Raw genomic sequence first — 53,351 nt, 5'->3', positions numbered from 1 at the left:
GAGCGGAAGAGAAAATCCGCGGCATGACGGCGTACTTGGCGTACGTCGACGAAGCGACTCTCGTCCCGGAAGCGTTCTTCCGGCAGCTCCTCGCCAGGTTGAGCGTCCCCGGTGCACGCCTGTTGGCGACCACGAACCCGGACGGGCCGAAACACTGGCTGAAAACCGGGTTCCTTGACCGGGCCGGTGAACTGTCGCTCGCCCGGTTCCAGTTCCGCCTGGCCGACAACCCGTCCCTCCCGTCCGATTACGTTGCCGCACTCAAAGCCGAATACACCGGCTTGTGGCGCAAACGCTTCATCGACGGTGCGTGGGTCGTCGCCTCCGGCGCGATCTTCGACGCGTGGAACCCCGACGTGCACGTCACGACGGAACTGCCGGCTATCACCGAATGGGTCAGCATCGGCGTCGACTACGGCACGAAGAACGACTTCGCCGCGGTCGCGCTCGGCCTCGGCGCTGACCAGCGCCTCCACATCGCCTCCGAGTGGCGGTGGGCGTCGAAAGACGAACAGCGGCAGCTCACGGACGCTGAGTACTCGCGTCGGCTCCGGTCGTGGATGGCCGCCGGGAAGTTCGGCGACCCGTGGGTGATCGTGGACCCGTCCGCGGCGTCGTTCATCACGCAGTTGAACGAAGACCTCCTCACGCCCGTCCGTGCTGACAACGCGGTCGCTGACGGCATCCGAACGTTCGCTTCCCTGATCGCGACCGACCGGCTGCGTGTGCACGTCTCCTGTGACGCGCTCATTGACGAGCTCGCGTCGTACTCGTGGGATCCGAAGCAAATGCAGTTGGGGATCGAGACACCGTTGAAGGTTGACGATCACGGTGTTGACGCCGCGCGGTACGCCGTGTTCACGACCCGGGGCGTGTGGAACGGCAGGCTTCGCGAACCGGCCGAGCCTGAACCGCCAGGGAAGCCCGAACTCGTGAACGTCTGAGGTCACACAAGCCCGCGCCTCTGTTCACTACCGAAGCCGTCGATTCCCGTGTCGAACGCGGGCCACGTCGACCCGACTTCGGGCTCACCGTGGCGCCGCTCGAGAACGGTCTGGCGCAACGCCATCGCGTCTACGGGGTACGACACGGCCGGTATCGGCCCGTCCGGGCCGCGGCCGCACACGGTCACGTGGAACCGCCTCGGCGCTACCGGGTCGGCGAAGTATCGGCCTGCGGCCGCCAGCGGGAAGACACGCGGGGCACCGGGCGGCACCATGCCGACTGGTAGCCGGTGCACGATCTCGTACGCGCCTGGCCGCACCCGGACGATCGGCGGGTCGAAGTAGACCGCGACGCGCATGGCCACGGTCGGCCCCGAGTTCGTGACAACGACCGCAAGCCGGTCGGCGATCGCGCGAACGTCAGCGTGCACGTACGGCTGCCGCCGGTCACGTTCCGCGAGCACCGCCGCGTCCCGCTCCCGGGCGGCAAGCACCGCCATTCGCGCCGTGAACCATACGGACGCGACAGCAGCAAGAGCGGCAACGAGACTCGCAGCAGCCGCGAGGGCATTCCAGTTCACGAAGCCAGTTCACCAACAACGAGCACCCGGGCAGCGGCACGCCGCTCCGGATGTTCCTCACAGCGTTGAAGGATCCCGTGGCCGCGATCAACCTCCACTGCGGTGACGCGCTTGACGTACTCCCCCAGCTGACAGCCGGCAGTGTGGACTGCATCGTCACGTCCCCTCCGTACGCGCAGCAGCGCCGAGACTCCTACGGCGGCGTCGACGAAGCCGAGTACCCGGCGTGGCTGGCCGACCGGCTCGACGCCGCCCGGACCGCGTTGACACCGCGCGCTTCCGTAGCGCTTGTGATCCGCCCGCACATTCGCAACGGGCAGCTCTCCGACTATGTCCTGCGGACGCGTTTGGAACTGCGTGCACGCGGCTGGGCGGAAATTGACGAGTGGATCTGGGACAAAGGCTCCGGCATGCCGACCGCGCCGAACGACCGGCCCAGACGGTCATGGGAACACATTCTCTGGTTCGCTCCCGGCACCACCCGCCCGTGGTGCGACCCGCGCGGGAACGGCAGGCCGCAAACGCAGCCGTTCAAAATGCAGGGCCGCTTGTTCCGCAACGGGTACGGCGGCCACAAGCTGCGTGCGAAACCGTACGTTCCGCATCCGATCTCACGCGGCATCGACATTGCCCGCTTCCGCCTGGGCCAGAACATCACTGGTGACGACGTAGCGCATCCCGCGCCGTTCCCTCCTGCGCTCGCCGGATGGATCCTCCGCTATATCTGCCCGCCCGATGGCCGCGTTCTCGACCCGTTCGCCGGTTCGGGCTCCACCGGCGTTGCCGCACTCATTGAAGACCGGGCTTTCACGGGCGTCGACATCCACCCCGAGTACGTCGACCTCATGCGCCGCCGGTTGACGCCGCCACCTCCGGCCGGAACTGCACGCGTCCGCTGACGACCTGCCACACAACTGCATATGGAGACCTTCGCTCATGCCGCTGCCTACCGCCGATCAACCGTGGCCGCCGAAAGCGCTCGAACCTGTCCGCGTCAAACACGCCGAATGGGGCGCCTGGTGGTCCGGTGACGCTGAGGCCCTGGCCTCGATCTACGGCGGTCAGGCTTCCACGACCCTGAACAACCACCCGGCGCAGTACCGCGGCGGCGTCCAGGGGACCCTCGCGCGCATGTGGTGGGGCCAGCCTCTCCCCGTGGGCGAGCAGCGAACGAAACTGCACGTGCCGCTCGCCGCCGACATCGCCGCGAAGTCAGCGGAGCTCCTGTTCGCGAAACCGCCGACGCTCACCGTCACCGGAAACCCCGAAGCGACCGCGTGGCTTGCCGACCGGATGGCGGGCGGCCTCGCGGCCACGCTCATGGAAGCCGGCGAAGCAAAGTCGGCGCTCGGCGGCGTGTTCCTGCGGATCTGCTGGGACCGGAACGTTGCCGGTGAAGCGTGGCTGGACACGGTCGACGCCGACCGGGCCTTTCCTGAATGGCGATGGGGACGCCTTGCGGCCGTCACCGTCCCCACCGTCCTCGAGCACGACGGTTCGACCGTCATCCGGCATTTGGAACGGTACGAGCCGGGCGTCATCCTCCACGGCCTGTACAAAGGCACCGCTACTCGCCTGGGCCGGCAGCTGCCGCTCACCGCGCACCCCGTCACTGCGGGCCTCGCGACCGGTTCGGAACGTGAAGCGGCCGTGGCGACCGGGACGACCGGTCTCGCGATCGCGTACCTGCCGAACGTCCGCCCGGCTCCGCTGTGGCGGCACGTGCCGACCGCGGCCGGGCTCGGCCGCGCTGACATTGCCGGTTCGGAACCGCTCCTGGACGCGTTCGACGAAACGTGGTCGTCGTGGATGCGGGACTTGCGGCTGGGCAAAGCCCGCCTCATGGTCCCCCACGACTATCTGCGTCCCGGCGCGCCCGGTGAAGGCGCCACGTGGCACGCCGACCAGGAAGTGTTCACGCCGCTGCGGATGCTGCCGTCCTCGGATGGCGGCCCGCAGATCACCGCGACGCAGTTCGCGATCCGCGTTGAGGAGCACTCGCGGACCGCTCGTGAACTCATGCATCAGATCCTTCGCAAAGCCGGGTATTCGCCTGCGTCGTTCGGGCACGAATCGGAAGGGCCCGCGGCCGTGACGGCGACGGAGTTCCGCGCCCGCCAGTCCGCGTCGCTCGCCACGCGCGCGAAGATGACCCGGTATGTCGCGCCGCCGCTCGCGCAGATCACGCAAGCGCTCATGGACGTCACGCGCGCCGTGTTCGGTGCGGACGCCGCCCCCGAGCCCGGCCCGGTCCTCGTCGACTTTGCTGACGCGGTCCCGAACTCCGCACTGGAGGACGCGCAGACGCTCCAGGCGCTCAACATTGCCGAAGCAACGTCAGTGCGCACCCGCGTGGCCCTCCTCCACCCGGACTGGACCGCTGAGCAAGTCGACGCGGAAGCTGCCGCGGTCGCCGCTGAGCGCGGCCTTGGCCCGATCGGTGACCCGGGCAGTTTCACCGGGGCCTGATGCCGGTCTCCCGTCTCACTGGGGAACCGTTCGCGGCCCCGGTCGCGGCGCACCTGGTGCCGTTCACTGACTCGGTCCTCGCCGCCGCTACCGGAGCGTTGCGCGACGGCACGGCCATGGGCCGTTCCGGGATGCTGCGTGCCTACCAGGACGGCGCCCGGCACCTGGAAGGCTTGCACCTGTCGTGCCTGCGCGCTCTCGTTGGCGCGTGGGCAGCCGGTGCTGCAGCGGCCGGGCGCGACCTTCCCGGTGCCGCAACCGGGTTGGACGCTGACGACGTGACGGCCCTGCGGGCGTTCGCGGACGGCTCCAGCCACCAGTCGTTCCTCCAGTTGCAACGCCAAGTGCCGCAGCTCGCGGCGGTACGCACTGCGGCCAGCGACCTGTCGCACGCGCTGCAGGATGCGGCCGAGTCGTCTCGCGCGGGCACTGAACACGCCATGCACGCAGTGAACGAAGCGGCGAACGCCAGCCCGGAGCCGGAGGCCGCTCGCGGCCGCGCCTGGGACCAGTTTCTCGCCAAAGGCGTGCGAACGGCCGCTGACGACCACGGCCGCACGTGGGAACTGACCGAGTACGCCGACATGGCCGCACGAACCGCTAGCGGCACGACCGCTGTCGACGCGTACTTGCACGTCCTCACCGGCAGCGGGGTCGCTTCAGTGACCGTGTCCGTATCAGCGGAGCACTGCCCCGTCTGCGCGCCTTGGGAAGGGCGCACGCTCGCGCTCACCCCGGAAGGAGCCGACCAGACCGCACCGGGCAGCTCGACGGCCACGCTCGCCGAGGCGCGCACGGCTGGCCTGCTCCACCCGAACTGCCGGCATCGACTGCGTGCCTCCACTGCGGCCGCACCAACTCCAGATGAGCCTGAGCCAGCGGCCGCCTCCGAAGTCCGCAAAGCCGAACGGCGCGTGCGGCGTCTCGAACGGCAAGCCGCGTACGCGATCGAAACGTCCACGGGCCGCCGTGCGGCGGCTGCTGCCGCCAAGGCGCTGACCGAACTGGAGGCGTTGCGTCCCACTGCGCCAGCGACAAGTCTCGACGCTGACCTGGACGGCATGGCCGACCAGTCACCGCCGGAAGGCCCGAACGGCTGGGTGGTCTCCGCCGCCGACCTCGTCCGGCCGTGGAACCCCAGCGACCGACGCGAAGCCCTTCACGAGCTCCTGGAAGACGAACCGTTGGACGTGCCCGGGTTCGGGCCCGTGACCGTCGACCTGCAGGACGTGACCATCTCGGATACACACATCTCCTTCAAAGGCGACCTGCGCGGCCCCGGTTACGTCGTCGGCTCGTTCGACCACAGCATCACCCGCGACGGCGACACAGTCGAAGCCCGGCATGACGAACTCGTCATCTTCGACGGTTACCGAGGGAACGGGATCGGGTCGGCATTCCACGGCCGCCTGCTCGACTGGTACGAAGACTCCGACGTCAACGCGTTCACCCTCACTGCCGGGTACACCGTCGGCGGGTACGCGTGGGCTCGCGCCGGATTCGGTTTCGTGAACGAAGACGACGCCGAACGCATCCTGGAACGACTCGACAACCACGTCCGCCAACTCGACGTACTAGCGGAGCCGCTGCGGGCCGCGCACGACGACGGCCAGCTAACCGACCGTGAAACCGCCGGCCTGGCCTGGATGGAAGCGCAAATCACTGCGGGCCAAGCGGTCCGGGACCGTGCCAGCAGCGCCGCTTTCGGAACGCCTGCGTACCCGACGCCAGCTGACATCGCGAACGCGGGACGCACGCACCCGCTCCCGGACGGGTTCACCGACATCGGGCTTGAGCACCACATCGGGAAAGCAACCCTGCTCGGCTCAAGCTGGGACGGCATCAAATATCTGGCGCCGCAACGCAACTCCGGGAACGCCGTACCTGCCGCGGCACCGACAACCGCGCCGCCTCGCCCCAGCGAACTCCCGGCCGGCCCCGGCAACTGGCCGGTATCGGCCGCCGACCTCACCCGTCCCTTCCCCGACGACGCCCGCCGCGAAGCCGTCCAGGCCCTCTTCGAGAACGAACCGTGGCTCGTGCCTGGACTCGGTGAACTCACGTGCGACCTCAAGACCGTGATCGTCAACCGGACCGGCGTCGAAGCGAACGGCAACCTTCGCCTCAATGGCACCATCGTCGCCCGGTTCGACCGTTCGATCTACGTCGAAGACGGCATGCTCCAAGCAGCCCACAGCAGTCTCACCGTCGACAATGACTTCCGCGGGCAAGGAATCGCCGCGGCGTTCAACAACCGGCTGTTCGGCTGGTACCGGGAATCAAACGTCGACGCCGTCACCGTCTCCACAGCCGACATCGGCGGGTACGCATGGGCGAGAGCCGGGTTCAGGTTCCTCACCGAAGACGACGCGCACCATGTCATCGGCCGCGTGAACGAGAACCGGCGCGCGTTCAACCAATACGCGGCAGACCTGCGACGCACGTCCAGGGAACGGCCGTTGACGGAAGCGGAAGCAGCTGGGCTGGCGTGGATGGAGGCGCAGCTCGACGCCGCCGACCCGATCTTGGACCGCGCGGAAACGCACGAGTTCGGCACCCCAGGGTTCCCCACCCCGAACGAGTTCGCGTCCATCGGCCGGAGCATTCCGGCACCAGTCGGCCTCACTGGCGAGATCTACTCCCAGCATCTGGGGAAGCACGCCATGATCGGCGCTGGCTGGGACGGCATCATGTTCCTCAACCGGACACCCACCTCCCGTACTGATTCGGATGCGGACCCTGGCGCGGAAGGCAGCGCGGACGAGGCCACGCCGGAGCCTGACGCCAGCAGTGACGACAGCCCGGCCGCGGACAGGATCACGGTCCCGATCGGGCAGTTGCTCACCAGCCCAGGCGAACAACCGCAAGTGGCAGCGGTTCAAGGGTTCGCGCAGCAGGCGGCTCGCGAGTACGCGGCCGTGCACCCCGATGCGCCGTACCGGCTCACCGACGCCGCAGTTACGCCTGAAACCGGCGCAACCACGTTCTCGTACAACGTGGTCGACACGGCAGGGAACTGGGCAGGGTTTGCCGAATACACGGCGCGCGGCGACGACACGGACCCGATCCTTGAGCTGACGAACACAGCGGTCTCCGGGCCCGTTCGTGAATTTGCTGAAGCGTTCGCGCTCCAGTGGCAGGTTGACGCGGACGCCACACCTGGACTTGACGTCCACCCGTCCGCAGTGCTTGCCGGCGGCGTCGACCCGGCCGCCTCGCCGTTCCTGCGACGGGTTCGCCAAGCGGTCGCTGACGCGACCGACGCGTTCCAGTACGACAGTGACGCGAACCCTGACGGGTACACGCTCAGACGCGTCGGGCTTGACGTCGCCGGAACCAGCACCAGCATCGAGTTCGACGTCATTGATGAAGATGACGATTTGCTTGGCACGATCATCGTCCGCGTAGGCGCTGACGGGGCCGCGCTCACCGACTCGTATCCGGCGGCTTCCTTCCCGGCGTTCGCTGACGACCTCGAAAGTCTCGGGGAAGCGTTCGTCGGAGCATGGAACCGGTCGCCAGTCCCAGATGCTGCGCCTTCCGCGAACGCGTCGGGCCCACACGCGTTGCCCGGTCTCGGCAACGAGCAGTTCCCTATCCTCGCGAGCGACTTGTTCGCATCGGACCTGCCGCTTCCGGCTGTGCGCGAAGCAGTCGCGGACGTGTTCGAGTTCGGTGATTGGGACGGGTTCGGCGTTGAGGTCGCCAGTGTCAACCAGGCCGGGGACTCGTGGACGATTCGCGGTGACTTCATCGTTGACGGCGTCAACGCGGGGCCGTTCACCCGGACGATCGTTCGCGGTGACGACGGCATCGACGTCCACCACACGTACTTGCACCTGGGGCCCGAGTTTCAAGGCCGCGGCATTGCGAAAGCGTTCAACGGTCGTCTCTTCGACTGGTACCGGGCCTCACGCGTCCGCCGCGTCGAAGTGTATGCGTCGCTCGACGTGGGCGGATACGCGTGGGCTCGCGCAGGATTCACCTGGGCGGAAGAAGCCGACGCGAACGACATGTGGCGCCAACTCGCCGCAGCCGCCCGCCGGTACCAGGACTTGGCGGCAGCGAAACGCGAGCAAGCCACCGCGTACGCCGCCGACCCGGTAGCGGCCGAGTATTTGAGGGCGGAAGCTCACGCGTTCGAGCAGCAGGCACAGGCGGCGTTCGCGTTCCTGGAACGCGTTGACGCCGCCGCCTGGGGCAGCCCGGACTACCCGAGCCCGAAGGACCTCTCCGAGGTGGGCATGCCACCTGGAAGGTCGCGTGAAGCACAGTGGATCGGGAAAGAAGTCCTGCTCAGCCTGCCTTGGAACGGAGTACAATGGATTGATGGAACCTGAAACCCCTAGGGCGAAACAGCGTTCGGCACGGCCCGAACCTGAAACTATCGCGATGATGGCCGAGCAGCAAGCCGCGCAGGCCGCTTGGCTTGCGAAGTACCGCGACCAGTACCCGCCCGACCCGGACGCACTCGACGAAGACGGCGAACCGCTCGACCTGCTCGCCCCGCCTGAGATCGTGGCCGAGCTCGAAACTGCACTGGCTCGCATTCGCGAACGGCACACCGCCGCTTACAACGAACGCGTCGGGAACCAGTAACTCCCGTCCCTGAACGCTGAAGCCGGGTCCGAACCCTACTGCCGGACCCGGCTTTCGCTTACCCCTACAACTGCATAGAGGACACCGGCGTGCGCGACAGGTCATGGGAAGGCTCGCATGCCTGTCGGCCGTAGCAGCGTCACCGGCACTGCCGGACCGCTCGCGGCCGCGGTCACCGACGCAACCGAGCCGCTGATGCGTCTTGCCGGTCGCCTCCTGGGCGCTGGCATGTTCGACGACGCCCCCGATCAAGCGTGGCTGCAACTTGAACAAGCGTCCCGCAGGGCACGCCAGCACCTTCGCGAAGCGCTGCGCCAGGCCGTACCTGCGGTCGCGACCGCGTACATGACCGGCGCGGACGCGCTCCTGGCCGAACTGGTGAACGCCGGAGCGGAAACGACGGCGAACGAGCTCGGCGCGCCGCTCAGCCCATTGCAGCAGTACACGACCGGTGGGCCGCTCACGTTCGACCAGGCCGCGTCGGACCTTCCCACAGTGAACGCCGCAGTTCGGGAAGCCGCGGCTGACCTCATGGTCGACCTGGACGGCGCTTTCACGGCCGCGACTGCGCGCCTCGACCGGGCCATCCGGGAAGCGTCGAATCAGGCCGGGTTCACCGGTCTGGCACGCGAGACGCTGCGGAACGCGGCATGGAACCGGTTCTTGGACCGGGGCCTGACCATCCCTGACAATCAGGGCCGGAACCTGCAATTGGGCTCGTGGGCAGAGGCACTGTGCGAGACGCGTCTGACGCAGACGGCAACGGACGCGTACCTCGAGTTCGCGGGCCAGGCCGGCATCGAATGCGTCGTCGTGTCCGTCTCTCTCGAGCGGTGCACGATCTGCCGCCCGTGGGAAGGCCGACTGCTCGCGACAGGCGACGACGCCCTGACCGCATACACACGTGCAGGCGGTCGGCCCGTCCCGAAAGGCACGCTCGCTACGGCTGTCGCTGCGGGCCTGTTCCACCCGTACTGCCGTCACGAAGTGTCCGCGTGGATGCCCGGCGTGACCGCACTGCCGGACCGCGGCCCGGACAACCCCGGCGGATATGCAGCGGCGCAGCGTGAACGCGAGATCGAACGCGCTATCGAGAAGTGGGAACGGAAAGCGGACCTGGCGTTGACGCGCCTGGACCGGCTCTCGGCGTCCCGTCGCGTGAACGAATGGCGGGCGAAGCTCACCGAGCATCGCGCGGTCGCATCCGGGTTCCTTGCCGCTGCTCAACCGGCCGAGGCGCCTGACCTTGCTGCGGGATTGGCCGCGATCTTCCAGTCGCCGTCCACACGCGGCGCCGACACTGATCGTGACGCTGACTTTGAGCCGGGTACGGATGCTGTGCCGTCCCTTGGGGTGCCGCCTGCAGCCATGCTCGCCGGCGGTGACCCACCGGAGGACGTCCGGACGCTCCGCAGGCTCCGGCAGGCCGCTTCCGATGCCGCTGACGCGTTCACGAGCAACCCGAACTTGAACCCGGACGACTACCTCCTGCGCATGACTGCCGTCAAAGCGCAGCCGTCCCGGACTGCCGTCACGTACCAGGTGCTTGACGAGAACGACGACCCGTTCGGCGCGATCACCGTGTTCGTCACCGACGGCGGCGACGGGCCCGAAGTGACCCTGTCGGCCGCTGACGCCTACCAGGACTACCCGACGTTCGCTGACGACGTGCGAAGCCTCGCTACCGATTTCGTGGACGCCTGGAACGCCTCAAGCGCTGCTTCGCCTGACGAACGAGTTTCAACCTTGGGCGTCGACCCGGCTGGAGTCCTGTTCGAAGGGACCAGCCGTGACGCGCGCGCCGTGAACTATGCCCGTTCGGTCGGTGAACAAGCCGCAGAAGCGTACGCGGACCAGTTCGGCGACTACGTCGAGTTCGACGACTTGACCGTTGTCGGGACCACCACGTACGTCGACTTTCTGCACTTTCCCGACCCGGGCGACGCCGAACCTGCCGGACGGTTCCGGATCGGCGTCACCGGCACGAGCGACCAGGCCGAGACTGTCGAGGTCACGTACGCGCGTGCCGTCAACGTCGGCGGGGACGACCGTATCGATGACATTGCGGCCCAGTTCGCTGACGCTTGGCAGCGTGAAGTTCCTGCCGGGGCCATCGGCGGGCGCGGCTATCCGGTGCTCGCTTCCGACATGTTCGGCGGGAGTCTCGACGCGGTCCGCGACGGCATGTACGCGCTGCTCGAAGAGCATGACTATGACGGTTTCACGGTCGAAGTCGCATCGGCGGTCCGGACCGGGAAACGTTGGAAGGTCAAAGGTGACCTGCTCGTCGACGGTGTCTCGGTCGGCAGTTTCGAACGCTCCCTGGAAGCGGACGGGGACCGGATCACCGTCCATCATGACTTCCTCAGCATTGAGCCGGAGTATCACGGCAGTGGCATCGCCACGTCGTTCAACCGGCACTTGACCGACTGGTATCGGGCTTCCGGTGTCGAGTCGATCCGTGTGTACGCGGCTTTGGAAGCAGGCGGGTACGCGTGGGCGCGAGCAGAGTTCGAATGGGCGTGGGAAAGCGAAGCAACGAAGATGTTCGCGGCGCTCACTCAGACCGCGACCGCGTACCGGTCCATGGCCGCTGCTCGCCGCCGGCAGGCAGCCCACCGGGACACGCCTCCAGCAAGCGCAGCGGACCTACTCGCTCGCGCTGACGAACTCGAAGCGCAAGCGCAGGCAGCGTTCGCGTTCCTTGAACGAGTCGACCAGACCCCGTGGGGCGACCCGAACTATCCACAGCCGTACGACGTTTCCGAAATCGGTAGACCAGCGAACGCGACACGTGACCAGCATTGGATCGGGAAGGAAACCCTGATCGCGACGTCTTGGCACGGTGTAAAATGGATCAATGACTGACCGATCCCCAACGGCTGGAACCGAACCTGCCCAGCGCCCGTCGCCGGAGCGCATCGCGATGCTGCGTGACATGGACGCAGCGACGCGGGCGTGGCTCGACAAGTACGCGGGCACGTACCCGGCCGACCCTGACAGTGTCGCGGACGGTGAACCGCACGACCTGATCGTGCCCGAGACAGTCCGCGCTGAACTGGACGAAGCGCTCGCCGCGATCCGCACAAAGTACAGCAACGAGTACCAGGCGCGTACCAACGGCGAGTGACACTGCCGCCGAACGCCATCAACTGAACACACGCTTTCGTAAGGCCAGGCCCGTTCACGGTCCTGGCCTTACGTCTACCTCGAGAACAGGAGAGCACCGTTGAGCGACCCCACTCCGCCCGCGCCCGGCCCCGCTACCCCGCCCACCTCGGCGCTGTCGGCCGCTGACGCGCTCGCGAAAGCCGAATCGGCTCTGCGCGCCCGCGATGTTGAACTGGCCGTGTACAAGAACGCCGGGAATGCCGGTCTCGACGCGGCGGCCCTGCTCGACTCGCGGTCGTTCATGGACCGCGTGAACGGCCTCGACCACGCCACCGAGTCGTACCAGAGCGACCTGGCCGCGCTCATCGGCGAAGCGGCCACCGACCCCCGGTTCACCACCGGCCAGGCCGCGCAGGTCCCGGTCCAGTCCGGGCCTGACGTGACCGGCACGGCCGAACCGGCGAAACGCGCCGACCAGATGAGCGTCGACGAGCTCCGCGAAGCTCGCGCCGCCCGCCGCAAGCTGTAACGCCGCGACCCGGATTCAATCCAACCTGAATACGACCACACCGTATTCAAGGAAAGCCCGTTTTCCTTGAACGTGCACTGCTTCACAACTCAATAAGGACAACTACATATGCCTAACACCCTGCTCACTGCGCAGACCATCGCCCGTCAGGCGCTCGCGAACCTGTACGAGACCGCGGTCGCCGCGCAGCTCGTCCACCGCGACTTCGAGAACGACTTCGCTTCCGGCACCGGCGCGACCGTCCGCGTCCGCAAGCCCGCCGTGTTCCAGGCGAACGAGTTCGACCGCGAGAACGGCGTCCAGATGCAGGACGCGAACGAGGGTTTCGTCGACGTGACCCTCGACCACCTCGCCGACGTCAGCTTCGCGGTCACCGCGGAGGAAATGTCGCTCGAAATCACCGACTTCGACGCCCAGTTCCTCACCCCGGCAATGGAAGCGATCATTCAGAAGGTCGACCGCGACATCATCGCCGCGCTGAACACTTCCGTGACCGCGACCGTCGGCGGCGTCGCCGCGAACGTCGAAGGTGAGGACTACAACGGCTACAACGGCGTCTTCCCCGCCTCCGACTCGCGCGTCCTCGTGCAGGCTGCCGCGGCCCTCGACGGCGCGAAGGTCCCGTTCACCGACCGGCGTGTCATCGCCGGCCGGAACATCAAGGCCGCGTGGGCGGCCGAGCGCACCTGGCGTTCCGCTGACCGCGCCGGTTCGACTGAAGGCCTGCGTGAAGCGTCCATCGGCCGCGCCAGCGGTTTCGACACGTTCATGTCGCAGAACGAGACTCCGGACCAGGCGCTCGCGTTCCACCGCACCGCCGCCGCTCTGGTCTGCCGCCCGCTGGACCTGCCGCGCGGCGCGCAGAACGCCGCCGTGGAGAACTACAACGGGCTGTCCATTCGTGTCGTCTACGGCTACGACATGGACCGCAAGGAAGACAGGATCTCCATCGACTGCCTGTACGGCGTCAAGGTCCTCGACGCGGCCCGCGCGGTCAAGATCGTTCCGGCCGCCTGATGACGGTCGTCTGGGCTACCCCGGCGGACTACCTGGCGTGGGCAGAGCTCGACTCTGCCCCGCCGGGGCTCGGCCGGGCGCTGACCGCAGCGGGCAGCGCCGTCCGCTCGGCGACCGTCACCGCCCGGTATGACACTGGCGCAGACGGGCAGCCGCTCGACCCGGACGTGACCGAGGCCCTGCAGGAAGCCGTGTGCGCACACGCGGCGTACCTGCTCGACCTGGGCGACACGACCGGCGCCGCCACGGGCACCGAAGTCGCTGTCGGGTCCGTGCGCGTCAAACGCGGCGACACGACCGCGCTCGCTGCCGAAGCGCTGCGGATCCTGCACGATGCGGGCCTGGCCGGCAGCCAGCCGCACGTCATCGGATAGGCGGCCGCGCATGCTGTTCCCTTCAGCGCTCGGCCGCCACCAAGTGACCGTCCACCCGTATCTGGGTTCCGGTGGGACCGGGCCCGTGTTCGGTCCGGCTGTCGCCGTCCGCGGGTTCGTTGACCGCGGCAACCGGCTCGTCAAACGCGCCGACGGTTCCGAAATCACGGTGACGGCCACGGTAATCCTCCCGGTGGAAGCCATCGACGGCCTCCGGGTCGCTTCCCGGATCACGTTCCCTGACGGCACGACCGGGACCGTGCAAACGGTTCTCAGGCGTGACACGGGCGGCCTCGCGGACGGCCTGAACCATTGGGAAATCGGGTGCACCTGATGGCATCCCGAGTGCGAAAGACGTGGAACGGCCGCGCGGTCGCGAAGCTTGTGCACGCGAAAGCGGGCGAAGGCAACACGGCCGCTGCGGACGTTCTCCTGGACGGCGCGCTCGACCGTGTTCCCCGCGACACGAACGAGCTCGCCGAGACCGGCACCGTCTCGGCCGAGAACGGCGGCCGCGCCGCTGCCGTCGCGTTCGGCACTGACTATGCCGCGGTCCAGCATGAAGACCTCACGCTCGAGCATCCCGGCGGTGGCGAAGCGAAGTTCCTCGAGAACGCCGCGCACGCCGAACAGGGCCCGATGCTGCGGGCGGCCGCGGAACCGCTGCGCCGAATGCTCGGCGGCTAACACCCACTCCCCCAACCTTGGAGGTCCCTTGTTCCCTGCCCTCATCACCGGTCTCGCCGACGACCTCGCGGCCACCACCGCCTGCGTGTGGCGGCCTCACGGCGTCTACCAGGACAGCGAAATCGGCATTGCCGCCGGTGACCTCCCGGCCGAACCGGACCGGGCGGTCGCGCTGCGCGTGTACGGGTTCGTCTCGGACGGGCAGGGGGACGAGACGGTCCGCGTCCAGGTGCGTGTCCGCGGCCTCCCGCACGACCTCGCCTCGTGCGAGGAAGTTGCTGACGAAATCCGGGACCGGCTGTCGTTCCTGGAGCGCGTCACCATCGGCGGCTACGCCGTCTCCGGCGTCATCCACGAATCGGGGCCGCTGCCGCTCGGCACGGACGAGAACTGGCGGTACCACGTGACCGACAACTACCAAGTCCTCCTCGTTCGCCCCACACCCGCAACCGCAGACCGCTAACAGGCCCAGTTCGCCCCGAACTTGCACTGCGACAACCGCATACACAACTGAATAAAGGAACGACGCATGTCTGAAGTGACCGCGCTCGCGCGCCGCTACGCCATCGAAGTCAACACCGGCACTGCCGAAACCCCCACGTGGTCGCGTCTGCTCGGCGTCCGCGAGTTCTCCCCCACGATCGAGCCGACGCACGAGGACGACTCCCTGTACGAGCACGACGGCTGGGTCGGCAACGTCCGCACCGGCCTCGCCTGGTCGGCTGAAGTCGTCATCTCGCACCGCGTCGACGCCGCCACGGGCGCTTACAACTCGGTACACCGTCACCTGCGGAACTCCGCGATGGCGTTCGGGGCGGGTTCGCTCGTCCCGATCCGCTACTTCGACCGGAACGGCGCCGTTGACGACGCTTGGGAAGGCGAAGCGCTCGTCACGTGGGAGCCCGAAGGCGGGGAGCACACCAACCCCGACCGGGTGACCGTGACCCTCACCGGTAACGGCCCGCTCGTGGCCATCACGAACCCGACTGCGCCGGTGACGCCGTAATGAGCGAGTTCAAGGACTTCGCTGAACTTGACCGCGGCTCGGACCTGAAGCTCCCGATCGCCGGGACTGTGTACACGATCGCTTCCCCGCCTGCCGGGGTCGGTCTGCGAGTCCAGGCGTTCATGCAGGAGCTCATGGCCGCCCAGTCGAAAGCGCTGAAGGACTCCGGCGAGATCGAGTTCGACAAGGAGGTCCTGGACGACGCCGCTGAACTCGACCTGTACCGCGACGTGCTCGGGCCTGCCCTCGAAGCGATGGAAGACGACGGTGTCTCGATCGAAGCCGTGAAGCACGCCGCGCTGACGGCGATCGTGTGGATCGCGTTCGACCGGGATGCAGCGCAGCGGGTGTGGGAGGGAAAAGCGGTAGCGGCGCCCGTCTCGAACCTGAAGGCAGGGGCGAGTTCGACGCCGCGACCGGGCTCTGGGAGTACTACGAAGGCCCCGAACCGGAAGCGGCGGCCGCGCCGGCCCGCGGCGTCGGGCGCTCCGTCTCCTGGTCCGACCTCCTCCGCCACTGGGCACTGATCGAAGCGGACCTCGCCGACTGTTACGGCATCGACTTGGAAGCGGACCCGTCCGTGCTCGCGACGAGGTCGTGGCGGTGGCTGCGGGTCCGCATCACGGGCCTGCTCGCTGCGGAAGGGTCACGAATCAACGCGATCCTCACCGCCGAGCACGACGCTGCGAAGAAGTCCCGGTCGACGTTCCGGACCCCAGCGGAAGCCGGGGCGGCCCGCCCGCCCCGGCCCCCCTCCCCCACAACTGCATAGAAGGTGAATCCGTATGGCGTTGAAGACCGGTGACCTGTTCATCGATCTCGACATGGACGTGCGCCGCTTCAACAAAGGCATGGCGTCCGCCGGGAAAGACCTCGACGTCCTGGACCGGAAAGCGACCGCGTTCGCCAAGTCTGGCTCCCAGCTCGGTATCGCCCTCATCGCGTCCGGTTCGGTCGCGCTCGCTTCAGCGCTCCTGCCTGCAACGGGCGCGCTCGTCGCGCTCCCGGCGGTCGCGGGTGTCGCCGCGGCCGGGCTCGTGTCCCTGTCGCTGGCCGTCGACGGCGTCGGTGAAGCCATGGGCGCAGCCGTCTCCGGCGACATTGACGCGTTCAACGCCGCGATTGAGGAACTGTCCCCGGCGGCGCAGTCGACCGCTCGCGCGGTCGGCGGCGCGTTCTTCAACTTGCAGGAAACCGCACAGGAAGCGTTCTTCGGGCCGGTGTCGCACGGCGCGGACCAGTTCGCGTCCCAGCTGGGCGGGCCCGTCCGGACCGGGATCGCTTCCGTAGCCGGGGAGCTTGGGCAGTTGACCGCGTACGCTATGGCGCTCGTCAACGAGTCCGAGTCCGTCCGGGGTGTCACCGCCCTGTTCGAAGGGACTGCGCAGGCGATCGATAACGCCGAACGCGGCTTCGGGACGTGGCTCAAGGGCCTCGGTGACCTCATCGGCGTGTTCATCCCCAGCATCGACGACGCTGGTGACGCTGTCGGTGACGGCTTGGCCCGGTGGGGCCAGTGGATGAGCGACATCGCAGCGTCCGGGCAGGCGCTCTCGTGGTTCCACACCGCACGCGAAGTCATGGGGACCCTGTGGTCGATCGCGTCAAACCTCACGTCCGCCCTGTACGGGATCTTCACGGCCGCTGACGGTTCCGGTCTGCTGTCCACGATCGAGTCACTGACCGCGGAATTCGCCGCTTGGGTGCACAGCGCCGAAGGGCAGCAGCAGATCGTCGCGATCATGTCCGTCCTCGGCGACATCGCCGGGCACCTGATGACGATCCTTCCGCTGATCGCCTCGACCTTCGCCGGGATCGTCGCCGCGATCGACGCGCTGCCGGGCCCGGTCCAGAACGCGATCACGTTCCTGGGTGCGCTCGCGGTCGCGATGCAGTTCCTTGCCGGTCTGGCCGCGGTGAAAGCCGTCCTCGTGATGGTCAAGTGGGCGATGACGTTCGCTTCGATCATCGCCGGAGCGACAGCGGCCGCGGGCCGTGTCATGTTCGCCGCTGGGCAGTTCGCGCTCGCTGGTTTGCGCATGGCGGCGATGGCGACGACGACTGCAGCGCGGGTTGTCGCGGGCTGGGTCCTCATGGGCGCGCAGGCGCTTCTGCAGGGCGCGCGTATGGACGCCGGGTGGGTGCTCGCGATGGGCCCGGTCGGGTGGGTGATCGCAGCCGTCGTGGGCCTGGCGGCGTTGATCTTCGCGAACTGGGACTCCATCGTGAACTTCACAAAAGCCGCATTTGAGAAAGTTTCATCGTGGCTGCAGGTGCCGTTCCAGTGGGTCAAGCAAAACTGGCCGCTCCTGCTCGCGATCCTGACCGGACCGATCGGCCTAGCCGTCCTCGCCATCGCGAAGCACAAGGACTCGATCCTGAACTTCTTCCGCGACCTGCCGAGCAACATCAAGTCCAAACTGTCCAGTTTGAGCTCGTTCCTGCTGTCGCCGTTCAAGTCGGCGTTCAACGCCGTATCGAATTTGTGGAACGCGAGCCTCGGTTCGATCCGCTGGGAAGTGCCCTCATGGGTGCCCGGCCTCGGCGGCAACTCGCTCGGCTTCCCACAGATGCCGTACCTCGCCAAAGGCGGCACGATCACCCGCTCGGGTCTGGCCATGGTCGGCGAGCGGGGCCCTGAAGTGCTCCACCTGCCTAAGGGCGCGTCCGTGAACCCGCTCGACCGCCTGGGCGGCAGCGGCCAGCAGCAGGTCAACAACCAGATCGACGTCACCGTCCGCCTCGGCGACCGCGAAATTCGCGACATCGTCGGCGTCGAAATCTCAGAACGGAACCGGGCCGTACGCCGCCGTGCCCTCGCAGGAGCCACCGGATGACCATGAACCTCACCGCTACGTTCGACCAGGCCACTGCGGCGGTCACCGTGACCGCGACGGGCCTGATCGACCACGGCACCGGCCACGTCCGCCTCGAACGCCGCCCCAATGGAGCGACGACGTGGAGCACCGTCCGGGGGGCTACAGCGCTCGCCGTGCCCGCGACCGGGTCGCTCACCGTCACCGACTACGAGTACACGCCAGGCGTCGCCAACGAATACCGCGTCACCGCGGCCCTCTGGTACGACCAGGTCACGCCGTCAACAGACCAGACCTGGGGCACCCCATGGCAGGTCCCCGCCGGCGTCACCGCAGTCACCGTGGAATGCACCGGCCCCGGCGGGTCCGCCGCGACCGGCATCGTCGCTTCCGGCGGTGCCGGCGGCGGCGCGTGGGCGTCGTCCACGATTCCCGTCACTCCCGGCGAAACGCTCAAGCTCCGTGTCGGCCGAGCCGGTGCTGCCGGTACCCCCGGCGTCGGAACGGCGTTCATTCGCGGCGAGGAGCAGATCGTGCTCGCAGCCGCAGGCGGATCCGTCACCGACCCGGGCAATCCCGGCTCTGGCGGTTCGGCGAACTTTCCGCAGTCGATCGGCAACCGGACCGAATGGGGCTGGCCCGGCGGCCTTCGCGAATCGGCGACCGGCGCGGGCGGCGGCGGTGCCGCGCCCGGCACGACCGCCGGGCACGGCGGTCCGGGCGCTTCCGGTACGGCCGGGACCGGTGGGCCAGGCGGCCGCGCCGCGTGGCCGATGGTGTCCACCTTGCGTTCGAGCAGCAGCACCACGACATCGCACGTCGCCAACGGCGTGACGTCGACCGGGCCGGGCCTGCTCGTCACCGCGTGGACCACGTGGGAACGCAACGGCGCCTACACGCTCCCCGCGTCGATGACAGCAGTCACGAACCAAGCCGGAACGTGGGCCACCCACGCCGTCGCGACCGAGACCCGCACGGCCGCAGGATCAACCGGGTCGCGGACCGCAACCGCTGCGGTCACCGACCGGTACACGTCCGCCACCGTGTTCGTTCACGGCACTGGCGTGCAAGTGGCCGCGTCCGGGCGCACCCTGGCGACTTCCGCTGCGGCCACGGTCACGCTCGCGACGGTGCCCGCTGAGGCGTGGCTGATCGCAGTCACCGCTCACGACAACGGCAACTCGGCCGCGTTCGACACCGCGCCCTCCGGCGGGCCCTGGTACCGGCTCACCGCGACCGGTGTCAGTACGACCACGTCCCGCACCGCCGTGTGGGCTCGGCAGGTCACGGCCGCCGGGCCGCAAACGGTCACCGTTGCTCCTGGTGCCGCTACGGACAACTTCCTGACGGTCATGGCCGTCACCGGCGTGCACGCGCTCGGCGGAATCCAGGGCGGCATCGGTGGTGCCACTGGCGCGTCCGGGCAGCACGGCCCGGTGCCCGGCGCGGGCGGCGGCGGTCAAGGCGCTGGCGGCACTGCCGGTCTCGGCGGTCACGGCCGTATTCACCTCCGGACGTGGGACGTCGAAACCGGACCGGTCACGACCGAAACGCCCGCGCCGACCGTGAACCGGGTGTGGCTCAAATGGCCGCAGTACCCGTCGCTGAACCGGACCGTGCGTGTCGCTGACGTGTCCGAAACGGTCAGGGCCGCAAGGAAAGGCGTGTTCGAAGTTGCGGGCCGGTCCGTGCCCGTCGTCGTCGCTGACGTGCACGCGTCCAAGACGTTCACGGTCACGTTCCGACTCGACACGTTCGCTGAAACGGAAGCGCTTGAGACCGTGCTTGCGCACGCCGGGACCGTCCTCCTTGAAACGCCTGCGGGCAGCAACCTTCCCTCGGGCTGGGTTGAACCGCTGGAGATCCGCCACGCCGGACGCGGCCCCGCCGAGCAGTCCCGGCTTCTGCAAGTGCAGTGCCGGATCGCCGCCGCACCCGACCCGTCCATCGCCGCAGCCGAACCGACGTGGGCGGCCATCAACCACCAGCACGGCACATGGGCTGCCGCTGGCGCACTCACATGGCCGCAGCTGGCCGCCGCCACAGTCACTGAACCGTCGAACCTGGTGGTCCCCTAAATGGTTGTCCCCGACGCACTGTTCGAGAACGCGACCGGCGGCTCCCACCGGGCCCGCATTGAAGCGCGGATCATCACCGCATACCAGACCGGACCGGACCCGGACGGCACTCCAACGGTCGTCTCCGGCGGCGACGTCACCTACGACGCCGGCGCTGACATTTTCGCGACAGCAGAACTGACCACGGAAGGCGCATGGCCGCGGTGGGCCCATTCGCCGCTCGCCCCATACGGCAACGAGGTCTTCCTCCGCCGCGGCGTCGACCTCGGCGGCCCGCAAGGAACCATCTGGGCTGAACTCGGATACTTCAGGATCGTCGAACCGACCGGTGAAGGCGACGGGATCATCCGGCTCGGCCTGGAAGACCGCATGGCGGGCCTCATCGACGCCCGGTTCCTCACCCCCCGGGTCCTCAAACGCGGCCGCACAGTCGGCAACGTCGTCCGCGACCTCGTCGAAGAGGTCTACCCGCTCGCCGAAGTCACCTTCGACGACGCCGCCGAGTTCGGGACGCTCAAACGCGACATCATCGTTGAAAGGGACCGGTACCAGTTCCTCGCCGACCTTGCCGAATCGCTCGGCAAAGTCATGTTCTGGGACGGGTACGGCATCCTCCAGTTCCGCACCCCCGCGGCCGCTTCCGTGCCGCGCTGGCGAATCGGTGCTGGAGCGAACGGTGTCCTCATTCGCGCGGAGCAGCGCGTGTCCCGCCGCGACGTGTACAACGCCGTCGTCGCCCGCGGTGAAGGCGCCGGTGAAGAAGCAGCGGCGCTCGGTATCGCCATTGACGACAACCCCGACTCGCCAACGTATTTCACCGGCCGGTTCGGTCAAGTGCCCCGGTTCTACTCGAGTCCGTTGCTCGCCGACGACGCCGGAGCGCGCGCGGCCGCCGCCACGATGCTCGCCAACCAGCTCGGCGTCCCCCACAACGCGAACTTGACCGCGGTCTGCAACCCCGCGGTGCGGCCGTGGGACCCCGTACAGGTGACCACGAAAGACGGCGACCGGGAACGGCACATCCTCAAAACCGTGACTGTGCCTTTGTCCGTTGAAGACGCCCTCACTGCGACCACAACCGAGCAGACACACGTCACCGTCCGCACGTACACGCCCTGACCGGCTCACTCACAACTGCATACGAATGGGACTGCACCAGATGACTGACGCCGCAAGCGACCTCGCTGGCCTCATCGCCCCGCACTGGTCCGCTGAAGCCGGGCCCCGCCCCGGCATTGCCGCTTCGGCGGGCCTTGAACTCGGGCAGGGCACCGTCGAAACGTGGGATCCGCTCACGCCCGGCGGGACCGTCGTCCGCTACCGGGGCGTGGAACTAATCGACCCGCCCGTGTTCTCGTCAACGGACATGCTCGTCATCCGCCCCGGGGACCAAGTCGCCATCATGTCGTCCACGCCCGGCGGCGGCTCCGGTGCCTATTTTGTACTCGGACGGATCACAATCCCGGGCACGGCCGCTGTCGCACAGTCGCTCGACTTTCTCGAATCGGACCTGGCGAAGGCACTGTCGGCGCGGATCTTCGCCGAGCGGATCCGCACGGCCGTCGCCGAAGATGTCGCCACGCGAAATTCGACCACGTACGGCGACCCCACGTCCGGGAGCGCCGGGCCCGCCGTCACCGAAGTGGAGATTTCCGAATCGGGGAAAGCCGTCGTGTTCATGTGCGGCCTGATGCAGGCCGCCACCGGTTCGAGCTTCAACACGACACAGACCGGGCACATGAGCGTCGAAGTCACCGGCGCTACGTCGATCGCCGCTTCCGATCCGAACTCGGCGTACCTCAACGCCACGTCCGTCGACGCGACCGCGCAGCAAGCGAGCCAGAACGTCGTGACCGCAACCGTGACCCGGGCTGTCCTGTTCGACTCGCTCAACCCTGGCTTGCACACGTTCACGGCGAAGTACCGCCGCGGGCCCGCTCAGGACATCGTGTACATCTACAACCGGAGTCTGGTGGTGTTCGCGCTCTAATGCGGTACACGAGGAACCGCGGCTACCCGGTCGAACAGCGAGACGCTGACGAAGCCGGGTCGTCCCTCCACGGCGGCGCGAACGGTACAGCGCCGATCCTCCCTGAAGCGGTCGACATGGACGTGCAACGCCTTGCCGACCGGACCAGCGAGCACGACTCCCGCTTCGACAGCCACACCAGCAGACTCACTGCTTTGGAAGCATTCCAGGGGACACTGCCGAACCTGGCGTTGCAGACCGGGAAACTCGCCGTGTCGTTCAGCAACGTGTCCACATACACGCGCGTGATCACGTTCCCGCGAGCGTTCACGATCGCCCCGAACGTATTCTGCAGTCTCGAATCCGGGGCAGGCACCACGGCCCGGTGGGGTGTCCGCCCGTTCAACATCACCACAACCGGGTTCACGCTGTTCTGCTACCCGAACGATGCCGGAAGCGCGCAAACCTGGTCCAACATTCCCGTGTCGTGGCTGGCCATCACCCTCGGATGACCGCCCTGACTACGTTCCGTCAAGGACTCTCATGCGTCTGACTCGCCACCGCCAGTACCCCATTGAGGAACGCCACGTTGACGAAGCGGGAGCGTCACTGCACGGCGGCGCTGACGGCACCGCCAAACGCCTCCCTGAAGCGCTTGACACGGACGTCGCCGCCCTGTTCGCGCTCGCGACCGAACACGCGGGCCTGCTCTCGTCAATCACAGCGTTCATCGACCAGTTCCCGAACTTGAAAATCCAAACCGGCCGGTCGAGCCTGTCGTTCGCGACCACTGACGCGCACTCGCACCCCGTCACGTTCCAAGCCGCGTTCGCGAACGCGCCCATCGTCCTCCCGAACATCGACGCTGCCCCTGCCGCGTCGGCCCGCTGGGATGCCCGCGCGATCAACACGAGCACGACCGGGTTCACGTTCTTCGTCTACTCGAACGCGTCCGGTGCCGCAACCGCCTGGACCAACGTCGGCTTTTCCTGGCTCGCACTCTCCCTCACCGGCTGAACCCTTCTGACTCCCAAGGACGCACATGCGCTTGACTCGCCACCGCCAGTACCCCGTCGAGCAGCGTCTCGTAGACGAAGCCGGGTCCAGCCTCCACGGCGGCCAGACTGGGACCGCACCGGTCCTTCCCGACCTCGTCGACGCGGACATGCACTCGGTCTTCGACCGGCTCGGCGGTCACGACACCCGCTTGGCAGCGCATGACACCAGGCTCAACGCCCTTGAGTCGCGTATCGCTCAACAGCCGATTCAGGGGATCACCGCCGCTTCCGGCTGGGCCGTCAGCGAAGCGGCGTACTGGCGGTGGGGACCGATCGTGTCCATTGCGGTCTCCATGTCGCGCACCGGCGCGACACTGACTGCGGACTCGGCCGGAAACATCGCCGACACGGCCATATTCACCCTCCCGGCCGCGTTCCACCCGCCAGCGCAATGGTTCGGGTCGTTCACGGCGTCGCTGACCGGCGGCACGTACGTCATCTCAACGTCCGGGCTCGTCACGATGATGACCGCGCACACGAACTCGCAGATCACGAACGCGCACACCCTCCGCGTGTTCACGACCTACTTCACCGCCATGTAAGACACCACCCGCAACACCCACAACTGCATATGGAGACCCATCGTGACGTACGAGCCTTCGAAGCTGTCCGCGCTTCAGGACTACCTGCACGCGAAAACTGGCTTGCCATACGCCGCGCTCGGCGTCGTCGGCGACAAGAACCACCGCGGCGGCTACCACTGCGGCTGGGACCGGCGCCGCAAGGACGGCGACGGCGACCTCGCGGACTACTCGTGGCAGGACTCGTCCCGAGACTCGAGCCGCAAAACTGACGCGGCGTCGGCGATCGACATCGGTTCGTTCGACGAGCTCCGCAAGTTCTCCCTGTGGCTGGTTGAGCAGTGCCGCAACGGCACCGCGGACACGCAGGACATTCGCGAAGTCATTTACACGCCGGACGGCTACAAGGTCAAACGGTGGGACCGGCTGCACCAGTCGGACACGGGCGACTCGTCGCACCGGTACCACACGCACGTGTCGTTCCACCGGGACGCTGAACAGCGCGACAAGCTCGCGGTGTTCCGCCGGTACTTCGAAGGCGGGAAGGCCCCCGCGAAGCCGTCGCCGCCGACCGGGTCGAAGCCCGCTCCCGGCCCGAAGGTCAAATTCCCGCTGCCTTCGAGCGCTTACTACTTCGGTCCGAAGTCCGGCGGGAAACACTCCGTGTCCGGCCACTACGGCCGACAGTTCAACGGCAAGGACGACACCGAGTGGCTGCAGGTGTGGGCCGGTCAGCTTGCCAAGCGCGGCTGGTCTGTCGGCAAAGGCCGCACCTACCTCGGCCGGTACGGGAACGACGGCAAGTACGGGCCCGAGTACGAACGGCTGATCAAGGCGTTCCAGGCCGATCAGGGCCTGCGCCAGGACGGCTTCATCGGGCCGGTGACGTGGCGTGCCGCGTTCGAAAACCCGGTCACGTAAGGACGAGCCTGTGCGCGACCTTGCCTTGACCATATCCGCGATCCTTGCCGCTGCTACCGCGATCGGCCTCGCCGTCCGCTGGGCCCGCAAGCGGCTCAAGGGCTTCGAGACGTTCTTGGAGGACTGGAACGGGCAGGGAGGCCGACCCGGCGTGCCTGCCCGTCTTGGTGTACTCGCCCGCCTGGAACGACTCGACGCTCAAGTGCACCCCAACCACGGCTCCAGCCTCCGCGACGTCGCCGACCGGATCGAACATCAGCTCACTGACCACATCAATGACCCTGCCGCACATCAGCAGTCCGGCCCAGGCGCGACCTAACGCCTGCTTCCGCTTGGGCCAGATTTCCACGTAAGGCCGATAGCCCGCCGCTACCAGGCGGGGCTCCGCTGCAGCCATGACAGATCGAGCGGCCGTTGTCGCCTCCGCCTCGCTTGCGTACAGCCCCGCCTGCAGCGGTCCCGATATCGGATGCGCGACGTGCCGCATGAACCAGCGGCCGTCGTCGAGCGCCCCGACAGTCACTTCCGACGCGCCCAGCCGACCGAAGTACCCCAGAGGCCGTGACCTCCAGTGGAGCTCACTACCGGGTACGGCATGGTCGCGAATGGCCGCGAGTACTACCTCCAACACACGTTCGAAAATACTGGAGACAGTTCATGCCCCATCCAGCTCTCGGCCGCATCGTGCACTACCGCGGCCGTGAAGGCCTCAAGACGGTCCGCGCCGCCGTCATCACCGCGACCATCGACACACTCGACCCCCGCGGTGTTGCTGCGGGCACCGTCGACGGGCTCGACTCCCCGCAGCATGTTCACCTTCACGTGTTCACGCCCGGCCACACCGGCTTCCCCGAGCAGAACGTCCCGTACAGTCCCGGCCGCGGCGGCACCCCCGAACCGGGCTGCTGGGCGTGGCCGGACTTCACGCGAGGCCCAGCCCTGTGACCCACCGTTCCACCGACCCGCCCCCGCAACTGGGCAACATCGTTCACTACCGCGAACCAGGCGGCAGGGAACTCGTCCGCGCGGCGATCGTCACCGCAACTGCGGACACCGCCGACCCGGCCGGCGCGCCACGCGGCGCCGTTCCCGCGTTGTCCGGCAGGGAGCACGTACACCTGCGGGTCCTCACACCGGAAGGGGACGACTACGTCGTTCTCGATGTCGCCCACCGGGACTTCCACCTCGGCCCGACGCCCGGCTGCTGGGGCTGGCCCGAACGCACCAGGCGAAGGCACCGCTGATGCGCCGCACGATCTGGACCGCGGTCTTCCTCGGCCTCACCGCGATCGTTCTCGGGCTTGAAATCTGGGCGTCCGCCGACTCCAACCCCGACACGGTCCCGTGGACCGACTACATCACCGCGCACCTGCCCGGCGAGGTCACAGCGGCTGCGATCGGTGCCCTGTCGGCCTGGCTTGCCGTCCACTTTTTCCGCCGCTACCGCCGCCCGAACCCACCACCTGACCAGGAGTAGTCCTTGCTGTCCAACGCCCTCATCGCCCTTATCCGCACCCACGTCCCTCTCGGCGTCGGTGTCGCCCTCACATGGGCCGCAACTGAATACGGCATCGTCCTTGACGAGCACACGTCCACGTCCCTCGCCATCGGCGTTACCGGTGCCGTGGCCGCCGTCTACTACACGGCCGCCCTCGCTCTCGAAGCGAAGTGGCCGGTCCTCGGTGTCCTCCTCGGCGCGACTGGTGCACCTGCGTACGGCGACCAGGCGCTCACCGCGTCCAAGCCCGTCTACGACGAGCACGGCCGCGTCGTTGAGGTGCAGACCGTCACCCGGTGGCCCCGCCCGTAACTGGAACGTCCCTGCCGCGCCGCGCTTCATGCGCGGCGCGGCCTTTCTGTACATCCTGGACGGCCAACAGTCCTCACACCAACGGGTGAACGTCCATGAGCGACAGAATGGGCGCATGCCAGACTCCACTAATGAAAACGGACACCCGCACGGTAGCCCCCGACAGTCTGGAACGGCAGGCCGACCTCACGACGATTCGAGCCTTCCCCTGGACGAAAGTCGGCACGATCACTGCGATCGTCGGTACCACCTGGCCGATGCTGCGGGACCTCTGGCCGGCAATCGCCGGTTTCCTCGACGCTGCCGCTCGCGCGTACGGCTGGTATTGCGACCTTGTCCGCGAGTGGGTCCTTGAACTGTCGGTGGGCACGTCCTTGATGCTGATCGGCGTCGTCGCGGCACTGTACGCCGTCGCCATGTTCGTGAACAGCGGCAACGACATTCACTTTCGGGAAACGCTCATGTACGGCGCTGCGCTCGTGACCGTCGCACTGGTCGTATTGACCGGATCGTGGCCGCCGTCCGCTGCGGCCGCGATCATCTGTTGCTGGCTGGCACCCTTCGCACTGTACACACGTCGTCGCTTTACCGCTCCGCACCAGTCTGCCAACGATCGTCAGTCGCGACCCTGACCGAGTGCTCATTCCCTCGCATTTGTGCGGGGACACCTGTTCGCGCGGAAGCGCAAGCCTCATTGAGGGTTGACAGGTGGTGGGCGGCAGCTTTAGCTGGGGCCATGACCGACGCATCGTTCACTGTCCTCCAGGACGCCACCACGGCGCTTGAACGCGACTGGCCCAACGCCGAGTCTCTCCCCGCGCTGTCCACCTACATGAAGTCAGATGTCCGGTGGGACCGCTCGACGGGAACGCTCATCATCCTCAACGACATGTCCAACGAACGGAACCAGGCACCTGACCGGGACCCGGACATCTATCTGACTGCGCTGCCCGGCAAAGAATGGATGACCGAATCAGACTTCACTGACCTGCTGCCTGACCGAGCTGAACAGTGGGGCACGGACCCCGAAGAGATCGCGACCCTGCGTGCAGCCCTCAGCGAACTCGCTGACGTCCATGCGGCTTCCCTGCATACGACTATCGGCGACACGAACTCGAAGCGCGCCGTCGCGTTCGACCTGTGCCGGCGCGAGTACGACTTGCGGGCGCAGCTGGCCGTAACGCGGATGCTGCGGTCCCAAGTGCTGCGAGAGATGGTCGCCGAAGGTCCGGTGCGAGCCGACGTGGATGTCGTCGAGCTGGTCCGCCAGTACCCCGTTGAAAGCTTCGAAGAGCTGGCGACGCTGATCGGGGAACATCGTCGCCTCATGGGCGAGGTCAACTAACCCCAGGCACGTGAAAGCCGGTGGGCCACACGCGACATGCGTGTGGCCCACCGGCTTTCGTGCGTTCGGGGTCTTACTCGACAGGGGGTCGCAATGGCGTCAGCGGCTTCAGCGACCGCAACTCCCCCGGCTGGTGGTCGGCGACCGGAGGGTAGGGAATCTCGGCCGGGAGCGGCCCGGGTCGGGCGGCGAGTTCGTTCAACGCATCTCGGACGAGTTTGGCGGACCGCTTCCGGTGCTGGGGCAGCTTGTCACCGAGGACCTTCTTGAGCAGACTGCGGTTGCGCTGCTGGGACGCGAAGATGGTCTCGAGGCTGCTCAGCGCCGCCTTGAGTTGTCCTTCCGCTTGGGCGCACAACGCCTCTTCACGGTCGAACTCGAACTGTTCGGACATGGCGTCCAGCGTACCTGCTGGTGAGGCCCTTGGGAAGTCGTGTGCTGGCGGGCTGGTTCTGTGTGGCTGCTCCGGGCGCAGCCCGGATCGTGCTTATTCGGGGCGGCTGCGCCGGGCTGGCTGAGAGGAGGCGCTATGCCTCGCACTCGATATAACAACAATGTGTTGCATGGATCACGGTCGTTATTGGTACGTTCGGATGAAAAACACCACGTCAACCGTGTGCCTGGCGACTGCCGATTGTGGATCCCGGTCCGCACCGTTGGCCCTACGCCGCAACGACCGGGGCCCGCAGCTCCACGAAGTTCTGCGCTGCCAGCGCCCGCATGCCCTCGCTCGCCTCCGGCAGCGTCTCGGCCAGCGCCACCACGGCCATGCCCACTTTCGACCCCCAGAGCGCCAAGCGTTCCAGGCCGGGACCCGCATCCGGGTGCTCGAGGACTTTCGCGGTGTCTTCGACGATAAGCACCGAATTCCAGACGTGGATCTGTGAAGCCCAACGGTTCGGCCCGTCCGGGTCAGTGAAACGGTGCGTGAGTGCCGCGTTCATCTGCTCGATGTTGTCAGCTTCGTAGACGAAGTCGCTGTAGTCGTCGGCGCCGACGTTACCGCTCGGGTCGCCGAAGGCTACGGAGGCAAAGCCGCTCATGTGCGCCGCAATTTGGGAGGCCGCGGCGGTGCGGGTGGCCCTGTCCGGTCCGATGATGAGGCCGCCGAGGAGGCGGCCGGGGCTGCGGGTACGCCACGGTATGGCGCGCCCGTCAAGGTCGAGCGTGAGAGTGTCGGTCGTGTCCATGGGGTGAGGCTCCGTTTCGTGTGTTCAGTCGGTGGCGGCGTACATGAGGGCGGCGATGGTGATTAGGGCCGCTGCGGCGGCGTAGCAGCGGGCGTACCGGAGTTGCCGTTTGGCGCGCCACGCAGCAAGCTGCGCCTCCTGCAGGTTCGTTTTCGTTGCCCTGGATTCGGAAAGGACCATGTCGCGGCCGGTTACGGCACGGTCCCGGGCCTGCTCGCTCGTGTCGAGCCGCGTCCGAGTTTCAGCATGTGCGGTCTGCTCCGCACGGAGGTCAGCGTCGAGAGTCTGCAGCCGTACCAGCAAATCGGGTCTGCTCATCGCGTCGTACTCGGTGCCGCGGGGAAGGTCAGCGTCGGCGTCGGTGGCCCCGGAGGTCATGGAAGCGTCCTTTGGTTCGTCAACCTGATAGGGAGATCGGCCCGGCCGGGATGGCTCCGGCCGGGCCGGTGTTACTGCGTCTCGGTGCGGAGGCGTCTCAGGCGTGCTGGTTGACCGCTGCGGCTGGTGCGAACCCGGTCGTTTCCCTCGTCGCGGCGCTGCGCCACGCGGCAGGCCAGTGGGCGAGGTCGACGGTGCGGAACCCGAACCCGAACGCGGCCTCGCGAAGTGCGATGACGCTGTCGACGTTGCTCATGCCGAGGTGGACGCCTTTCGTCTGCCCGTTCACGGTCTCGGCGGTGTAGTAGACGCCGATGCCGAGCTGCGGTCCGAGTTCGATCAGGCGAGCCAGGCGCCGTCCGGACGGGAAGTCGTCGACGAGGTGCGCGGTGTTGTCGACGGTAATGATCGAGGGCTGCCGGTGGCCGCCGGCGATCCGCTGGTCGAGGTCGACGGCTGCAGCCTCGAGCACGTCGTGTGCAGGCCCGGCGGCGGCGTCGAGCGGGTCGATGGCGCGCACGTCCATGCCGGCGTCGTGCGCGGCGAGGCGCAAGTAGGCGAGCATGCGGGTTTTCCCGGAGTAGGCCGGGCCGGTGATCGCCGTGTTGTGGACGCGTCCGTGAGTGTGGCGCAACGGCATCCACACTGGGTGGTCGTCGGTGAGGTTGACGGCGACCGCGTCGCCGTTGATGCGGAGGTTCGGGGAGGTCATTCGGGTTTCGCTTCCTGTTCGGCTGCTGGGTCGATTGGCTCGGTTGCAGCGGCCGCCTGAAGGGTGTGCGCCCTCAGGCAGCCGCGTGGAGCTGCCGCGCTGGCTGCTTACTGGTCCTGGGCGATCGGGATGGTCAGGCGGCCCGTGTCGGCCTGGTGGTCACCGAAGACGGCGCCGATGACGGTCGCGCCAGCGGCGATGTTCTCGGCGGACTGGGAAACGGCGACGTCAGTGTCGTCGTTCGCAGCGCCGACGTAGCCGACGACGGTGGAGGTCGCGTCGACGTTGGACACGTGCTGGGTGACGGTGATGTGGCGGCGGTTGGTAGTCATTGCGGTGTGCCTTTCGTTCGGTGTGTTCGGTGGGTGGTGTGGTCTATCGGAGGAGGTCGCGAAGGAGCCCGACGTGCGCGGGGAAGATCTGGCCGCCGCGCTGGGCTACGGCGGTCTCGAGGTCAGCGAACGTGTTCGCGTGCAGCCATGCGGCGTCGCGGGCGTCATCACCGGCGTGCAACTCGGGCAGGTCGTTCCGGTGCATGACGACGACGCTGGGGACGGTGGTCATCCACGCCCTCCGGCCGGCGCGCGGGTCGGGAACGTACCGGCCGGGCCGCGCCTTGAACTGGAAGGCGTCGATCTGGAGGCCTGTTTCTTCCCAGAGTTCGCGCGCGGCAGCTTCCGCCGCGGTCTCGCCTGGGTCGATGCCGCCGCCGGGAAGTGCCCAACCGTGCCCGTCGTCTCGCTCAACCAGGCACAGGAACATGCGCATCTCGGTGTCGATCACGATCACGCACGCATCCGCATTCGCGGCTTCTCCCCAATGCCAGAGGTCCCCGCGGCCTTCGCGGGTAACGGTCTCGTCAGGGTTGACGGGCAGACCGTGCTCATCGATCTTGAAAAGGACGACGGCACGGGCTTGGCGGACGGGCCAGTTGATGTCGAGCGGGTGCGTGGGGTCCGGTCCGTCTTTCGGCGTGGTGTTGTAAAGGACCATCGAGTGCCTTTCGCGGTAGGGCTTGGCATCATCAGCGCTGGTGGATCCACCTCCCAGCGGACACGTCCCGCAAGCGATCGCGAGAGCGTGTTTCGCCAGGTCAGGTGAATAGCGAGGTCAGGGCGCGCAGGATGAGCGCGCCGAGTTCGGCAAGGCCCTGAAGGAAGAGCACGCCGATGGCGGTGATGATCGCGGTCAGGGCGATGTCCCACGCGCGCATGAACTTGATCTGGCTGATCAGGTCAGCGTTGTAGTGGCCGATCCGTTCGACGGCGCCGCGGTCGCGGATCCATGAGCGGACATCGCGGTGCTCGCGGTCGTCGCGATGCAGGGCCTCGGCGAGAAGGTCGATTTCGTCGCGGGTGGGTTCGCGGCCGTCGCCTACGAGCCGTTCGGCGTGGCGTTGGAGCGTGCTTCGGCGCTGCCAGTCGACGCCGTCGTACTGCGCCCAGTACATGGCGGCGGCGAGCGTGTCGGCCATCGCGTCGACGCGCGCCGCGGTATCCGTGTCGGTGTCGTTGGCTTCTGTGTCGATAATTCGACGTTCGGTGTCCATGCGAGGACCCCTTCTGGGTTGGGTGGAGACGGTCTGGAGCGGGGCCGGTCTGGGGACCGGCCCCGTTGTGAACGTCAGGGCGCGGTGCCGGTCTCCCACAGGTGGCCGACCTGGTGCTGCCATTGGGTGACGAGCTCGTCGTAGCGGTCGGCGGCAAGCGTCTTGAGGATCTGGTCGAAGAACCAGTCCTTGTGGTGGTCGCCGTCAGTGGCCGCGGCGTCGAGAACAAGTTCGATCGCTTGCGACACAGGGTCGCTGGCTGCTTCATCGGCGCTGGTGATGGGCGCGGTCATGGGCGTAGTTCCTTCCGTGGGTGGTTGGTGTCGGTGGTTCCGTTGCTCACCGCCGGGTCGTGGTGACCTTCGTCGGGTGGCCTGCGCGGGCTCGTTCGCGCCGGTAGGCGATCCGGTATCGCGTGTAGAAGATCCCGGTAACAATCGCCGCGGCGGTGACCGCTGAAACGACAATCGTGGCAAGCAGGTCAGCGGGCATTGGTGGACTCCTTGCTGGTGGTGTAGGCACTGGTGGGACTGTCGGTCCGCGAACGCACGGGCGGCTGGTTGGTGTCAGGCTCAGGCCACATGGCCTGCATCTGCGCGACGGCCTCGGTCAGGTTCGCCTTGGCTGCTGCAAGGTCAACTTCGGCTCGGCGGGCCGCTGGCGGCCACCACCGGTAGGTCCGCTCCTGCGCGTCGTGCTTCGCGTCGAGTGCTGCCGTTGCCACGGCCAGGAGCGCGTCAACAATGGACCGGTCGCGTTCGCGGAACTGGTTCAGGAACCGCTCGCGACGATCGGCGACGTCGGTACGGATCTGCGGGAGAGCCCGGATGAGTTCCGGGTGGGCACTGGGGTTCGCCTCCAGTTCTACGAGCAGGGCCCGGCTCTTCGTGTAGATGCGGATTTCAGTGCTGAAGTCGCCCTTGGGCATTGGTGTCTCCTGGAGGCTTGCGATCCGGTGGGTTCGGGTGGCGCTGGCGGGTGTGTCAGTAGCTGGCATCGGCGGCGTCCATCGCGGCGTCAACAGCGGTCGCTACGGCGTCGAAGGTCTCGCTGGTGTCGGACTCCGCTGCGAAACGGCGAGCCTGCGGGCCGTCCGCGCCCGGGTCGGCCTGCTCGCTCTTGCACCGGTCACAGTCAGCTTCGAACCCGCGCGCGTGGTAGTGGCCAAGTTCGACTTTGTGCACGAACCCGGGCTCGATGACGTTCCCAGGAATTTTCGGGTTGAGCAGCTGCTCTACTCGCGATTTCGAGACGGTGCCGCCACGCGTGGCAATGCGTCGCACGACCGCGGCGGGCGTTGCCGCACCGGACCGGATCGCGTACACGACTTCCCGTCCGGCTTCCGTCAGGCCAGCGAGCTGGTCGCCTTGCGCTGCGACAGGCGCGGTACCGCCCATGGCAATACCGAAGTCATGCCGTCCGTTCACGCTGGGGCCAGCGGCGTTCGCCTGCGGTGCAGCACCGGTCAGCAGGTCCAGTTCGTCAAAGTCGATCGCGCCTGCACCGGCCTGCTCGCACGCGGCAATGAACGCGTCGTCCGCGACCGCTTGTTCCGCGCGCACCTTGTTCCGGTTCGCAAAGTCAGGGCCGAGCGCGCCCGCGGATCCCAGGTCGAGCTCCGCGAACGAGCACTGCTGCCGCATTTTCTTCAACCAGTGGATGCCGGAGTTCTCGCCATACTCGTCGTCGTCACCAAGGTAGAACGCCCGGAACGGCGCAGCTCGAGTCAGCAGCTCGCCACGGTCGCCGCGGACTTCTTTCACATACCCGAAACCGGGAACCATCGGCAACGTGCTCGGGTCGAACTCGTTGTTGCCTGACAAGTGGCCCTGGACCTTCGACGGCGTCGCGAAGTAGATGACGTTCTTCGCCATGAGCTGGGTGCGTAGCGACTGGTCGCCGCCGAACGCGTCCAAGCCGACGTCCTGCGTCGCAATGAACAGGCCAGCGCCGATCTTGCGGATGGTCTTCGCGAGCTTCTTGAGGATCTTCTTCGCTTCGGGTTCTTCCGCGACTTCGTGGAACTCGTCGATCGCGATGATGATTGCCGGGAACTCGCGGGAGAGCTGGTAGCCCTTCTGCTTCCGCCGGCCGAACTTCGTCTGCCGGTACTGACGCAGCCTGGGGAGGTTCCGGAGGATCTTGATGCCGTCTTCAACGGACGGCGCCGACCACGTGGCCGCTTCGGCGAGCATCGGGGACGACATGCCGCCTTGCGGGTCGATGTACAGGAGGCTGAAGAAACCGGAGGCGAGGAGCGACAGGACGACCTGCTCCATGCACTGCGACTTTCCCGTACCCTGCGCGCCACAGAAAACGGCCCCGTACATGCCGTTGGGAACGATGACAGACAGGAGCGTAGCGGCGTCGTCGTCGATGTACGTCCCGGCGGAGACGGTCCCGGTCGCGGGGTCGAACATGCACCGGCCGGGCCAGCGGTTAACACGGCCGAGGTCGAGACCGGTGACGACGGTGACGAAGCCTTTGGAGGCGTCCTCGTCGTTCTTCTCCGTGATGACGTTCGGTTCGGGAACGTTAAGCGCGGACGCAATATGGGCTTGGGCTGCTAGCAGCGTCGAGTACGTCTGCTTGCCAGGGACGAAGTTCACGATGAACTTGTGCACGTAGCCGCGTTCGTCAGTGTCGAGGTGTTCCAGGCCAACGCCTTTAAGGGGTCCTTCGCCGGCAATGCGGGTGTTCCATTTGCCGATGATGATGTCGTCAACGGTCGGTTCAGGCGCAGGGGCCGGGGCAGCTTCATCCTCGGCCGGTTCAGGTTCAGGCTCGGGGGTGTTCGCGGCAACGTTGGCAATGTGGTGCTTCCGCCACCAGGGGATGCCGGTCAGGCCAGTGAGTACGCATCCAGCGAAAGCCCAAAACCAGGAGGGGACGAACAGGATCCACGCGAGGGCCCACACGGTTGCGACGACGGCAGCGATCATGGCGGCCAAACGGCCGTTCTTGGTCCACTTTCGGCGGGCAGCAAGAGAACGAATGATGAGCAGCGTCACGGCACCAGCGGCAGCGACCAGCCCGAGGGGAACGAGCAGTCCGGCTGCGGTCGAGATCCAGTAGAGCACGGTCGCAGCGACAACGATCCCCGCGTACGCCCAGACGGGCATGAAGTGCGGTTTGACGGTCTTCTCCGCGAACCGTCCGGCGGTGCGGGGCTGGTCGACTTTCGACTGTCCCATCGGATGCCCGACCTCCTTCCTTGATGAGTGCTCGAGATGGTGTTCGAAGCGGGCGGCCGGACCAGTGCCCGGCCGCCCGGGCTTGCGCTAGTCGAGCGCCTTGTCCTTCGCGAGGTTGTCAGTGCCGGCGGCCTGCCGGGCGTCCGCGACCCCGTCCTGCTTGCCGACCGCTTCGCTGAGGAGCGCAATCTGGGCGCGCATCGACGTGATGAAGTCGTTGACCTTGCCGACGGTGTCCTGGTTGAACTCCTGCACCGTCGTCGCACCCCCGGCAAAGTTGGAGAACACAACACCGATGCCCTTGACGGCGTTGACTACGTTCACGCCCTGCTCGGACGATTCAGCGGTCGCTGCCGCGTTCTCACTGAGTCGGGCGTTGCCGTTGCATGCACGGACTACGCCCTCGGCGTTGGCCGCAGCTCCTTCCAGGTAGTCACGGAACCGCTCGAGGCCTTCAAGGGCGGCCTCGACCGATTCGACGAACGCTCGTGCGTCTTCGCGGTTGTTGATTTCTCCGGTGGTCATCGTGGTGCCTTTCTGGTTGATAGGGATGGGCGCTTCAACAAAGGCCGCTTGCATGTCGGTGATACGGGCACGAGCTTCGGTGGACAGGCCGGATTCGGCCGGTTCGGGGTGCTGCGCGGACTGCACGGGAATGCCGGAGCCGCCCATCACGACCGTGGCGTTGTCGACATCGCGCGCCTGCACGCCGACGACGCTGCCCGGGTGGGCGTGGTTGTGGACGCCCGCATCGTTCGGCGCTTCGTCGGCCACGGTCGTGCCAGTGCCGGCGTGCTCCCCGGTGGCCGCAGCGGCGGCCTTGCGGCGGGCAAGGGAGGCATTGACCTCCCAGAACATTGCGTCGGTCTCGGCCTCCTTGACATCGTTATGCGCTTGAGCGGTTTCTTCCCACTGCGCATCGAGGTCAGAGTGCGGCTGGAGGGCCCAGTCGGCGAGCTCCTTGTCTTGATCGTTGAGGCCGTGTTTGAGGAGCACGGCAGCGTCTTCACCGTTGGGTTTCCGGTCGAGGTAGGCAAAGTTGCCGCGCTTGAAGTCGTCGACGCGGGCTCGTGCCTCCTGCAACCGGTCGAGACGTTCAGCTTCAGTAGGCTCCGCAGCTTTCTTCTCGCTGGTGTCAGCGGAGGTGGTCGCGGGCTTCGGGGAGGCCGACGCGGGCACGCTTGCCGGCGGCGCCGGGCGCGGTCCGTTTCCAGGCTCCGTGAACGGCGAAAACGACTGCTTCGCGCTGGGGCGTTCAGCACTGCTGGTCGATCCGAACGAGTTCGGGTCGATAGCGATCGCGTCAGGGTCACTCTTCGGAACACTGTCGAACGCGCCGTCGACCGCGTCCACGGTCGGACCAGGCTCGGACGGCACGGACGGATCGTCGGCAGGCGTGACCTTCTCGGCCGGTTCGACGTCGGGAAGCGGCGGCCGCGGCGTGGCGTTCTTGTCAGACCTGGCTGACTTGATCAGTTTCGCCGCGTCTTTCACGAGGCCGCGTAGGTGCCTGGGGACCGGCTGATTGATCGGCAGAGGCTCATTCGTGTCCGGGTCGATGCCCTCATTGATCTTGGCGACACGCATGCGGTGGATGGCTGCGGCTCGGGCGATCAACTCGTCATTCTTGAGCCGGGCCATCTGCAAGCTCTTCTGACGTGCGAGCGTCCGAGTGCCGTCCCAGGCGTCCTTTGCGGTCAGTCGGTGGCCATCAGCGCGTTCTGCTTCCTTCCGCGCTTTTGCAGCTTCGTGGTTCGCTGCGGTCCGCTGCCAGTAGTTGTCCCAGTAGCGGCCGATGCCGCGCGGTTCGGGGCGAGCGTTGCCGGTCATGATCGAGGCGCGCTCGTTCATCTTGTCAGCGGCGACTTTACCGATGGGAACCGCGATCAGGAGCACTACCGCGATGATGATGATGGGCATGGCTTACCTCCTTTCTTGAGTGCTTGGGATGTCTAGAAGGACCGGCCGCCGCCGGCGCCTGCACCGGCCATGGAGCGGTTACCGCCGCCGGAACGGTGTTTCTTGTTGAAGACCCAGGTTCCGATGAACACGACGGCGAACAGGGTCGTGGAAATGTTCGGGTTGACGACGGAAAGCATCGGGAAGAGCATGAAGCTGACGACCCACATGCCGAAGTGGTCGAACGCTCGCCCGCTTGGTTCGAGACCGCCGGGGACGATGATGTCGATCCACACCCAGATGAGGACAGCGAATACGGCTGCGCCGATCCCGAACCCGATCAGGTATTCGCCACCCCGTGCGAACCCGTCGAGGAGCCAACCACGGAGGGTTGCAAGCCAGTCGCCGACCTTGCCGGTGGTTCCGTAGAACAACGAGGCGATGGCGAGCATGACGTACTGGCATTTCGGGTGCGTGGTGGCTGAAAGTTGTGCGAACTTTCCGTCCATTCGGGCGGGGTGAACAATGCCGTCTTTGACGAACACGACGATGCAGATGAAACCGGCAAGGGCGAGGTATTCGCCTGGGATTCTGCTGAGTAGGGCTTCCATGTGGGGCTCCTTTCCAGGGCCGCGCGAGTGGTCACGGTAGTTGCGATTCGGGCAGTGCCGAATCATCGGTGGTTTCAGGGTGGTAGCGGCAGGTGCATGCCGCTTTCGGGCAGCGCGATGGACCGCTTTCGATTGCAGTAGTTCGGGTTTCCAGGGACGGCCCCGAAAGGAAACGACTCGCTTATGATTCTATCGTTCCGAATAGGTTTGCGTAGCGGCCGATTTGGCGTCCGAATCAGGTCGCTGAGCCGGATTCCGAATCAGTGCCGTAAGGTTTCGGCGGTCGCTTTCCGATGACGTAAGCGGTCCGTGCGACTGTCACGTGGAACGTAAGCCAGGTCAAGAACCAGCCCAATCCCAGATGCCAGTTGAACTGGATCATCGTCATGTGCCAGCCGCCGCCGATAACAAACGCGCTCAACCAATGCGCGGGCCGCGAGTTCGCTTCCGAGTACAGGTATCCGGTAACGACCCCGGGCGATCCGATGCAGTTCCACCACCAGATACCGCCTTTCCGGAGCGCTCCATCTTTCTTGGTCCACGACGCGTTCTTCGAGTACTGGCCGCGTTCATAAATGGAGGGCTGCGCACGGTAGAACGCGTCCAGCGGGTTCCCGTACAGGTCCACGAGGGTGTCCCTGACCGTCCGCCGCGGCGCTGCAGGGGCCGTCTGCGGCTTGTCCTCGGCCGGGACCACAACCGGGTCACCCTCAGCGGGGCCGGGGACCACAATCGGCGTTGTGGTCTGTGGTGTTTCAGCGGGGGACGGCTCCGTGTGACCTGTGGGGCCGCCGTTGACGACGCGCCAGCCGTCCGGGTAGTTGTGGTGTGTGGTGCCGTTGGTGTCACCGTCCCCGCGGGCGTCGTGGCGAGCGCGGGGTACCGGACGTGCCGTGTCACGCCCGTCATCTGCGACGACGCTCGATACAGCGTTGTACGGCGTCCAGTTTGGATCGACATTCGAAGTCATCGAACTTTCACCTCGCTTTCAATCTGAGTGCGGGCCTTGCTGATCAACTGAGGCCCCTTCTTGCCTTTGGAGTTCTCGAACCCGAAGCGGATCTCAACGAACCGAGCGGACGGCTCACCTCCGGCTTTGAGTTCCGCGGCCAGCCAGGCGATAGCTGCCTGCTCGGCTTCCTGGAACGTCATCCCTGCGATCTCGGATTCGCTCACCTCAACAGGGATGACCGGTTCATACGCGGTCTCTCGGGACTTCTTCGGACCCGAAGTCTTAGAGGTAGGAACCGGCGTCTGCACGGGCAGCTCGAGCGTTTTCGGTTCGGCTACGACGGCGCGTCCCCGGGCCGTTTTCGGCGCAGCATCGGGAGGCGTTTCGGTCTTCGCAAGGCCGAGCTTCCGGATGCCTTTTCGGAACAGACCAGGCTCGGCTTGTCGTGACGTATTCGGTTCGCTTTCGTTCGCCGTTTCGGCACCGATCGAGGCGCGATATTCGGTGCGGACCTGACTGATGCGCTCCTGCCGTTCCGCTTCCGTTTCGGCGTCGATTTCGGCCTGACGAACCTGCTCGGTCCGTTCCCTTTCGGCTTCCATCTGCGCCCACATCCGATCAGCGCGGGCGTCATGGTCAACCTTCGCGCGCAGCAGCATTCGGATCTTGCGGGGGCTTGCCAGTCGGTAGTCGATTTCGGCGAACAGGGGGTTCTCTTCGAAGTCCCGTTCGGAGAAGCCGCGGAGGACTTTCTCAATGTGCCGGTCGTCTTCCTTGTCGAGCTTCGCGTCCCGTTCAGCGTCGAACTGCTGCTGCGCTTTCGCAAGCGAACCGTGGAGGCCAAGCGTTGCGTCCGCACCGGCGAGCTGCCACGCCCGGAACGTCAACGTCGGGTTGGTGATCCACCTGATCCCGTACATGGGACGCGTCAGCGCACGGCGGCCGTCAGCGCGGTCCGCTTCCCGCTTTTTGAACTCGGACCGGGACACGAACGAGACGAACGCGAGCGTGGACAGCAGGCCGTAAATGATCGCTTCGGCTTGCTTGCCCAGCCACCAGTGACCGACACCGTTGATGCCGATGACGATGGAAGCGACCGCGTACGCGATCGACAGCATGACGAGTCCGGCTTCGCCGGCAGCGCGGCGTTTCGCGGCTTCGCGGGCGAACTTGACTCCGGCGAGCTCGAGCGCGACGGAGAGCGGCCCGGCGATGTACGGCGGCAGGTGGAACAGTTCGGTGTACACGCCGTACTGGCCGTACAGCGCCCCGCCGAGGAACACGAGGTAGAACGCGGCGTCGATGATGTCGTCCGCGCGGTCGTCCTTAGATGCTTTCCGGCGCGCGGCGCGCGCGGTCTTCCGCGCTTCGGCCGCTGCGGCTTTGGCGGCGTTGGCGCGTGCGGCCCGGTCGACTTTCGCGTTCTCTTTCGCGATCTTCGCTTCCGCTCGGGCAAGGACGAAACCGGTCAGCCAGTTCGCGCGGCCATGCGGTTCGCTCTGGCCTGGGCCCGGCGCCGTGGAAGGAGCGTCGGGACTAGCCTGCTCGACCTCAGGGACCGGCTCTGCCTGGAGCGGTTCCGGTTCGGGCGCTTCAGCGGTCTCGTAGGAAACGCTGAGGCATTCGAAGCATCGACCCGCGCCGCGAGCGGTCTTGCACGTGGGGCACTGGTCGTCGTCGCCCACGTGGAGAGTGCTGTCAACGGTGGTCATCAGGTGGTTTCCTTTCCGGCGGCCAGCGACGCGTGCTCGGCAACCTGAGCCGCGTCGAGACTGGACTTCCGGGCCATGCCGATCACGGACGTCGCGGTCGCAGCAGCAACGAACCCGAACTGGACCAGGGGCGAGAGCGTGGCGAACTCGGCTTGGAACACATTGGCTCCCACGATCTGTGCCGTCATCACCGCGGCGCAGACCCATAGGCCCACGTCCCGGTAGGACACCAGCAGCGCGACAACAAGGGCGGCCGCCATGAGTCCGGTGATCACGGCGAACACTGCGAACACGGTTGCGGCGAGGTGCGGTTCGGGGTCGAACAGGGACAGGCCAAGGACGGTGACGGTCGAACTGGCAAGGAAGAGGAACGCCTGCCGGGAACGCTCGCGGCGACGCTCGATCGTGGTCCGCAGGACGGCCCGCGTCGCGAGGCGCGACACCATGGGGTCGGCGCCAGGGTATTCGTTCATGGGTGTCTCTCCCATCTAGGCAACGGCCAGAGGCCGGTAGGTCGGGTACGGGTCGGCGGGCGCGAGCGCCGGGGCGAGGTCAAGTTCGGCAAGTTCGGCCATGGAGATGTGCATGGCCATGGAGCCGCGGCCAGCAACGCGATGCGCGAGCGCCCGCTGGTGGGCTTCGTGCACGTCAGCCAGGAGCGCCCCGGGGGTGCGCCACGGCAGGAACGTCACGACACCGGTGTCGAGGTAGACGCATCTGCCGAATCCGGCGTCAACGCGGAGGTCGGCGTCGTCGACGTGTTCAAGGCCGTGGTGGTCCAGGAGGTACAGCCACTTCCCCGGTTCGCGACCTAGGGGAATGAGCGGGCCGTCAGCAACGCCGGAAAGCCAGTCGTGCGCGGCGTCAACGATGCGGGCCCGGCGGTCGGCTCCAAATCGGGGCATGCCGCGAGCGATCGTGATCGCCAGCCAGTGCATCGGATGGTCGGTGATGTCGTTCATGTCGCGGTCGTCTTCGTCTTGGACGGCACCCCACCAGAGCGCGTGCGCGGCAGGGTCGTCGTCGAGGAGGCCCCCGGCGATGCGGTCGTACACGGTAGTCACTGGTGGGCCTCCGCGCTGACGAGCTCGAGTTGCACGGGCTGTCCGAGGTACCACTCTTTGAGGAGCCGTGCGCCGTTCGAGTCCTGCACGGTCCGGCTGGCGTCGGCGAGGAACTGCCGGATGTGGTCGGTGAGTTCGTTGCTGGGCATGCGGATCTGCTTGCGGGCCCCTTCCAGGTGCGGTTTGGAGAGGCCGTGGCGCTCGACGTAGATCCACAGGCTGTGCATGTCGGCGCTGGCGAGGATGTCGACAGTGTTCTGCTGCCGCTCGGTGTCGTTCTTGGGCGCGGGCGGTTTGCCGTCCCACAAGTGCTGGTTCGCCATCACGCGGCCTCCGTTTCGTGGTGCCGCTGGTCACGGACACGGTGCAGGGGACGGTCCTGGACGTCGGCGCCGTTGATGGACGAGTGGATGACGAGGAAGCCTTTGACCTTTTTCGCTTCGTACATGGCGAGGTCAGCGGCGTGCTGCGTCGAAGCCAGCGGGACCCACGGGTTGTAGGCGGCGATGCCGATCGACATGGTGACGGTGACCGGTTCGATGGGACGTCCGTCCACTCCGTGGTCGACGCTGAACTTGAGGTCGTCGGCGTAGTGCGCGGTGTTGATTCCGTCCAGGCCCGCACCGCTGAGGAGGAGGCCGAACTCGTCGCCGCCGAGGCGTGCGATGCAGTCGTCCCTGTGTGCCAGTTCAGCCAGGCGGGCACCCGCGGCCTGGATGACGAGGTCGCCGAAAGCGTGCCCGTAGTTGTCGTTGATCGACTTGAAGTTGTCCAGGTCGACGACGCCCACCCAGTAGTCGCGCGAGTCGCCGTCTTGGACGCGGTGCTGGAGTTCGGCGGCGGCTTCGTCGAAGCCTTTCCTGTTCAACAGGTCCGGGCACAGGTCGTCGTGGATGCGCTCGTGTTCGAGCTGGGCCACGTACTCCTGGAGGTTCACGATCTGGTCTGCGAGCATGGCCCTGTCGTCCAGGTTCCGCCAGCGGCGCTTGCGTCGCTCGGTGCGGTTGGCGATCATCATTTGGTGTCACCGCCGATCAGGGACTCAGGGTCGGCGCCGGCGGCGATCGCGGCGTAGGCGTTCTTCAGGTCAGCGCCGAACTTGCCGGCGACGACAGTGCCGGTGTCCTTCTTGATTGCGGCCCCGAGGAGGCAGCGGACGGCGGCCGGGCATCCGGCGCACAGGGCCTGCGCGTGTTCGCGGTCGGCGGCGCGCTCGTTGGCGGTGCGGTCTTTGACGTCGGGAGCGGTCCAGTCGTTGGCGTCCGTTCCGGGTTTGAGGCAGTTGGCGTCTTCCCAGTAGGCGCTGATGGTGAGGTCGCGGAGGTCGAGAATGTCCATTACGCGGCCACCGCCATTTCGGCATCGAACGCTTCCTCGTCGAACGGGTCGAACAGAAATTCGACACCGCCCCTGAGCTTCTTGCGTTCCTGGGGAGTCGTGCCGCCCCAGATGCCGTGCTGCTCTTCACGGTCGAGGGCGGCTCGCAGGCATGCCTCTTTGAGGGGGCACACGGCGCAGTGGTGTTTCGCTTCCTCGACCTGGCGGATGTAGTCCTCGAGTTCGGTCGGGGAGAGCTTCTCGGGCTTGTCGGCCGGGTAGAACAGCTCCGGGTCAGCGTCGTGGCAAGCCTTGAGGCCTTCATAATTGCGGGTAGGACGCGACATCGGCACTCCTTTCACGGGTGTAGTGCTGGTGTTGGTGTCCGGGAGATGCCCCGGTTCGTGTTGCTGCACGGCCGGGGCTTCGTGGTTCCCGGAACCAAGCATGACGTTGTTATCGCGATAAGTCAAGATGTTATCGAGATAAGTTATGATCGTGTTGAGGGATACCGCGATAGCGGCGAGGTAAGGGTGGACATGTGAGCGTGTTGCGAGCTAACTCGCCAGGTGAGACCATGGCGGTGCACGTGCCGCGCCTGACCGACCACCGGCGGCACTGGAACGTGCCGCGACCAGGCTCGTCACCCAGACCGCCGAACAAGGATGTTGATGCCATGAACTCGCCGTCACCGGTAACCCTCGCGCTGCAGGACCCAGGTGGGGTTGCGGAACGTTTGCGAATCCTTCGTGACGGCACCGGCATGACCAACCGCGAGTTCGCTGTCGCGTCAGGCCTGTCCGAGCAGAAGACATCGAAACTGGCTGCAGGCCGTCAACGTCCGACGAAAGACGACATTGCTGCGTGGGTGCGGGCCTGCAAGGCAGACCAGGCTGTCGCTGAAGAACTGCATGCGCTGGTTGCCAAGCTTCCTTCGCGAACCCGATCGCGCCCTGCACGGCTCCCTCGATCGCCAGTGGACCGGTTCCGGGAGCGCACCCGTCTTACAAGGGCATCAACGTGGATCCGGTCGTTGCAGGTCGTCATCGTGCCCGACATGTTGCAAATCCCCGACTACACGAAGGCAGTGGCCCCCAGTCTGTTCCTGGGGCGGGACCTGGCCGATGAGGACGTGGAAGCGGTCGTTGCCGAGAACCTGGCCCGTCAGCAGATGCTGTACGAACCGGGCCGCCGGTTCGACTTCGTCCTCCACGACCCCATGTTCATGCACCTGGTCGGCAGTCCCGGGCTCATGTTGAGCCAGTGGGACCGGGTGAAGCAGCTCGCGGGGGCGCCGACAGTCCGGCTCGGGGTGATCCCCGGTGACCGGCCGCTGCGGGTCATGCCCAAAGTGCCGTTCAGTCTGTTCGACGACGTTGGTGTTGAGGAGACTATGGGCGCGGACGTTCGCGTGGAAGGCCCGAACGTGAACGTGCTCCGTCAAGCTATGGAGCTGTCATGGGCTGACGCGCTGGAAGGTGCGCCGGCGCTGGAACTTTTTGTTTGGGCCATGGCGCGGCTCCGGTCGCTCCAGTCGGACTGACCGGAGCCGCGCCATGGCAAGTCACACTGTGGAGTTCTCAACGCCAGGGTTCTCGCGTGCGTCCGCTGAGTCCGGCACCAGGTCCCTGCGCGTGTCAGCGGGAACTGGTGGAAACGTATGGCCGTTCGAGAGAACCCAGTGCCACAATCTGTGGCACCTTGGACTGGAATCGTCAGGAGACTGTTAGGCATGAGAGGCCAAGCACCTTCCCTGACCATCGGCGAACGCGTCCGGTACTTCCGTGAACGCCGCGGCTTGAGCCGCCTGCAGCTCGCCGGCTTGTGCGGTTTCGCGAACGCGAACTCGATCCGCCACTGGGAGGACGGCTCCCGCGCACTGACGAACATCGACACGATCCGCACGATCGCGCAGAAGCTCCATGTGTCCCTCGGTGAACTCCTCGACGATCAAGATGTGAGCACCGCCGAGAACGGGTCAGTGGCCGACGCTGTCCCCGGCATTCGTGCGGCCCTGGTCGACTGGCGGTCCCGGTTCCCTCGAGTTGATGTGGAAACGCCGCTGCCGCTGGGGCAACTGGCTGAGCTGACCGACAACGTGTGGCGCGACTACCAGGACTCGAAGTATGAGCGGATGCACAAGCGGCTTCCGGAGCTTCTGGCGGCGACCGGCGCTGCCGTGCGCGCCTCCCGTGGCGCGGAACGCCGTTCAGCACAGCGGCTCGCCGCGTCAGCGCATCAACTGTCGGCCGTGTTCTTGACGAAGGTCGGCCAGGCCGACTTGGCGCTCCTTGCCGCCAACCGCGGGCTCGACCTCGCCTACGAAGCAGACGACGCAGCGGCGATCGCCGCGTTGTACCGGTCGAACGGGCACACGATGATGGCTGTCGGCGACTTCGAAGGCGCGGCGGCCTTGTGCGAACATGCCGCGATCCAGTTGCAGCCGCAGTTGATGCGCGGGGACGCTTCCGGGCTCGACTTGTCCATGTGGGGCATGCTGTGGCTCGTCGCATCGCTCGGCGCCGCGCGGTCGCAGGACCGTGCGCAAGCGACCGCGTTCTTGTCCGAAGCGAACCGTGCCGCCGGCAGGCTCGGCGCTGACGCGAACTGGGGCTACTCGGCGTTCGGACCGTCGAACGTCGTCATTCACCAGGTCGCTGCCGAAGCGGAGATGGGCAACCCGCAGCGGGCCATCGTGCTCGGCGAAGCGCTCGACACGACCAGCCTTCCGACTGAACGTCGCGCCCGGCACAGTTTCGAGCTCGCGCGCGCGAAAGCTGACACTGGTGACATGTCCGGAGCTGTAGTGACACTGCTGGAAACGGAAACGTTCGCTGCTGAGCAAGTTCGCGGGCATGTGATCCCACGTGAAATCGTCCGGCAGGCACTGCGAAATGCAGGCACGCGCCGTGATGTGCTTGATCTTGCCGCGCGCATGGGCGTCGGCACGCTCTAACCGACAGAACAACAGGAAGGAACGACTATGAGTGAGAAATTGCTGCGTCGCACGATCGGCGGCCGGAAAACTCCCGCGGACCAGCGCGGCGTGTACGCCGACGCGGAAGTGACGTTGGAGGTGCAGGACCTCTCCCGGAGGGCCCCGTCGGCGCGGGCTGCCGCCGCGTTGGGTGTTACTGCGTCGCAGGAGGTGCTGACGCGGTTCCGAGTTCAGGCGGTCGACGGGGTGCGTGTCCAGATCGCGGCCACGTACTTTCCGGACAAGGTCGCTGAGGCGCTGCCGGTGCTCGCGGAAGCGAACACGGGCGCTGGCGGGTTCCTCGCACGTCTGGAAGAGGCAGGACATGAACTTGACGTGGCCCGAAGCGTGATCGACGCCGTGAACGCCGACGCTGCGACCGCGGCCGCGCTCGCCGTCGACGAGGGCACGGCACTGATCCGTGAGGTGTGGACGGTGAAGGACACCGCGTCCGGTGAGGTCCTGGCCGCCACTGAGAACTTGGCTGTGGGCGGCCTCGTCGAGTACGTGCTCGACTAACGGAGCCGGGTCATGGGTCTTGAGGACACGAAGGACGAGTTCGAGTACGTCCGGTACCTGCGCAGCCGCTCTGATGCGGGCCCTGCGTTGACGATCGACGAGTGGCGTTCGGCCCGGTCGGCTGCGGCCCGGTCGAAGTCGTTCCGGACGGCTCGTCCACTGAGGCCGCGGGTGAACGCGAAGCGCTTGCGGCGCAACCGCGCAACCTAGCACAACGGGCCGAGTCCGGGAGGCTTGCCACCTCAAATCCGGACTCGGCCCGTGTAAACGGATCACAACTGTGTAAGATCAGCAGTCAAGATCCACTTGAAGACAAAAGTTAATCCCGCTCGGCCTGAGTGATTTGGCGGTCATCGGCCTGACGGGATTGCAACCTGAACCGACCGGAAGGAGGTCCCTGTTGTCATCCAGCGTACATGACGCTGCCCCGGCACGTCACACGGTCTACCGGTTTTCTCCTCGGACCTCCGCACAGCAGCCGTCGAAAGTTCACCGCGTGAACTATCGGGCCGTGCAGCCGGGAGTGCTTTCAGCGGCGTTCACACCAGTCAATGCGCGTGTCGCCTTGTCTGGCAAGCAAACGTGCACGGTCCTCAAAAACGGACACGGAAGCCTGAACGAGCTGGTGGATGTGTATGCTGTGCTGACTGTAAGCAAAGAAAAAGAGCGGGGTCGCTTTGGCCGGCAGTCCCCGCTCAATTCCTTGAGATCCTTCGCAAGAAGGTTGTTCAACCCCCGCGAAGGGAGGTCTTATGTCTGCCAGCGTACATGACGTTGCCGTGCGACGTCGATGCAACCCGACAGGTTTCCGCATGTCGTGCGCCTCACGTGCCTCACGTGCCGCACGTGTCACCGCGGCAAAGCCCGTGCAATGCATTGCTCATGTCTCGCTTCAGCGTTCGATCTTCACGCGCCCACATGACGTTGCCTCGCGCGACGTTCAGGGGACGGTTGCGAACCGTCCTGCCACTGTGCTGCCAGTGCGTTCTTCCTTGCGTTCGCTCCACGTGAGCGCGCGGAAGGCGACTGGATCTATCCGAGAAACACGTGAGGGCTGGTGCGTCAACACCAGCCCTCGGGAAGTTGCGGACCGAGCATCCGCGAACTCTTCTACGTTCGAGTCGCCATGCTACAGGGTCGGCAACTTCCACGTCAACCGATGTGGAGAAAGCCATGACCGACACCACGGAGACGGGCGTGGGCCTGCCCGACACGCTCTTCTACAACACCGGATTCTTCGAAGCGAGCGGCCGTGGCGACGCTGAGCCGCTAGACGCTCCGCCGGCGAAACCTGCGAACGGTTATTCAGGCCCGGCGCCTCGTCAACCTGCCGACGACAGCGAAGAAATGCACACGGTGGTGCTCGAGGAGCGCCGGTACAACTTCCGGCAGCTTCCCGACCACGTCCTGTGGCATCCGGACCTGGTTCCTGGCGAGGTGCTGTTCTACGCCAAGCTCATGTACTTCGCGGCCGGACGCGGGTACTGCACGTACTCCGTGCCGTTCATGGCGGCGGCGTGCAAGGTCTCGGACCGCTCGATCCAGAACTACGAAAGCCACCTGGAGGAGCTCGGCCTGCTCAAGCGGAAATTCCGCAAGAGCGAGAGCAACGACAAGAAGAACGAGAACAACGTGCTGAAGGTCGTTCAGGAGCCTGAGGAGGAACCAGCGCACGCGTTCCGGCATAAGGACGTAGTGGCGTCGGTGAAGGCTGAGCTGGTGCGCCGCCGCGAGGAGAAGGCCGAGAAGGAGCGCGAGAAGAAGACGCAAGGCGCTTCGGGAGCGAAGCCCCGCAAGGGCCGTTCGAGCAAACCTACGAAGTTAGCGGCTGGTCTTAGGGCCCGCAGTCGACCAACGTCGACTGCGGGCCTTTTGCTGTGCCTGCGGCGGACCGTGGGCATGGGTGCTTATGCCGGACCGACAGCGGACGAGGTGGTGCCTCGCTGGCCCCACTGCTAGATGGTGGAGAAATCTCGTCGACGCAACTCCATCCGCAGGCTGCCGTGGAGGCTCGCACGTTCGCAGCTCAACCTGGTGGTGAAACTCGTTGCACCAGGGTCTCGATGGGTGGTGCATTCAGTTTCACCACCCTGGTGAAGTGGATTTCACCAGGGATTCGAGCGTGGTGAAACCGAGTTCACCACCCTGGTGCAATGAGATGCACCAGGGTGGTGCATCTGATTTCACCAGGCATCAAATGGGTGGTGAAATTGGTTGCACCAGGGGTCTGCGGGCGGAATCTCGGGTGGTGAAACTGGTTGCACCAGGGGGTGGTGCATCCGGTTTCACCAGGCCTGGTGAAGCTCGTTGCACCAGGGGGTGGTGCAGTCAGTTGCACCAGGGGGTGGTGAAACTGGCTTCACCCAATAAAGGAGATAGGGACCTTGGTAGGAGATAGGGATCTTGAACTCAGATAGGAACTGAAAGACATAGGGATCTTGAGTCAGTAGGTTGCGGTCGGTGTTGACCCTCGGAACGGTCGAGGCGACGTGGATTGCGGCCCACAAGATTCCTGACGAAGAAGTTGGTAGAGGAGTCCTCCCGGGCCACCGTCCCGGGCCACAGACCGCGCGCGAGGGCGTTCCGGCTTGCGGCTGGACAGAACGTTTCGAGCGTTTTTGCAGGTGATCGGGCCTGTGTCGACGGTGCGATGTGCGCACTCAGTTCGAACACGCGAGGGGTCTCGCCTTGGCTTTTACAGCCGTCATTTCAGGGGCCTAGAGCAGCCGCTGAGGCACGAACAACGCGCGGAGGCAACCAGGGACGGGTTAAGCGGTAGCGAGCCTCTGAAGGCCGTCTGCGCCTTGACTGTTCGGCGATGCTGCGGTCGCATTGCCCACGATGGTCACCGTCGTGACCGCATCACGTGTTCGATCAGGTGATGGTAAGCGGGTCGAGTCGGACACTGATGCCTCTGCGGTGTTCAGCCGTCCACGTGCTCCGCGCTACTGCGAGCGCTTCCGCGAGAGCGAGCCCCTTCGCGCGGTCGACACGAACGAGCAGCTGCTCAGTGTCATCGCTTGCAGGGAACGGCCCGAGGAGGTCAGCGCCGAGGTGCTCGGGGATGGTCTTCGCAGCGATGTCAGTGTTTCCGATGGGTCCGGTGATCGCCGCCCATCGTGCCGCGGGAGGGAAACCAAGCTCGGCACGTTCAGCAAGTTCCCGTTCCGCGAACCAACCGGCATCCCAGCGCGCGAGAGCTTGCACTTGGGGTAGTGACTCGTCGGCGACGACCGCGACGGCGGCTTTGGGTGCTGCGAGCGCGGCGGCGTTCATCCACTGCCGGACGACTTGCTCGCTGGCGTTCCATTTCGTTCCGCTCAACTGCACCCAGGCATCGAGGAGGATGACGGCACCGTACCCGCCAGGGACGGACGGTTCCGCGCCCGGGGTGGCGACTACGACGGCGGGACGGTCGGGTGTGTCCGTGAGGCGGTGCTCCCCGGTCGATTCGACCACGGTCGCGTCGGGGAAGGCGCGCTTCAGTTCCCACGCGGTGCGTTCAGTGCCGATAACGGTGGCGGACAGGTGCGGTGCACCGCAGGCGGGGCAGCCGTTGCCTGCGTCCGTGCGGTGGCATGTGGTGCAACTGGGTGCAGTCCGGTTGTTCGTTCGGGCGAGCGTGCCGCCGCATGCGGGGCACGTGGCGCGTGTGCGGCAGGCGCGGCAGAACAGGAGGGGAATGTAGCCCGTGCGTGGGACTTGCACGAGGACGGCCCGTCCGGCTGCCAGCGCGGTCTTCGCGGCTTTCCACGCGAACGTGGGGATGCGTGTGTTCGTGCCGTCGCTGGCGAGGTGCGCGTCAGATCCGGTGGCGAGCACCCGCAGGCCTTGCGGTCCGCGTGCGGCGGGCGTGATCGCTTGCGCCCAACCGGTTTCGACGAGTTGGTGTGCTTGCGGTGTGCGTGCGTTGCCGCCGATGAGGGCAGCGGCGCCGACGAGGTGCGCTCGGGTGAGGAGCATGTCGCGGGCGTGCGGGTAGGGCTGGCGTTGTTCGATGTGGGCGATGTCGCCGTCGTCCCAGATGGCGACGAGCCCGAGGTCGGTGACTGGTGTGAGCGCGGCGGAGCGGGTGCCGGCGACGATGAGGACGTCACCGCGGACGGCTTTGAGATAGGCGGCGTATCGGGGTGTTGAGCCCATGCTCGAGGTGAGGGTGACGTGGCGGCCGCGGCCGAGCAGCTTGGTGAGTGCCGCATCGAGGAGCGTCAGGCGGGCTTGGTCGGGGACGATGAGCACTGCGGCTTTCCCTGCGGCGGCGCTGGTTGCGGCGGCTTCAGCGAAGCGTTCGGCCCAGTTTTCAGCGGGCCTCGTGTTCCATACGGCCCGGGGGTTCTTGCCAGCGTGGAGAGCGGCGAGGAACGCGGGCCCGCGCGTGTAGGCGTCCCATGCGGCGGGTTTCGGTGCGGTGACAGGGAGGGGGCTTGTCGTGTTGTCGCGTTCGGGTTTGATCCGCCGCTCGGGCACGGTGAGGTCGAGCATGTCGCCGAGCGTCCCGGCGTACCGGTCGGCGATGGCGCTGGCGGCGCGAATGGTTTCGCTCGTGAGGACGGGGACGGGTGACACGAGCTCGGCGATGGCCGGAAGTGTCATGTCGTCCTCGGCCGCGGGCCGGATGGCGGTGACGTAGCCGGTGCGTACGGTGCCTCGTCCGAATCGAGCTTTGATGCGGCAGCCGATAGCGGTGTCTGCAGCGAGCTCGGGTGGGATCTGGTATTCGCGGGTGCCGGTGTGGTGGAACGGGAGGTTGTCGAAGGCGACGGTGGCGACCAGGGCGGTGGCGGGAGGTGCCGGGGCGGTGGTCGGGGAGGCCATGGATTCATGATCGCACAGACCGCGCCCAGGGTGTTGTGTCAGCGTTTCGTGTTGGCGTGGAGGCGGTCGGGGTTCCGATGGCAGGGGCCGTGTCGTGATGATGCCCGCCGGACACTGTGGAGACGCGTTTTCCCTGGTGGGAGGCTTACCTTGGGGGTGGTGTCCATGTTCGCTGCTGTGCGGTGCCTGTTGACGCTGGTGGGAGGCTCGCCATGGTGCCTGCTGCGCATCGAGGTTGTCGGTGCCTGTGTGGACTGGCTGGGGATGCCTGGCGATCGTATCGTCGCGGCCGCGGGCACGTCAATGCGTGCGTGTGGCGGTGGGAGAAGCGGCTCCGGGGCGCGTGTTGCGTTATCGTTGTCGGCGCCCCGGTCTGCGCGAGAGGCGTCAGATACGCCGTTCGTTGTTTGTCCGTGAGCAGGCCGGGGCGCCATGCTCCACTCCCCCAGCCACTCATTTCGTGTCGCCAGCGCGGGCGTGGTTACCGGGCTGTGGTGAGCACCGCTGGCGCGGTTTCGTCGCCGAGCAGCCACCGGATGAGTCGAGTGAGCGTCGCGGGAGCGGTGCGGCCGTTGGCGCGGCACACGCCCTGGAACTCCTCCCAAAGGGCTGGCGGGAGCATGAAGCTCGTGTGCGTCGGAGCGCCGGCGACGGTTGGCCGGGCCGGCGGCGGGTCCGCGGGCGCCAGTTCCGGGCCGTAGCCCAGGTGTGCGCGGATGAGCGCGGCCGCAAGTTCGGACCGAGTGCATGACCGCCAGGCGGCCTCTTCGGTGAGATGCGCTGACAAGCGCGTGTTCATGCGGACGTTGACGCGCATCGTGGTGGTGCCGGTGGTGGTCATGAGCGGGTGGCTCCAAAGGGTTCGGTGCGCGGCGGCCGGGCGGCCCGGCTGCCGCGGATGCTGGTGTCAGTGGTCATGGTCAGCGATTGCGGCGAGTTCGTCAATGGTGCGCGTTCCGGGGACGTCCCGCTCGAACGTGCATGCGGCGGCCAGGCAGGCGATGTGGACGGCCGGGTCGGGGATCCACCATTCGCTGGGTTCGCTCAGGTCGGGTGTGATGGTCAAGTTCGGGTCGACCGTAGCGGGGTTCGTGTCGTGCCAGGCGGCGACGTCGGCCAGGCGGACGTCTCCGGCGTCAGTGAACGCGGCCGTCCAATCGCATGCGGTGCATGCGAGGCGCAGCCATGGGACCGGGGAGGCGGACGCACCTGGCGGTGCCTGCCACGTCCCGGGTTCGACGGTCACGGTGTGGTGAGCGGTCATTGTGTGCAGCGTTCCTTCGGGTTGCCAGCGCGGGAGGTGGGCGGCCCGGAAGGGCGTGGCCTTCCGGGCCGGTGTGGTGTTACGCCGTGTCGGTGGCGGCAGTGAGTCAGTCCGCCAGGTCGTGTTTTGGCGTCGGTGACCACGGGAGTGGTCAACGGTTCGGCAGTCCGATGACTGCCGAACCGGCTCAGGTGTGGCTTAGTAGTCCTCGTCCCAGGTCTCACCGGCGTATGTCGGGTCGAACCATGCGGGCGGGTGTGGCGTGTCCGGCCAGCGCTTGAGGATCGGGGCCATGCGGTCGCAGTAGGCGTCGTAGTGGAACGTGCAGCGGGCGTACGTGTAGCCGGAGCCTGACAGGGCGTCGTATTCGTGAACGGGGCCTTGGCAGGGGCCGTATTCGTACGCGGTGTTCGCGTCAATGCAAACGAGAGCGGTTGCGGCCATGGGGTGGTCTCCGTTCATCGGTGAGGGAGCGGCGGCCGGTTGGTGACCGGCCGCCGCAGTCGTTAGTAGAAGTTCGCCGAGCGGCGGGTGTATGCGTCGTCGTCAGCGTCGGCGAGCGCGACCGGGCATTCGTCCGCGTGAGCGGCAAGCACCCAGAGCCACGGCTCGCGTGCCGACTCCTGCGCGATCACTTCGGTTTCGCATGCGGCGACGAGCCGCAGGGTGACGTGCGCGAGGTGTTCGGTGGTGAGTGTCGGGTTGCGTGGGTCGCGGCATGTGCGGTGGTCGGCTTCAGAGGCCCGGTTCCCCAGGGCCTCGCGGAAGACGATCGCGGCGGCCTCTTCAGGGTCGAACCGGCCGCAGTCGTCGCAGAGTCCGTACGGGTATTCGCTCGCGAGGTAGTCGAACACCCAGGCTGTCGCGAACGCTTCGGGTTCGGTGACCGTGGGCGGCTGGTAGGTGCCGTACGCGTAGGTCGTGTTTGCCCACATGTACCCGGGGAGGGCCCGGGGTTTGCCAGCGCGACGCTGTCGCGGTGCGGTTGCGTGTTGCGTAACCATTCGTAGTTCCCCTGTTGAATTGTCAAACAACGGTGCTTGCTTTAGGTCAATACTGTCGTGTCATACCCACAATCGCAAACGGAAACGGGGCATTTGAATGAGTTGTAGTCGAGCTGTTGTCAAGGTAGTCAAGTAAGCCAATGAGATCCATAATGTTCTATGAAATGGGACTCTGAACTGCGACGATAGGCACTTCATTAGCTGGAACTGTTTTTGATATCGCGCTTGTCGTGACTTGACAACGTCTCGACTACAACTCTCAGAATTGAATGCAATTGCCTTCATTCGTGGTTATGCTTAAGGCTCACGGACAAACACGAATGGAGCAATCCCCAGTGATGAAGCAAACCTCAGCAGCC

At 66.5% G+C, this 53,351-nt stretch carries 62 protein-coding genes (1 of these 62 running past the window's edge); 33 read left to right on the top strand and 29 right to left on the bottom strand.

What is annotated here, in order from left to right; translation table 11 throughout:
- On the top strand, window positions 1-944 hold the 3' portion of the coding sequence (locus JHY01_RS20645) for a PBSX family phage terminase large subunit (protein ID WP_205327582.1). It extends 316 nt beyond the left edge of the window; only the last 944 of its 1,260 coding nucleotides appear in the window; its start codon lies off the left edge, out of view; its stop codon occupies window positions 942-944.
- A gap of 2 nt (window positions 945-946) precedes the next feature.
- On the opposite strand, the gene JHY01_RS20640 is transcribed toward JHY01_RS20645, so the two are convergent.
- A complete protein-coding gene (locus JHY01_RS20640; RefSeq protein ID WP_205327581.1) occupies window positions 947-1,444 on the bottom strand; it encodes a hypothetical protein in 498 nt (165 codons plus the stop codon).
- A 158-nt stretch (window positions 1,445-1,602) separates the two neighbouring features.
- Between JHY01_RS20640 and JHY01_RS20635 the strand changes: the two genes are divergently transcribed.
- The 9 genes from JHY01_RS20635 to JHY01_RS20595 all read left to right on the top strand — a co-directional run bounded on the left by JHY01_RS20635 (window position 1,603) and on the right by JHY01_RS20595 (window position 13,624).
- The gene (locus JHY01_RS20635; RefSeq protein WP_205327580.1) at window positions 1,603-2,424 is read left to right on the top strand and encodes a site-specific DNA-methyltransferase; all 822 of its coding nucleotides are present in this window, start codon (window positions 1,603-1,605) and stop codon (window positions 2,422-2,424) included.
- A 37-nt stretch (window positions 2,425-2,461) separates the two neighbouring features.
- Entirely contained in the window at window positions 2,462-3,994 is a 1,533-nt protein-coding gene (locus JHY01_RS20630; RefSeq protein WP_205327579.1) for a phage portal protein, read from the top strand.
- Entirely contained in the window at window positions 3,994-8,334 is a 4,341-nt protein-coding gene (locus JHY01_RS20625; protein WP_205327578.1) for a phage minor capsid protein, read from the top strand. The genes JHY01_RS20630 and JHY01_RS20625 overlap by 1 nt, the downstream gene beginning before the upstream one ends.
- Window positions 8,324-8,593, top strand: a complete 270-nt coding sequence (locus JHY01_RS20620) for a hypothetical protein (RefSeq protein ID WP_205327577.1) — start codon at window positions 8,324-8,326, stop codon at window positions 8,591-8,593. The genes JHY01_RS20625 and JHY01_RS20620 overlap by 11 nt, the downstream gene beginning before the upstream one ends.
- Before the next feature lie 228 nt (window positions 8,594-8,821).
- The gene (locus JHY01_RS20615) at window positions 8,822-11,461 is read left to right on the top strand and encodes a phage minor capsid protein (protein WP_205327576.1); all 2,640 of its coding nucleotides are present in this window, start codon (window positions 8,822-8,824) and stop codon (window positions 11,459-11,461) included.
- Window positions 11,454-11,723, top strand: a complete 270-nt coding sequence (locus JHY01_RS20610) for a hypothetical protein (protein WP_205327575.1) — start codon at window positions 11,454-11,456, stop codon at window positions 11,721-11,723. The genes JHY01_RS20615 and JHY01_RS20610 overlap by 8 nt, the downstream gene beginning before the upstream one ends.
- A gap of 99 nt (window positions 11,724-11,822) precedes the next feature.
- Window positions 11,823-12,233, top strand: a complete 411-nt coding sequence (locus JHY01_RS20605; protein WP_205327574.1) for a hypothetical protein — start codon at window positions 11,823-11,825, stop codon at window positions 12,231-12,233.
- Window positions 12,234-12,341: 108 nt separating this feature from the next.
- On the top strand, window positions 12,342-13,250 hold the full coding sequence (locus JHY01_RS20600; RefSeq protein ID WP_205327573.1) for a P22 phage major capsid protein family protein: 909 nt from the start codon (window positions 12,342-12,344) through the stop codon (window positions 13,248-13,250).
- The gene (locus JHY01_RS20595; RefSeq protein WP_205327572.1) at window positions 13,250-13,624 is read left to right on the top strand and encodes a hypothetical protein; all 375 of its coding nucleotides are present in this window, start codon (window positions 13,250-13,252) and stop codon (window positions 13,622-13,624) included. The genes JHY01_RS20600 and JHY01_RS20595 overlap by 1 nt, the downstream gene beginning before the upstream one ends.
- A gap of 22 nt (window positions 13,625-13,646) precedes the next feature.
- Here JHY01_RS20595 and JHY01_RS20590 read toward each other — a convergent pair whose 3' ends face one another.
- The gene (locus JHY01_RS20590; protein WP_205327571.1) at window positions 13,647-13,937 is read right to left on the bottom strand and encodes a hypothetical protein; all 291 of its coding nucleotides are present in this window, start codon (window positions 13,935-13,937) and stop codon (window positions 13,647-13,649) included.
- Between the two features lie 20 nt (window positions 13,938-13,957).
- On the opposite strand from JHY01_RS20590, the gene JHY01_RS20585 reads away from it, so the two are divergent.
- The 19 genes from JHY01_RS20585 (at window position 13,958) to JHY01_RS20495 (ending at window position 27,835) form a co-directional block, all read left to right on the top strand.
- Window positions 13,958-14,311, top strand: a complete 354-nt coding sequence (locus tag JHY01_RS20585; protein WP_205327570.1) for a hypothetical protein — start codon at window positions 13,958-13,960, stop codon at window positions 14,309-14,311.
- A 28-nt stretch (window positions 14,312-14,339) separates the two neighbouring features.
- The gene (locus JHY01_RS20580; RefSeq protein ID WP_205327569.1) at window positions 14,340-14,774 is read left to right on the top strand and encodes a minor capsid protein; all 435 of its coding nucleotides are present in this window, start codon (window positions 14,340-14,342) and stop codon (window positions 14,772-14,774) included.
- A 66-nt stretch (window positions 14,775-14,840) separates the two neighbouring features.
- Entirely contained in the window at window positions 14,841-15,317 is a 477-nt protein-coding gene (locus tag JHY01_RS20575) for a phage tail tube protein (RefSeq protein ID WP_205327568.1), read from the top strand.
- A complete protein-coding gene (locus JHY01_RS20570) occupies window positions 15,317-15,844 on the top strand; it encodes a hypothetical protein (protein WP_205327567.1) in 528 nt (175 codons plus the stop codon). The genes JHY01_RS20575 and JHY01_RS20570 overlap by 1 nt, the downstream gene beginning before the upstream one ends.
- Before the next feature lie 258 nt (window positions 15,845-16,102).
- Window positions 16,103-18,154, top strand: a complete 2,052-nt coding sequence (locus JHY01_RS20565) for a hypothetical protein (protein WP_205327566.1) — start codon at window positions 16,103-16,105, stop codon at window positions 18,152-18,154.
- Window positions 18,151-20,211 (top strand): hypothetical protein, encoded by a 2,061-nt coding sequence (locus JHY01_RS20560; RefSeq protein ID WP_205327565.1) that lies wholly within the window; start codon window positions 18,151-18,153, stop codon window positions 20,209-20,211. The genes JHY01_RS20565 and JHY01_RS20560 overlap by 4 nt, the downstream gene beginning before the upstream one ends.
- Window positions 20,212-21,330: a DUF5047 domain-containing protein gene (locus JHY01_RS20555; RefSeq protein WP_205327564.1), complete on the top strand. Its 1,119-nt coding sequence runs from the start codon at window positions 20,212-20,214 to the stop codon at window positions 21,328-21,330.
- 40 nt (window positions 21,331-21,370) lie between these two features.
- The gene (locus JHY01_RS20550) at window positions 21,371-22,201 is read left to right on the top strand and encodes a hypothetical protein (RefSeq protein ID WP_205327563.1); all 831 of its coding nucleotides are present in this window, start codon (window positions 21,371-21,373) and stop codon (window positions 22,199-22,201) included.
- A gap of 116 nt (window positions 22,202-22,317) precedes the next feature.
- Window positions 22,318-22,692 (top strand): H-type lectin domain-containing protein, encoded by a 375-nt coding sequence (locus tag JHY01_RS20545; protein WP_205327562.1) that lies wholly within the window; start codon window positions 22,318-22,320, stop codon window positions 22,690-22,692.
- Between the two features lie 31 nt (window positions 22,693-22,723).
- Entirely contained in the window at window positions 22,724-23,197 is a 474-nt protein-coding gene (locus JHY01_RS20540) for a hypothetical protein (RefSeq protein WP_205327561.1), read from the top strand.
- Between the two features lie 25 nt (window positions 23,198-23,222).
- Entirely contained in the window at window positions 23,223-23,780 is a 558-nt protein-coding gene (locus tag JHY01_RS20535; protein WP_205327560.1) for a hypothetical protein, read from the top strand.
- A 42-nt stretch (window positions 23,781-23,822) separates the two neighbouring features.
- Window positions 23,823-24,680 carry a peptidoglycan-binding protein gene (locus JHY01_RS20530; protein WP_205327559.1) on the top strand — a complete coding sequence of 286 codons (858 nt, stop codon included), beginning with the start codon at window positions 23,823-23,825 and terminating at the stop codon, window positions 24,678-24,680.
- Window positions 24,681-24,690: 10 nt separating this feature from the next.
- On the top strand, window positions 24,691-24,999 hold the full coding sequence (locus JHY01_RS20525; protein WP_205327558.1) for a hypothetical protein: 309 nt from the start codon (window positions 24,691-24,693) through the stop codon (window positions 24,997-24,999).
- Window positions 25,000-25,337: 338 nt separating this feature from the next.
- Window positions 25,338-25,625, top strand: a complete 288-nt coding sequence (locus tag JHY01_RS20520) for a hypothetical protein (protein ID WP_205327557.1) — start codon at window positions 25,338-25,340, stop codon at window positions 25,623-25,625.
- Entirely contained in the window at window positions 25,622-25,924 is a 303-nt protein-coding gene (locus JHY01_RS20515; RefSeq protein WP_205327556.1) for a hypothetical protein, read from the top strand. The genes JHY01_RS20520 and JHY01_RS20515 overlap by 4 nt, the downstream gene beginning before the upstream one ends.
- On the top strand, window positions 25,924-26,157 hold the full coding sequence (locus tag JHY01_RS20510) for a hypothetical protein (protein WP_205327555.1): 234 nt from the start codon (window positions 25,924-25,926) through the stop codon (window positions 26,155-26,157). Before JHY01_RS20515 ends, JHY01_RS20510 begins: the two co-directional genes overlap by 1 nt.
- Before the next feature lie 3 nt (window positions 26,158-26,160).
- Window positions 26,161-26,490 carry a hypothetical protein gene (locus JHY01_RS20505; RefSeq protein WP_205327554.1) on the top strand — a complete coding sequence of 110 codons (330 nt, stop codon included), beginning with the start codon at window positions 26,161-26,163 and terminating at the stop codon, window positions 26,488-26,490.
- Window positions 26,491-26,621: 131 nt separating this feature from the next.
- Window positions 26,622-27,122, top strand: a complete 501-nt coding sequence (locus JHY01_RS20500) for a hypothetical protein (protein ID WP_205327552.1) — start codon at window positions 26,622-26,624, stop codon at window positions 27,120-27,122.
- Between the two features lie 104 nt (window positions 27,123-27,226).
- Window positions 27,227-27,835, top strand: coding sequence for a hypothetical protein (locus tag JHY01_RS20495; RefSeq protein WP_205327551.1), 609 nt, complete (start codon window positions 27,227-27,229; stop codon window positions 27,833-27,835).
- A gap of 73 nt (window positions 27,836-27,908) precedes the next feature.
- Here the strand turns inward: JHY01_RS20495 and JHY01_RS20490 are convergent, their stop codons facing one another.
- The 21 genes from JHY01_RS20490 to JHY01_RS20390 form a co-directional block, all read right to left on the bottom strand.
- Window positions 27,909-28,229 (bottom strand): hypothetical protein, encoded by a 321-nt coding sequence (locus JHY01_RS20490; protein WP_205327550.1) that lies wholly within the window; start codon window positions 28,227-28,229, stop codon window positions 27,909-27,911.
- 268 nt (window positions 28,230-28,497) lie between these two features.
- Window positions 28,498-29,025, bottom strand: a complete 528-nt coding sequence (locus tag JHY01_RS20485; protein WP_205327549.1) for a hypothetical protein — start codon at window positions 29,023-29,025, stop codon at window positions 28,498-28,500.
- 24 nt (window positions 29,026-29,049) lie between these two features.
- The gene (locus JHY01_RS20480) at window positions 29,050-29,403 is read right to left on the bottom strand and encodes a hypothetical protein (protein ID WP_205327548.1); all 354 of its coding nucleotides are present in this window, start codon (window positions 29,401-29,403) and stop codon (window positions 29,050-29,052) included.
- 97 nt (window positions 29,404-29,500) lie between these two features.
- Window positions 29,501-30,115 carry a hypothetical protein gene (locus tag JHY01_RS20475; RefSeq protein ID WP_205327547.1) on the bottom strand — a complete coding sequence of 205 codons (615 nt, stop codon included), beginning with the start codon at window positions 30,113-30,115 and terminating at the stop codon, window positions 29,501-29,503.
- A 107-nt stretch (window positions 30,116-30,222) separates the two neighbouring features.
- Entirely contained in the window at window positions 30,223-30,447 is a 225-nt protein-coding gene (locus tag JHY01_RS20470; RefSeq protein WP_205327546.1) for a hypothetical protein, read from the bottom strand.
- A gap of 43 nt (window positions 30,448-30,490) precedes the next feature.
- On the bottom strand, window positions 30,491-31,108 hold the full coding sequence (locus JHY01_RS20465) for an NUDIX domain-containing protein (protein ID WP_205327545.1): 618 nt from the start codon (window positions 31,106-31,108) through the stop codon (window positions 30,491-30,493).
- A 100-nt stretch (window positions 31,109-31,208) separates the two neighbouring features.
- Window positions 31,209-31,664 carry a hypothetical protein gene (locus JHY01_RS20460; protein ID WP_205327544.1) on the bottom strand — a complete coding sequence of 152 codons (456 nt, stop codon included), beginning with the start codon at window positions 31,662-31,664 and terminating at the stop codon, window positions 31,209-31,211.
- 74 nt (window positions 31,665-31,738) lie between these two features.
- Window positions 31,739-31,957 carry a hypothetical protein gene (locus JHY01_RS20455; protein WP_205327543.1) on the bottom strand — a complete coding sequence of 73 codons (219 nt, stop codon included), beginning with the start codon at window positions 31,955-31,957 and terminating at the stop codon, window positions 31,739-31,741.
- Between the two features lie 46 nt (window positions 31,958-32,003).
- Entirely contained in the window at window positions 32,004-32,156 is a 153-nt protein-coding gene (locus JHY01_RS20450) for a hypothetical protein (protein WP_205327542.1), read from the bottom strand.
- On the bottom strand, window positions 32,146-32,592 hold the full coding sequence (locus JHY01_RS20445; protein WP_205327541.1) for a hypothetical protein: 447 nt from the start codon (window positions 32,590-32,592) through the stop codon (window positions 32,146-32,148). Before JHY01_RS20445 ends, JHY01_RS20450 begins: the two co-directional genes overlap by 11 nt.
- A gap of 55 nt (window positions 32,593-32,647) precedes the next feature.
- Window positions 32,648-34,858 (bottom strand): hypothetical protein, encoded by a 2,211-nt coding sequence (locus JHY01_RS20440; protein WP_205327540.1) that lies wholly within the window; start codon window positions 34,856-34,858, stop codon window positions 32,648-32,650.
- Window positions 34,859-34,945: 87 nt separating this feature from the next.
- Window positions 34,946-36,778, bottom strand: a complete 1,833-nt coding sequence (locus JHY01_RS20435; protein WP_205327539.1) for a hypothetical protein — start codon at window positions 36,776-36,778, stop codon at window positions 34,946-34,948.
- 32 nt (window positions 36,779-36,810) lie between these two features.
- Complete coding sequence (locus JHY01_RS20430; protein ID WP_205327538.1) at window positions 36,811-37,368, bottom strand: hypothetical protein; 558 nt, start codon at window positions 37,366-37,368, stop codon at window positions 36,811-36,813.
- A gap of 235 nt (window positions 37,369-37,603) precedes the next feature.
- Window positions 37,604-38,338, bottom strand: coding sequence for a hypothetical protein (locus tag JHY01_RS20425; RefSeq protein WP_205327537.1), 735 nt, complete (start codon window positions 38,336-38,338; stop codon window positions 37,604-37,606).
- Window positions 38,335-40,032 carry a hypothetical protein gene (locus JHY01_RS20420; RefSeq protein WP_205327536.1) on the bottom strand — a complete coding sequence of 566 codons (1,698 nt, stop codon included), beginning with the start codon at window positions 40,030-40,032 and terminating at the stop codon, window positions 38,335-38,337. Before JHY01_RS20420 ends, JHY01_RS20425 begins: the two co-directional genes overlap by 4 nt.
- A complete protein-coding gene (locus JHY01_RS20415) occupies window positions 40,032-40,505 on the bottom strand; it encodes a hypothetical protein (RefSeq protein ID WP_205327535.1) in 474 nt (157 codons plus the stop codon). Before JHY01_RS20415 ends, JHY01_RS20420 begins: the two co-directional genes overlap by 1 nt.
- 15 nt (window positions 40,506-40,520) lie before the next feature.
- Window positions 40,521-41,096, bottom strand: a complete 576-nt coding sequence (locus JHY01_RS20410) for a hypothetical protein (protein WP_205327534.1) — start codon at window positions 41,094-41,096, stop codon at window positions 40,521-40,523.
- Window positions 41,093-41,419 carry a hypothetical protein gene (locus tag JHY01_RS20405; protein ID WP_205327533.1) on the bottom strand — a complete coding sequence of 109 codons (327 nt, stop codon included), beginning with the start codon at window positions 41,417-41,419 and terminating at the stop codon, window positions 41,093-41,095. The genes JHY01_RS20410 and JHY01_RS20405 overlap by 4 nt, the downstream gene beginning before the upstream one ends.
- Window positions 41,419-42,114: a GGDEF domain-containing protein gene (locus tag JHY01_RS20400; RefSeq protein WP_205327532.1), complete on the bottom strand. Its 696-nt coding sequence runs from the start codon at window positions 42,112-42,114 to the stop codon at window positions 41,419-41,421. Before JHY01_RS20400 ends, JHY01_RS20405 begins: the two co-directional genes overlap by 1 nt.
- Window positions 42,111-42,434 (bottom strand): hypothetical protein, encoded by a 324-nt coding sequence (locus tag JHY01_RS20395; protein WP_205327531.1) that lies wholly within the window; start codon window positions 42,432-42,434, stop codon window positions 42,111-42,113. Before JHY01_RS20395 ends, JHY01_RS20400 begins: the two co-directional genes overlap by 4 nt.
- Window positions 42,434-42,760 (bottom strand): WhiB family transcriptional regulator, encoded by a 327-nt coding sequence (locus JHY01_RS20390; RefSeq protein WP_205327530.1) that lies wholly within the window; start codon window positions 42,758-42,760, stop codon window positions 42,434-42,436. The genes JHY01_RS20395 and JHY01_RS20390 overlap by 1 nt, the downstream gene beginning before the upstream one ends.
- A 230-nt stretch (window positions 42,761-42,990) precedes the next feature.
- On the opposite strand from JHY01_RS20390, the gene JHY01_RS20385 reads away from it, so the two are divergent.
- From JHY01_RS20385 to JHY01_RS20375, 3 genes are all read left to right on the top strand, one after another.
- Window positions 42,991-43,956 (top strand): helix-turn-helix transcriptional regulator, encoded by a 966-nt coding sequence (locus tag JHY01_RS20385; RefSeq protein ID WP_205327529.1) that lies wholly within the window; start codon window positions 42,991-42,993, stop codon window positions 43,954-43,956.
- A 189-nt stretch (window positions 43,957-44,145) separates the two neighbouring features.
- Window positions 44,146-45,369: a helix-turn-helix domain-containing protein gene (locus JHY01_RS20380; RefSeq protein ID WP_205327528.1), complete on the top strand. Its 1,224-nt coding sequence runs from the start codon at window positions 44,146-44,148 to the stop codon at window positions 45,367-45,369.
- Window positions 45,370-45,396: 27 nt separating this feature from the next.
- A complete protein-coding gene (locus tag JHY01_RS20375; protein ID WP_205327527.1) occupies window positions 45,397-45,909 on the top strand; it encodes a UTRA domain-containing protein in 513 nt (170 codons plus the stop codon).
- Here the strand turns inward: JHY01_RS20375 and JHY01_RS20370 are convergent.
- Window positions 45,906-46,106 (bottom strand): hypothetical protein, encoded by a 201-nt coding sequence (locus tag JHY01_RS20370; protein WP_205327526.1) that lies wholly within the window; start codon window positions 46,104-46,106, stop codon window positions 45,906-45,908. The two genes, JHY01_RS20375 and JHY01_RS20370, sit on opposite strands and share 4 nt — an antisense overlap.
- Window positions 46,107-47,082: 976 nt before the next feature.
- On the opposite strand from JHY01_RS20370, the gene JHY01_RS20365 reads away from it, so the two are divergent.
- Window positions 47,083-47,868, top strand: a complete 786-nt coding sequence (locus JHY01_RS20365; protein WP_205327525.1) for a helix-turn-helix domain-containing protein — start codon at window positions 47,083-47,085, stop codon at window positions 47,866-47,868.
- Window positions 47,869-48,783: 915 nt separating this feature from the next.
- On the opposite strand, the gene JHY01_RS20360 is transcribed toward JHY01_RS20365, so the two are convergent.
- The 5 genes from JHY01_RS20360 to JHY01_RS20340 form a co-directional block, all read right to left on the bottom strand.
- On the bottom strand, window positions 48,784-50,724 hold the full coding sequence (locus tag JHY01_RS20360) for a primosome assembly protein PriA (RefSeq protein ID WP_205327524.1): 1,941 nt from the start codon (window positions 50,722-50,724) through the stop codon (window positions 48,784-48,786).
- 481 nt (window positions 50,725-51,205) lie between these two features.
- Window positions 51,206-51,565, bottom strand: coding sequence for a hypothetical protein (locus JHY01_RS20355; RefSeq protein WP_205327523.1), 360 nt, complete (start codon window positions 51,563-51,565; stop codon window positions 51,206-51,208).
- Between the two features lie 66 nt (window positions 51,566-51,631).
- Window positions 51,632-51,988 (bottom strand): hypothetical protein, encoded by a 357-nt coding sequence (locus JHY01_RS20350; RefSeq protein ID WP_205327522.1) that lies wholly within the window; start codon window positions 51,986-51,988, stop codon window positions 51,632-51,634.
- Between the two features lie 198 nt (window positions 51,989-52,186).
- Window positions 52,187-52,432, bottom strand: a complete 246-nt coding sequence (locus JHY01_RS20345) for a hypothetical protein (protein ID WP_205327521.1) — start codon at window positions 52,430-52,432, stop codon at window positions 52,187-52,189.
- Window positions 52,433-52,494: 62 nt separating this feature from the next.
- Window positions 52,495-52,923: a hypothetical protein gene (locus JHY01_RS20340; protein ID WP_205327520.1), complete on the bottom strand. Its 429-nt coding sequence runs from the start codon at window positions 52,921-52,923 to the stop codon at window positions 52,495-52,497.
- Window positions 52,924-53,351 lie beyond the last annotated feature (428 nt).

Origin of the sequence: Glycomyces sp. YM15 (assembly GCF_016918015.1) — a bacterium.
In the GTDB taxonomy this organism is placed as follows: domain Bacteria; phylum Actinomycetota; class Actinomycetes; order Mycobacteriales; family Micromonosporaceae; genus Glycomyces.
This window is presented reverse-complemented; position numbering and strand designations above follow the sequence as displayed.

What these genes read in the sequence shown, in the direction of transcription:
- JHY01_RS20640 (WP_205327581.1), bottom strand. Translation starts at nt 1,444, where the DNA reads ATGGCGGTGCTTGCCGCCCGGGAGCGGGACGCGGCGGTGCTCGCGGAA.
- JHY01_RS20630 (WP_205327579.1), top strand. Translation starts at nt 2,462, where the DNA reads ATGCCGCTGCCTACCGCCGATCAACCGTGGCCGCCGAAAGCGCTCGAA.
- JHY01_RS20625 (WP_205327578.1), top strand. Translation starts at nt 3,994, where the DNA reads ATGCCGGTCTCCCGTCTCACTGGGGAACCGTTCGCGGCCCCGGTCGCG.
- JHY01_RS20620 (WP_205327577.1), top strand. Translation starts at nt 8,324, where the DNA reads ATGGAACCTGAAACCCCTAGGGCGAAACAGCGTTCGGCACGGCCCGAA.
- JHY01_RS20615 (WP_205327576.1), top strand. Translation starts at nt 8,822, where the DNA reads ATGTTCGACGACGCCCCCGATCAAGCGTGGCTGCAACTTGAACAAGCG.
- JHY01_RS20610 (WP_205327575.1), top strand. Translation starts at nt 11,454, where the DNA reads ATGACTGACCGATCCCCAACGGCTGGAACCGAACCTGCCCAGCGCCCG.
- JHY01_RS20600 (WP_205327573.1), top strand. Translation starts at nt 12,342, where the DNA reads ATGCCTAACACCCTGCTCACTGCGCAGACCATCGCCCGTCAGGCGCTC.
- JHY01_RS20595 (WP_205327572.1), top strand. Translation starts at nt 13,250, where the DNA reads ATGACGGTCGTCTGGGCTACCCCGGCGGACTACCTGGCGTGGGCAGAG.
- JHY01_RS20590 (WP_205327571.1), bottom strand. Translation starts at nt 13,937, where the DNA reads ATGGTTCAGGCCGTCCGCGAGGCCGCCCGTGTCACGCCTGAGAACCGT.
- JHY01_RS20585 (WP_205327570.1), top strand. Translation starts at nt 13,958, where the DNA reads ATGGCATCCCGAGTGCGAAAGACGTGGAACGGCCGCGCGGTCGCGAAG.
- JHY01_RS20575 (WP_205327568.1), top strand. Translation starts at nt 14,841, where the DNA reads ATGTCTGAAGTGACCGCGCTCGCGCGCCGCTACGCCATCGAAGTCAAC.
- JHY01_RS20570 (WP_205327567.1), top strand. Translation starts at nt 15,317, where the DNA reads ATGAGCGAGTTCAAGGACTTCGCTGAACTTGACCGCGGCTCGGACCTG.
- JHY01_RS20565 (WP_205327566.1), top strand. Translation starts at nt 16,103, where the DNA reads ATGGCGTTGAAGACCGGTGACCTGTTCATCGATCTCGACATGGACGTG.
- JHY01_RS20560 (WP_205327565.1), top strand. Translation starts at nt 18,151, where the DNA reads ATGACCATGAACCTCACCGCTACGTTCGACCAGGCCACTGCGGCGGTC.
- JHY01_RS20555 (WP_205327564.1), top strand. Translation starts at nt 20,212, where the DNA reads ATGGTTGTCCCCGACGCACTGTTCGAGAACGCGACCGGCGGCTCCCAC.
- JHY01_RS20550 (WP_205327563.1), top strand. Translation starts at nt 21,371, where the DNA reads ATGACTGACGCCGCAAGCGACCTCGCTGGCCTCATCGCCCCGCACTGG.
- JHY01_RS20545 (WP_205327562.1), top strand. Translation starts at nt 22,318, where the DNA reads ATGGACGTGCAACGCCTTGCCGACCGGACCAGCGAGCACGACTCCCGC.
- JHY01_RS20540 (WP_205327561.1), top strand. Translation starts at nt 22,724, where the DNA reads ATGCGTCTGACTCGCCACCGCCAGTACCCCATTGAGGAACGCCACGTT.
- JHY01_RS20535 (WP_205327560.1), top strand. Translation starts at nt 23,223, where the DNA reads ATGCGCTTGACTCGCCACCGCCAGTACCCCGTCGAGCAGCGTCTCGTA.
- JHY01_RS20520 (WP_205327557.1), top strand. Translation starts at nt 25,338, where the DNA reads ATGCCCCATCCAGCTCTCGGCCGCATCGTGCACTACCGCGGCCGTGAA.
- JHY01_RS20510 (WP_205327555.1), top strand. Translation starts at nt 25,924, where the DNA reads ATGCGCCGCACGATCTGGACCGCGGTCTTCCTCGGCCTCACCGCGATC.
- JHY01_RS20500 (WP_205327552.1), top strand. Translation starts at nt 26,622, where the DNA reads ATGAAAACGGACACCCGCACGGTAGCCCCCGACAGTCTGGAACGGCAG.
- JHY01_RS20495 (WP_205327551.1), top strand. Translation starts at nt 27,227, where the DNA reads ATGACCGACGCATCGTTCACTGTCCTCCAGGACGCCACCACGGCGCTT.
- JHY01_RS20490 (WP_205327550.1), bottom strand. Translation starts at nt 28,229, where the DNA reads ATGTCCGAACAGTTCGAGTTCGACCGTGAAGAGGCGTTGTGCGCCCAA.
- JHY01_RS20485 (WP_205327549.1), bottom strand. Translation starts at nt 29,025, where the DNA reads ATGGACACGACCGACACTCTCACGCTCGACCTTGACGGGCGCGCCATA.
- JHY01_RS20480 (WP_205327548.1), bottom strand. Translation starts at nt 29,403, where the DNA reads ATGACCTCCGGGGCCACCGACGCCGACGCTGACCTTCCCCGCGGCACC.
- JHY01_RS20475 (WP_205327547.1), bottom strand. Translation starts at nt 30,115, where the DNA reads ATGACCTCCCCGAACCTCCGCATCAACGGCGACGCGGTCGCCGTCAAC.
- JHY01_RS20470 (WP_205327546.1), bottom strand. Translation starts at nt 30,447, where the DNA reads ATGACTACCAACCGCCGCCACATCACCGTCACCCAGCACGTGTCCAAC.
- JHY01_RS20465 (WP_205327545.1), bottom strand. Translation starts at nt 31,108, where the DNA reads ATGGTCCTTTACAACACCACGCCGAAAGACGGACCGGACCCCACGCAC.
- JHY01_RS20460 (WP_205327544.1), bottom strand. Translation starts at nt 31,664, where the DNA reads ATGGACACCGAACGTCGAATTATCGACACAGAAGCCAACGACACCGAC.
- JHY01_RS20455 (WP_205327543.1), bottom strand. Translation starts at nt 31,957, where the DNA reads ATGACCGCGCCCATCACCAGCGCCGATGAAGCAGCCAGCGACCCTGTG.
- JHY01_RS20450 (WP_205327542.1), bottom strand. Translation starts at nt 32,156, where the DNA reads ATGCCCGCTGACCTGCTTGCCACGATTGTCGTTTCAGCGGTCACCGCC.
- JHY01_RS20445 (WP_205327541.1), bottom strand. Translation starts at nt 32,592, where the DNA reads ATGCCCAAGGGCGACTTCAGCACTGAAATCCGCATCTACACGAAGAGC.
- JHY01_RS20440 (WP_205327540.1), bottom strand. Translation starts at nt 34,858, where the DNA reads ATGGGACAGTCGAAAGTCGACCAGCCCCGCACCGCCGGACGGTTCGCG.
- JHY01_RS20435 (WP_205327539.1), bottom strand. Translation starts at nt 36,778, where the DNA reads ATGCCCATCATCATCATCGCGGTAGTGCTCCTGATCGCGGTTCCCATC.
- JHY01_RS20430 (WP_205327538.1), bottom strand. Translation starts at nt 37,368, where the DNA reads ATGGAAGCCCTACTCAGCAGAATCCCAGGCGAATACCTCGCCCTTGCC.
- JHY01_RS20425 (WP_205327537.1), bottom strand. Translation starts at nt 38,338, where the DNA reads ATGACTTCGAATGTCGATCCAAACTGGACGCCGTACAACGCTGTATCG.
- JHY01_RS20420 (WP_205327536.1), bottom strand. Translation starts at nt 40,032, where the DNA reads ATGACCACCGTTGACAGCACTCTCCACGTGGGCGACGACGACCAGTGC.
- JHY01_RS20415 (WP_205327535.1), bottom strand. Translation starts at nt 40,505, where the DNA reads ATGAACGAATACCCTGGCGCCGACCCCATGGTGTCGCGCCTCGCGACG.
- JHY01_RS20405 (WP_205327533.1), bottom strand. Translation starts at nt 41,419, where the DNA reads ATGGCGAACCAGCACTTGTGGGACGGCAAACCGCCCGCGCCCAAGAAC.
- JHY01_RS20400 (WP_205327532.1), bottom strand. Translation starts at nt 42,114, where the DNA reads ATGATGATCGCCAACCGCACCGAGCGACGCAAGCGCCGCTGGCGGAAC.
- JHY01_RS20395 (WP_205327531.1), bottom strand. Translation starts at nt 42,434, where the DNA reads ATGGACATTCTCGACCTCCGCGACCTCACCATCAGCGCCTACTGGGAA.
- JHY01_RS20390 (WP_205327530.1), bottom strand. Translation starts at nt 42,760, where the DNA reads ATGTCGCGTCCTACCCGCAATTATGAAGGCCTCAAGGCTTGCCACGAC.
- JHY01_RS20385 (WP_205327529.1), top strand. Translation starts at nt 42,991, where the DNA reads ATGGCGGTGCACGTGCCGCGCCTGACCGACCACCGGCGGCACTGGAAC.
- JHY01_RS20380 (WP_205327528.1), top strand. Translation starts at nt 44,146, where the DNA reads ATGAGAGGCCAAGCACCTTCCCTGACCATCGGCGAACGCGTCCGGTAC.
- JHY01_RS20375 (WP_205327527.1), top strand. Translation starts at nt 45,397, where the DNA reads ATGAGTGAGAAATTGCTGCGTCGCACGATCGGCGGCCGGAAAACTCCC.
- JHY01_RS20365 (WP_205327525.1), top strand. Translation starts at nt 47,083, where the DNA reads ATGACCGACACCACGGAGACGGGCGTGGGCCTGCCCGACACGCTCTTC.
- JHY01_RS20360 (WP_205327524.1), bottom strand. Translation starts at nt 50,724, where the DNA reads ATGGCCTCCCCGACCACCGCCCCGGCACCTCCCGCCACCGCCCTGGTC.
- JHY01_RS20355 (WP_205327523.1), bottom strand. Translation starts at nt 51,565, where the DNA reads ATGACCACCACCGGCACCACCACGATGCGCGTCAACGTCCGCATGAAC.
- JHY01_RS20350 (WP_205327522.1), bottom strand. Translation starts at nt 51,988, where the DNA reads ATGACCGCTCACCACACCGTGACCGTCGAACCCGGGACGTGGCAGGCA.
- JHY01_RS20345 (WP_205327521.1), bottom strand. Translation starts at nt 52,432, where the DNA reads ATGGCCGCAACCGCTCTCGTTTGCATTGACGCGAACACCGCGTACGAA.
- JHY01_RS20340 (WP_205327520.1), bottom strand. Translation starts at nt 52,923, where the DNA reads ATGTGGGCAAACACGACCTACGCGTACGGCACCTACCAGCCGCCCACG.